The organism is Parabacteroides sp. CAG:2 (genome assembly GCF_000436315.1).
Classification (GTDB): domain Bacteria; phylum Bacteroidota; class Bacteroidia; order Bacteroidales; family Tannerellaceae; genus Parabacteroides; species Parabacteroides distasonis.
This window is the reverse complement of record NZ_FR885273.1, coordinates 1-57671: the sequence shown is the minus strand read 5'-3', so window position 1 is coordinate 57671 and position 57671 is coordinate 1. Positions and strand designations below refer to the sequence as shown.

General features: G+C 45.3%; 47 protein-coding genes and 2 pseudogenes (1 of these 49 running past the window's edge). 26 read left to right on the top strand and 23 right to left on the bottom strand.

Annotated elements, in window-relative coordinates; translation table 11 throughout:
* The 14 genes and pseudogenes from QVP94_RS04690 to QVP94_RS04625 form a co-directional block, all read left to right on the top strand.
* On the top strand, positions 1 to 368 hold the 3' portion of the coding sequence (locus tag QVP94_RS04690; RefSeq protein WP_036630328.1) for an alpha-1,2-fucosyltransferase. 448 nt of this gene lie to the left of the window's left edge; 368 of the gene's 816 nt are visible here — the last part of the coding sequence; its start codon lies off the left edge, out of view; its stop codon occupies positions 366 to 368.
* A gap of 15 nt (positions 369 to 383) precedes the next feature.
* Positions 384 to 1505, top strand: coding sequence for a glycosyltransferase (locus QVP94_RS04685; protein WP_022192079.1), 1122 nt, complete (start codon positions 384 to 386; stop codon positions 1503 to 1505).
* Between the two features lie 242 nt (positions 1506 to 1747).
* Complete coding sequence (locus tag QVP94_RS04680) at positions 1748 to 2827, top strand: glycosyltransferase family protein (RefSeq protein WP_022192078.1); 1080 nt, start codon at positions 1748 to 1750, stop codon at positions 2825 to 2827.
* A 6-nt stretch (positions 2828 to 2833) separates the two neighbouring features.
* Positions 2834 to 3958, top strand: a complete 1125-nt coding sequence (locus QVP94_RS04675) for a glycosyltransferase family 4 protein (protein WP_036630312.1) — start codon at positions 2834 to 2836, stop codon at positions 3956 to 3958.
* 12 nt (positions 3959 to 3970) lie between these two features.
* Positions 3971 to 5101 carry a glycosyltransferase gene (locus tag QVP94_RS04670; protein ID WP_022192076.1) on the top strand — a complete coding sequence of 377 codons (1131 nt, stop codon included), beginning with the start codon at positions 3971 to 3973 and terminating at the stop codon, positions 5099 to 5101.
* Positions 5102 to 5240: 139 nt separating this feature from the next.
* Positions 5241 to 6386, top strand: a complete 1146-nt coding sequence (locus QVP94_RS04665) for a polysaccharide pyruvyl transferase family protein (RefSeq protein WP_022192075.1) — start codon at positions 5241 to 5243, stop codon at positions 6384 to 6386.
* On the top strand, positions 6376 to 7575 hold the full coding sequence (locus tag QVP94_RS04660) for a Coenzyme F420 hydrogenase/dehydrogenase, beta subunit C-terminal domain (RefSeq protein WP_022192074.1): 1200 nt from the start codon (positions 6376 to 6378) through the stop codon (positions 7573 to 7575). The genes QVP94_RS04665 and QVP94_RS04660 overlap by 11 nt, the downstream gene beginning before the upstream one ends.
* A gap of 6 nt (positions 7576 to 7581) precedes the next feature.
* Positions 7582 to 8124, top strand: a complete 543-nt coding sequence (locus QVP94_RS04655; protein WP_022192073.1) for an LbetaH domain-containing protein — start codon at positions 7582 to 7584, stop codon at positions 8122 to 8124.
* A 3-nt stretch (positions 8125 to 8127) separates the two neighbouring features.
* Positions 8128 to 9027, top strand: a complete 900-nt coding sequence (locus tag QVP94_RS04650) for a glycosyltransferase family 2 protein (RefSeq protein ID WP_022192072.1) — start codon at positions 8128 to 8130, stop codon at positions 9025 to 9027.
* Between the two features lie 5 nt (positions 9028 to 9032).
* Positions 9033 to 9794: pseudogene (locus tag QVP94_RS04645) on the top strand (glycosyltransferase family 2 protein); the annotation flags it as partial.
* 928 nt (positions 9795 to 10722) lie between these two features.
* Positions 10723 to 11490 (top strand): YjbH domain-containing protein, encoded by a 768-nt coding sequence (locus QVP94_RS04640; protein ID WP_224202058.1) that lies wholly within the window; start codon positions 10723 to 10725, stop codon positions 11488 to 11490.
* Between the two features lie 23 nt (positions 11491 to 11513).
* Positions 11514 to 12710: a beta-sandwich domain-containing protein gene (locus tag QVP94_RS04635; protein WP_022192069.1), complete on the top strand. Its 1197-nt coding sequence runs from the start codon at positions 11514 to 11516 to the stop codon at positions 12708 to 12710.
* Positions 12711 to 12773: 63 nt separating this feature from the next.
* Positions 12774 to 13865, top strand: a complete 1092-nt coding sequence (gene gmd, locus QVP94_RS04630; protein ID WP_022192068.1) for a GDP-mannose 4,6-dehydratase — start codon at positions 12774 to 12776, stop codon at positions 13863 to 13865.
* Positions 13865 to 14947, top strand: a complete 1083-nt coding sequence (locus tag QVP94_RS04625) for a GDP-L-fucose synthase family protein (protein WP_288213175.1) — start codon at positions 13865 to 13867, stop codon at positions 14945 to 14947. The genes gmd and QVP94_RS04625 overlap by 1 nt, the downstream gene beginning before the upstream one ends.
* A gap of 99 nt (positions 14948 to 15046) precedes the next feature.
* On the opposite strand, the gene QVP94_RS04620 is transcribed toward QVP94_RS04625, so the two are convergent.
* The 5 genes from QVP94_RS04620 to QVP94_RS04600 all read right to left on the bottom strand — a co-directional run bounded on the left by QVP94_RS04620 (position 15047) and on the right by QVP94_RS04600 (position 21495).
* Positions 15047 to 16072 carry a glycosyltransferase family 2 protein gene (locus QVP94_RS04620; RefSeq protein ID WP_022192066.1) on the bottom strand — a complete coding sequence of 342 codons (1026 nt, stop codon included), beginning with the start codon at positions 16070 to 16072 and terminating at the stop codon, positions 15047 to 15049.
* Entirely contained in the window at positions 16069 to 16959 is an 891-nt protein-coding gene (locus QVP94_RS04615; protein ID WP_022192065.1) for a lysophospholipid acyltransferase family protein, read from the bottom strand. Before QVP94_RS04615 ends, QVP94_RS04620 begins: the two co-directional genes overlap by 4 nt.
* Position 16960: 1 nt before the next feature.
* The gene (gene mtaB, locus QVP94_RS04610) at positions 16961 to 18295 is read right to left on the bottom strand and encodes a tRNA (N(6)-L-threonylcarbamoyladenosine(37)-C(2))-methylthiotransferase MtaB (RefSeq protein WP_009276791.1); all 1335 of its coding nucleotides are present in this window, start codon (positions 18293 to 18295) and stop codon (positions 16961 to 16963) included.
* Positions 18296 to 18626: 331 nt separating this feature from the next.
* A complete protein-coding gene (locus QVP94_RS04605) occupies positions 18627 to 19694 on the bottom strand; it encodes a DUF4934 domain-containing protein (protein ID WP_005855182.1) in 1068 nt (355 codons plus the stop codon).
* An 85-nt stretch (positions 19695 to 19779) separates the two neighbouring features.
* Positions 19780 to 21495 (bottom strand): beta-N-acetylhexosaminidase, encoded by a 1716-nt coding sequence (locus tag QVP94_RS04600; protein WP_022192064.1) that lies wholly within the window; start codon positions 21493 to 21495, stop codon positions 19780 to 19782.
* Positions 21496 to 21577: 82 nt separating this feature from the next.
* Between QVP94_RS04600 and QVP94_RS04595 the strand changes: the two genes are divergently transcribed.
* The 3 genes from QVP94_RS04595 (at position 21578) to QVP94_RS04585 (ending at position 25810) form a co-directional block, all read left to right on the top strand.
* Positions 21578 to 23242, top strand: a complete 1665-nt coding sequence (locus QVP94_RS04595) for an AMP-binding protein (protein ID WP_005855185.1) — start codon at positions 21578 to 21580, stop codon at positions 23240 to 23242.
* Positions 23243 to 23407: 165 nt separating this feature from the next.
* Positions 23408 to 23623 (top strand): PG1828 family lipoprotein, encoded by a 216-nt coding sequence (locus tag QVP94_RS04590; RefSeq protein ID WP_005855187.1) that lies wholly within the window; start codon positions 23408 to 23410, stop codon positions 23621 to 23623.
* A gap of 81 nt (positions 23624 to 23704) precedes the next feature.
* Positions 23705 to 25810: an outer membrane beta-barrel family protein gene (locus tag QVP94_RS04585; RefSeq protein ID WP_005855189.1), complete on the top strand. Its 2106-nt coding sequence runs from the start codon at positions 23705 to 23707 to the stop codon at positions 25808 to 25810.
* Here QVP94_RS04585 and QVP94_RS04580 read toward each other — a convergent pair.
* The 7 genes from QVP94_RS04580 to QVP94_RS04550 all read right to left on the bottom strand — a co-directional run bounded on the left by QVP94_RS04580 (position 25805) and on the right by QVP94_RS04550 (position 35241).
* Complete coding sequence (locus QVP94_RS04580) at positions 25805 to 27115, bottom strand: NAD(P)/FAD-dependent oxidoreductase (protein ID WP_005855191.1); 1311 nt, start codon at positions 27113 to 27115, stop codon at positions 25805 to 25807. The genes QVP94_RS04585 and QVP94_RS04580 overlap by 6 nt on opposite strands.
* A gap of 444 nt (positions 27116 to 27559) precedes the next feature.
* On the bottom strand, positions 27560 to 28405 hold the full coding sequence (locus QVP94_RS04575; protein WP_005865576.1) for a helix-turn-helix domain-containing protein: 846 nt from the start codon (positions 28403 to 28405) through the stop codon (positions 27560 to 27562).
* 351 nt (positions 28406 to 28756) lie between these two features.
* Positions 28757 to 30178: a sialate O-acetylesterase gene (locus tag QVP94_RS04570; protein WP_005855197.1), complete on the bottom strand. Its 1422-nt coding sequence runs from the start codon at positions 30176 to 30178 to the stop codon at positions 28757 to 28759.
* An 81-nt stretch (positions 30179 to 30259) separates the two neighbouring features.
* Positions 30260 to 31459, bottom strand: coding sequence for an AGE family epimerase/isomerase (locus tag QVP94_RS04565; RefSeq protein ID WP_005855199.1), 1200 nt, complete (start codon positions 31457 to 31459; stop codon positions 30260 to 30262).
* Complete coding sequence (locus QVP94_RS04560; RefSeq protein WP_005855201.1) at positions 31452 to 32843, bottom strand: MFS transporter; 1392 nt, start codon at positions 32841 to 32843, stop codon at positions 31452 to 31454. Before QVP94_RS04560 ends, QVP94_RS04565 begins: the two co-directional genes overlap by 8 nt.
* 18 nt (positions 32844 to 32861) lie before the next feature.
* Positions 32862 to 34034: a glycoside hydrolase family 130 protein gene (locus QVP94_RS04555; RefSeq protein WP_005855202.1), complete on the bottom strand. Its 1173-nt coding sequence runs from the start codon at positions 34032 to 34034 to the stop codon at positions 32862 to 32864.
* A 100-nt stretch (positions 34035 to 34134) separates the two neighbouring features.
* Positions 34135 to 35241 (bottom strand): glycoside hydrolase family 26 protein, encoded by a 1107-nt coding sequence (locus tag QVP94_RS04550; protein WP_005855204.1) that lies wholly within the window; start codon positions 35239 to 35241, stop codon positions 34135 to 34137.
* A gap of 235 nt (positions 35242 to 35476) precedes the next feature.
* Here QVP94_RS04550 and QVP94_RS19295 point away from each other — a divergent pair, with 235 nt between their 5' ends.
* Complete coding sequence (locus QVP94_RS19295) at positions 35477 to 35647, top strand: DUF6722 family protein (RefSeq protein ID WP_008774459.1); 171 nt, start codon at positions 35477 to 35479, stop codon at positions 35645 to 35647.
* Positions 35648 to 35859: 212 nt separating this feature from the next.
* Here QVP94_RS19295 and QVP94_RS04545 read toward each other — a convergent pair whose 3' ends face one another.
* From QVP94_RS04545 to QVP94_RS04500, 10 genes are all read right to left on the bottom strand, one after another.
* Positions 35860 to 37326: a TolB family protein gene (locus QVP94_RS04545; protein ID WP_022192063.1), complete on the bottom strand. Its 1467-nt coding sequence runs from the start codon at positions 37324 to 37326 to the stop codon at positions 35860 to 35862.
* Between the two features lie 6 nt (positions 37327 to 37332).
* Positions 37333 to 39102, bottom strand: coding sequence for a DUF6057 family protein (locus QVP94_RS04540; protein ID WP_008774457.1), 1770 nt, complete (start codon positions 39100 to 39102; stop codon positions 37333 to 37335).
* 7 nt (positions 39103 to 39109) lie between these two features.
* Positions 39110 to 40582, bottom strand: a complete 1473-nt coding sequence (locus QVP94_RS04535) for a TolB family protein (protein WP_022192062.1) — start codon at positions 40580 to 40582, stop codon at positions 39110 to 39112.
* On the bottom strand, positions 40579 to 42144 hold the full coding sequence (locus QVP94_RS04530) for a DUF6057 family protein (RefSeq protein ID WP_008780989.1): 1566 nt from the start codon (positions 42142 to 42144) through the stop codon (positions 40579 to 40581). Before QVP94_RS04530 ends, QVP94_RS04535 begins: the two co-directional genes overlap by 4 nt.
* Entirely contained in the window at positions 42128 to 42730 is a 603-nt protein-coding gene (locus QVP94_RS04525; RefSeq protein WP_005855217.1) for a DUF4369 domain-containing protein, read from the bottom strand. Before QVP94_RS04525 ends, QVP94_RS04530 begins: the two co-directional genes overlap by 17 nt.
* Before the next feature lie 184 nt (positions 42731 to 42914).
* A complete protein-coding gene (locus QVP94_RS04520; RefSeq protein WP_005855219.1) occupies positions 42915 to 44042 on the bottom strand; it encodes an aspartate aminotransferase family protein in 1128 nt (375 codons plus the stop codon).
* A gap of 14 nt (positions 44043 to 44056) precedes the next feature.
* Positions 44057 to 45025, bottom strand: coding sequence for an N-acetyl-gamma-glutamyl-phosphate reductase (gene argC, locus QVP94_RS04515; protein WP_005855221.1), 969 nt, complete (start codon positions 45023 to 45025; stop codon positions 44057 to 44059).
* Positions 45022 to 46221, bottom strand: coding sequence for an argininosuccinate synthase (locus QVP94_RS04510; RefSeq protein ID WP_005855223.1), 1200 nt, complete (start codon positions 46219 to 46221; stop codon positions 45022 to 45024). Before QVP94_RS04510 ends, argC begins: the two co-directional genes overlap by 4 nt.
* A 38-nt stretch (positions 46222 to 46259) precedes the next feature.
* Positions 46260 to 46853 (bottom strand): GNAT family N-acetyltransferase, encoded by a 594-nt coding sequence (locus tag QVP94_RS04505; RefSeq protein WP_009276802.1) that lies wholly within the window; start codon positions 46851 to 46853, stop codon positions 46260 to 46262.
* A gap of 28 nt (positions 46854 to 46881) precedes the next feature.
* On the bottom strand, positions 46882 to 47322 hold the full coding sequence (locus tag QVP94_RS04500) for an arginine repressor (RefSeq protein WP_005865605.1): 441 nt from the start codon (positions 47320 to 47322) through the stop codon (positions 46882 to 46884).
* Between the two features lie 381 nt (positions 47323 to 47703).
* On the opposite strand from QVP94_RS04500, the gene QVP94_RS04495 reads away from it, so the two are divergent.
* Positions 47704 to 48495 carry a M48 family metallopeptidase gene (locus QVP94_RS04495; protein ID WP_022192061.1) on the top strand — a complete coding sequence of 264 codons (792 nt, stop codon included), beginning with the start codon at positions 47704 to 47706 and terminating at the stop codon, positions 48493 to 48495.
* 45 nt (positions 48496 to 48540) lie between these two features.
* Here QVP94_RS04495 and QVP94_RS04490 read toward each other — a convergent pair whose 3' ends face one another.
* Complete coding sequence (locus tag QVP94_RS04490) at positions 48541 to 50349, bottom strand: MutS family DNA mismatch repair protein (RefSeq protein ID WP_022192060.1); 1809 nt, start codon at positions 50347 to 50349, stop codon at positions 48541 to 48543.
* Between the two features lie 154 nt (positions 50350 to 50503).
* Between QVP94_RS04490 and QVP94_RS04485 the strand changes: the two genes are divergently transcribed.
* The 7 genes and pseudogenes from QVP94_RS04485 to QVP94_RS04455 form a co-directional block, all read left to right on the top strand.
* The gene (locus QVP94_RS04485; RefSeq protein WP_022192059.1) at positions 50504 to 51337 is read left to right on the top strand and encodes a phospholipase A; all 834 of its coding nucleotides are present in this window, start codon (positions 50504 to 50506) and stop codon (positions 51335 to 51337) included.
* A gap of 141 nt (positions 51338 to 51478) precedes the next feature.
* On the top strand, positions 51479 to 53023 hold the full coding sequence (locus tag QVP94_RS04480; protein WP_005855235.1) for an acyl-CoA carboxylase subunit beta: 1545 nt from the start codon (positions 51479 to 51481) through the stop codon (positions 53021 to 53023).
* Positions 53024 to 53035: 12 nt separating this feature from the next.
* Positions 53036 to 54547: an acetyl-CoA carboxylase biotin carboxylase subunit gene (accC, locus tag QVP94_RS04475; RefSeq protein ID WP_008774450.1), complete on the top strand. Its 1512-nt coding sequence runs from the start codon at positions 53036 to 53038 to the stop codon at positions 54545 to 54547.
* 17 nt (positions 54548 to 54564) lie between these two features.
* Positions 54565 to 55089 carry a biotin/lipoyl-containing protein gene (locus QVP94_RS04470; RefSeq protein WP_172606912.1) on the top strand — a complete coding sequence of 175 codons (525 nt, stop codon included), beginning with the start codon at positions 54565 to 54567 and terminating at the stop codon, positions 55087 to 55089.
* Between the two features lie 168 nt (positions 55090 to 55257).
* Positions 55258 to 56685, top strand: a complete 1428-nt coding sequence (gene nhaD / locus QVP94_RS04465; protein ID WP_022192057.1) for a sodium:proton antiporter NhaD — start codon at positions 55258 to 55260, stop codon at positions 56683 to 56685.
* A gap of 7 nt (positions 56686 to 56692) precedes the next feature.
* Positions 56693 to 57547 (top strand): hypothetical protein, encoded by an 855-nt coding sequence (locus QVP94_RS04460; protein WP_022192056.1) that lies wholly within the window; start codon positions 56693 to 56695, stop codon positions 57545 to 57547.
* Between the two features lie 3 nt (positions 57548 to 57550).
* Positions 57551 to 57671 (top strand): annotated as a pseudogene (locus QVP94_RS04455) (N-acetylmuramic acid 6-phosphate etherase); the annotation flags it as partial.

Genomic DNA, 57671 nt, shown 5'->3' with positions numbered 1-57671 from the left:
ACGTACCAGAAATGAGAGTCGATATAGAATGGTATAAAAAGCTGATAGAAAATATTCTGAGGGAATATCCCCAACAAAAATTCGCTCTCTTTTCGGATGGTAGTGATGACGAGTTGATTTCATTGCTTTCCTTGCCGAACGTCAAACGCTGTTTCTTTGGAAATGCATTTGCCGACATGTGGGCTATTTCAAAAACAAAATTTGTGATTGCCTCTGATTCTACATTCTCTGCTTGGGGAGCATTCTTGGGACAAAGACCAATAGTCTTTAGTAAACGCCATTTTCCACCAGTGTATGACGGGTACGTGCCGGAAGCGGTATTAGGGAAGGCAACGACTCTTCCGCTTGAATTTTTAACTTATTTATAATAATTTGTTCACATCATGAAAGGAATTGTATATTGGACACCTTATATATGTATGCATTCTGCAAGTGTATATGAGGAATTAGGGAAAAGACTTCACGTTATTATCGCTTGTAAGAGCTTAGAATATGGAACATTTGGTGGACTCAACATGAAAAATGTCGAGATTGTTTATGTTGAAGAAGAGGATGATGTTGACATACTTATCCAAAGAACTCAAAAATATGTACATATTAATCAAGCATTGAAAACATATCCGGAAATAGAGATTTTTGGTTATGCGCTTCGTCGTTTACTGACAAAAGGATGCTTTGTAATGGCTGTGAATATGGAACAATACCAATGGTGGACACTAAAAGGAATTCTTCGAAGACTGCAATGGTTTTATCTTTTCAATATAGGTCAGGGTAGACGAATCAAAGCGATAGGATGTACTGGTTGGACCGGAGTATTAGCTTTTAGGAAAGCTTGTATTTCTTCCAAGAGACTTTTTGACTTTATTTATTCTGTTCCTTCTCCAAATTCATACTTATTAGAGGAATCTTGTCAAGTGTCTTATAATCACGTAAATGTACAATCTGGGGGGGTAAAATTTATTTATTTAGGTCAAATAGCTAACCGGAAATGTATCTTAAATTTAATTCAAATATTCAAAAAAGTAGAAGGTAATTGGTCGTTAGATATCATAGGGGAAGGGCCACAAGAAAAGCAACTACGTGAAATGATATTAGGTGATAGTCGCTTTTCATACTGGGGGAAATTAATGCCTTCTGAAGCTCGCAAACTTCTTTCTACAACCGATGTGCTATTGCAAGTCAGCAAATTAGAAGGTTGGGGATGTACAGTCAATGAGGCCTTGATGTATGGAAACAGGGTGATTGTTTCGGACTCTGTCGGTTCACGAGCTTTGCTTCGCAATAAGGTTGATTGTGGGCAGATATTTGAAAGTGGAAATTGGGATGTTTTAAAAAACTGTATAGAGTACGAAATCTCCAAAGGAAGTAGAACCTTTGAACAAAGGGAACAAATATCTAATGATTTTCGTTGTATTTATCCCGAAGCCGAAGCAGAATACTTTCTTCAAATATTAGATTTTTATACAGGTAAAAACTGTATAAAAGTAAAAGCTCCTTGGAGCTAATTAAAAATTGCCTTACATTCTGTTTGCCGTATGTACATTACGGATGTTTCTAAAGTGCACGAAGAGTGAATTTTTCTATTAGCTAGAATGCTTTCCTGCGAACTGCTCCTTTTCTACATGCCGTTTTTCAGTTATTAGGGAGGCTTGTTAGGATTGGCGCTCTTGCTGTTTGCGGTTTCATTTGCTTTTAGCTATCTATTCCAGAAGGTGGCACGCTTTCTTTAATCAATAAATATAAAAGAATGAGAATCTTCTTGACACATATACTACCGGAGCATCTTGTAGCCGAGTACCACCTTTCGTTTGCTGCTTGTAACTTCTCGCGGAATCTGATGAGCGGCGGAGGCTTTGATAAGGTGTATTCCATTATGCCCTTGTTTGTCTGCGGTGAGATGAAAACGTTTAAAGAACCGGACAATGAATTGGTGTATTCTTCGCTACGCAGGAAAGGAAAGGTGGCGGCAAAATTAGCAATATTCGTAGAGCAGGTGTCCGTTTTTTTACGGATAGGGTGGCATGATACCCTATGGCTTTACAATATAGGCATATTGAATGTCCTGTTGGTATTGTTGCTAATGCTGTTCAAACCGAAGGTGAGGATCTATGCCATTGAGCTGGATTTCACGCCTCCGACTCGAGGGTTTTGTGTGATGTCATTTTATCTCTATCTTCTGAACCATATAGACGGGGTGATTAAACTGGCGGACTCCCCGCTCTTCACCAATAAGAATTCGGTTTGTCTTGCAGGGGTTACGCCTAATAGGAGGGACAAAGTTCCTTTAATTAAAAAACCGACTATGGAGTTTTTGTTGTCAGGAGTTTTGCAGCCTGACATATCGTCGTTGCCTCTTATATTAGATGCTTTTGCAAAAGTAAGAGATTGTAGATTGCACATCACAGGAACTTGCGACAGTAAACAGTTGCGGGAATATGCGGACAAGTATCCTAACATCATTTATCATGGCGTGTTATCGTTTGATGCCTATTTGCACTTGTTGCACAGCGTGACATTCCAACTTAGTTTACGTAATCCAAATTGGAGCGATAATCAATGTAATTTCCCCAGTAAAATAATAGAAGCTCTTTTACATAACCGTATCATCATCTCTACCATCCATTATCCGCAAATAGAAGGTATTAGGTATATCGAAACCGTTAGATCGGAGGATGGTTTTGAGAAAACGTTGAGGCAGATAAAGTCTATGCGGGAAGAGGAGTTGATGAAATATGCTAACCAATCTGAACTGGTCCAACAAAAGTTCAATCCTAACGTATGGAATAATTGGATGACAAGGATTGAGAATCGATTGGAAGAAAAGTGAAGATTTATGAAATATTTGATTTTACAAAATACTATTGCGCCGTATAGGAATTCAATGTTCAATAAATTTGTTGAAATGGGATTGGATATTGAACTCTTATATATGTGCGAACGGGAAAAGGAACGCTCTTGGAAGATTGATTATTCCACCATGAAGTTTCCGTACATAGTTGATGACCGTCCATATAAAGCATTGCATGGCATACCTCTGCATTGGAACCCCAAATTGATAAGGATTATGTGTAAGGCTAAGAAGGCTAGAATTATCATGGGGTCACCTTGGAATTCGCCAGATGTCATCGTTGCCTGTATACTGAAAAGAATGGGAATGTTCAAAGCCGAAATAATCTTTTGGTCGGAAGCCAATTATCTAACCAACGGTTCCCGAGAAAAGAATTGCTTCCGTGATTGGATTCGCCGATTTGTTTACAATACAGGGGAGGGGTGTGTGATCGTACCTGGGCAAATGTCAATAGAGACTTTCAATCGATGGGGAATCCATGGCAAGCGGTTCATCCCATTACCTAATGTGATAGAAGAGAACAAAATATGTCCATTGTTAAAAGAAGAACATCGGTTTACATCGTCCGATGAGCCACCACGATTTGTAATGCCCGTTCGTTTGGATGAAAAAATCAAGGGGGTAATGAACTTCTTCAAAGCTATAGGTGAAGAAAATGTTTTGTCTGCACAATTCGACGTATTAGGCGATGGGAAGGACGAGGCGTTGATAAAACAATTTATTGATGAAAACCATTATGAGCAGCATATTCATTTGCGAGGATTTTGTTCTATGGAAACTGTAGTTGGCTATTATTCGAACAGTGACTGTTTTATTCTTCCTTCTTACTCAGATCCAAGTCCTCTCTCCATTGTGGAGGCTTGCTGTTGTGGGCTGCCTCTTCTCATTTCATGCCGCTGTGGTAATCATTATGAGACTTTGATTGAGGGAGAAAACGGTTTCTCTTTCGATCCAGACAATACAAAACAAATAAAATCAGCATATGAATCATTGCTTACTTGTCGTCAAAATTGGGTTGAAATGGGAAGGAAGAGTTATCAAATGTTTGAGGTGAATTTTAAGCAGGAAACCGTGTTGAAGAGGTTTGTTGAGATACTGGAGAACAAATAGAATAATAAGGCAATGAAATATCTTCAAACGATAGCCGGACTGAGGGCAAAATCAGGCGGAACTTCTACTTGTACTTACGATTTAATCAAGGCTATGCGCGGTTTAAGTTGTAACGTGGATTTGATGACCTTGCAGGCAGATGATTTATTGGGTAACAACGAGTGGTGGATAAAAGCCCTGCCCAATGACAGTATCAGTAGTTACGGATATTCCCGTAACATGAACCGTTTCTTGCAAAAGTCGGATTATGATTTATATCATACCAACGGGATGTGGATGTATTGCAACCATGAAACTTGTCTTGTGGCGCGTAAAAAAGACAAACCATATGTCATTACGCCTCATGGAATGCTTTATACGCAAGCATTGGCCCGGTCTGCGTGGAAGAAAAAACTACTTCTCGCAATGGGGGGAGTTGCTAAAGATTTGAAATCTGCTACATGCATCCATGTGACTTGTAGTACAGAAATGAAATTCTACAAGGCATTGGGCTATCATAATCCAATCGCTGTCATTCCTAACCCTGTGACTATCCCTCATTACATACCCAACATCATTACACATGGAGAAAGAAAGAGTATTGGATACTTGGGACGTCTCCACCCTTATAAACGTCCAGACGCATTGATTAAAGCATGGGCACGACTAAAAGAGGAAACCGTTGGATTTGAATTGCTCTTTATGGGAAAAGGTACGGATGAGTATGAGCAATATTTACATAAGCTGGTTGATGATCTGCATCTGAAAAATGTATCTTTTCTGGGGATGGTTACTGGAGAAGATAAATTTAAACGGTTAACATCAATGCGTGTGTTATGTGTGCCTAGTAAAACGGAAAATTTCGGGATGACTGTAGCTGAAGCATTGATAGCCCAAACCCCCGTGATTTGTACCAAGACCGCTCCGTGGGAAGAGTTGAATACACGTCATTGTGGCTGGTGGGTTGACAATGATATTGACACATTAGCACAAACGATTAGGGAAGCTTTGCTTCTGCCGCAAAGCGAGATTGATAAAATGGGTGAAAATGGAAAACTTTTGATAGAAACGAATTACACAGACACACAAATAGCCTTGAAGATGAAACAACTTTACGAATGGATATTAACTGGTGGAGAGAAACCGGAGTTTGTATACGAATGAACACAAACTCCGGTGGGTAGGCAAAGTATCATAATGCGCTTGGCTGGAAGCATCAACCGGTGTTACAACAGTGAGACATGATATGGGGTATTTACCTTCGATGCTAATTAGATTTTACTTTATCAAACTTTTCCTTTACATGAAAATAGGAATTATTACAATATTGAAAGTTAATAACTATGGTGCGGAACTTCAAGCCTATGCTACTCAAGCGGTTCTGAACCGTATGGGATATGACGCTGAGATTATTGATTATCTTTTCTACAAGAATCCGAAGCACAAAACTACACGGCTTTCTAAACCCATTTTTCGACACGGAATAAAGAAACAGTTATCCGAATATCTATATCCGATGATAGAAAAAATAAAAGCAGGTAAATACAGGGAAGATAACTTAAAGCGCATAGCACGGTTTGAGAAGTTTCATCGGGAACATACCCGAATGTCGCAAACTTACCGCACTATGGATGAACTTTACACAAATGTACCCGATTATGATATTTATATGGTTGGGAGCGACCAAGTCTGGAATCCTGGTATCTATTCTTCAATTGAGCCCTACTTCTTAACTTTCGCCCCGAAAGGAAAGAAACGAATAGCCTACGCATCTAGTTTCGGAATATCCACACTAACTGATAGCTACATACCTTTTTACCGAAAAGCACTCAAGGAAATGGATGCCATTGGAGTGCGAGAGGAGCAAGCCGTCGATTTAGTGAAAGAAGTGTCGGGAAAGAACGCTACTTTGGTGCTTGATCCTACCCTGCTACTTACCGCTACGGAGTGGAAGCAAGTGGCACATCCTGCTGTCACGTTAAACGAAAAATATCTGCTTATCTATGAATTAACTCCTTGTCCTTATATCAAGACATTAGCCACGTATTTTGGTAAGATGCTGAATTACCGTATCATCCGAATTTGCAAACAAGCTGTTGTGGAGGACAAAGAGACTGAAATATTGAATGTGACTGATGCCGGTCCAGCCGAGTTTCTGCATTTCTTCTCAGAAGCCTCGTTGATACTGACAAACTCATTTCACGGTACTGCGTTCTCTATCAACTTTGGAAAGGACTTCTATACTATCACTCCTGCAAGAAAGACAAACAACTGCCGCCAGCAGAGCCTACTTAGGTTGATGGGACTGGAAAATCGGCTGTTGCAAGAAAATGCTCCGTTGCCCAACCTAACGAAGGTAGCGATGGACTACACACTTGTTAGGTCGATATTGGAAAAAGAACGAGTAAAATCAACACTTTTCATAAATAAAGCGATTCATGGAGAATAAGGTAATGCCCACATTATGCACAGACGAGCAATGCACGGGGTGTATGGCTTGCGCCAATGCCTGTGGCAGGCAGGCTATTACGTTCAAGGTCAATGATGAGGGTTTCTACCGCCCGCAAATCAATACTGACTCATGTGTGAGTTGTATGAGTTGCGAAAAGGTATGCCCGATACTTAGCCCTGCGAAAGCTTTCCACTCTACAATGGGAAAGGTCTTTGCTGCTTGGCACAAGGATACCGAAGTACGCAAAGAAAGTTCATCAGGTGGAGCTTTCTCTGCTTTGGCTGAAACAATTATAGAACAGAATGGTATAGTGGTAGGTGCCGCATATACGGACGAACTGAATGTTCAACATATTTGTGTAACCGATAAGGCGGGTTTGGCTCGATTGCGGTTGAGCAAGTATGTACAGAGTGAGATAGGCTTTGTCTATCAAACTATTTGCGAATACCTAAAACAAGGTAAAAGGGTGTTGTTCTGTGGTACACCCTGCCAAGTGGCAGGGTTAAGAGCTTTGTTTCCCAAGGAGGAGCGACTGGTATGTGTGGACTTTATTTGCCACGGTGTACCGTCGCCCTTGATATTGCAACGTTATTTGGCATGGCTGACTCCCCAGACAGGAGAGATAGTCCATATTAATTTCCGGGGGAAGGACAAAGGATGGTATGATGCCTTGCGTGTTGTCGCCTTGAAAGATGGAAAAAAAGTTTTGTTAAAGGGTAAAAAAGATGCCTTTTGGGTTGGGTTTAATAATAATAATAATATGCAATCGTCTTGTTACCAATGTCGTTTCGTGGGTATGGAGCGGTTGGCAGACATTACGATAGCCGACTTTTGGGGAGTCGGCAAACAGATACCATTCGGATATAAGAATGAAATTGAGAAAGGTGTGTCGATGGTCTTGGCTAATAACGGGCGTGGCTTGAAACTTGTCGAGGATAGCGAGGACAAGATGATATTGATTCCACGTGCGTTAGACGAGGTTTTTCTACGTAACCAAACAATGGTGGTTCCATGCAAGCGACCTAAAAGTCGAGATACCTTCTACAGAGACTTGAAGCGATTGTCTTTTGACGAGATGATTATACGTTATCTCACTCCTAACAATAAGACCAAGTTGGTAAAGCTATGGCGGGAATATCTACCTGCATCGTTGATTGCCATAATCCGTATACGTGACCAAAAATAAAGTCCAGTGAAAGTAGAAGCTTATCACGAGTGCCTGCCGCTCAAGAACAAATTCAAACGATTAGGATGGAATGTCTGTGCCTTGCTATTCTTCCGTCCATTTGTAGGACCTCTCTTTTGGAGGTGGCGTAATTTGCTGTTGCGTCTGTTCGGTGCGACAATTGGGAAAGGATCGAAAGTCAGTGCGTCAGCTAAAGTGTGGGCGCCATGGAATCTGGAAATAGGTGAATATACGGCCATTGGTGCAGGAGCCAACTGCTACAATCCCGGAAAGATTGTCTTGGGCTCAAAAGTGGTTGTTTCGCAAGGAGCTTATCTTTGCGCCGCATCTCACGACATCACCAACCCGCTCAATCCGCTCATTACCGCTCCTATCCATATCGGCTCATTCGCATGGATTGCAGCTGAAGCCTTTGTTAATATGGGAATAACCATAGGTGAAGGTGCGGTGGTAGGTGCACGTGCTGCTGTATTTAAGGATGTTGATCCATGGACGGTAGTCGGTGGTAATCCTGCCAAATTTATCAAGAAACGTATTATCAAAGAATAAATAATGCTGGATCTTTCTGTTATTATCCTCACGTATAATGAGGAAATACATATTCGGCGATGTCTGGAGAACGTAAAGCAATTTGCCTCAAAGGTGTATGTCGTGGATTGTTTCTCAATTGATCGAACCGCGCAAATTGCAAAAGAGTTAGGAGCTGAGGTTATTGAACATGAATGGCCGGGAAATCAGGCTGAGCAATTCAATTGGGCTTTAGATAATCTTCCGATTACTACGGAGTGGATTCTCCGCCTTGATGCGGACGAGTATCTACTGTCCGGACTGATTGAGGAATTACTGGAGAAATTACCAGTTATACCGGAGAGTGTTTCGGCCCTCTCTCTCTCTCGCGCGCGCGCTTTCTGCGGAAAGATACTACATCACGGTATCGTGAATAACATCCGTATTATCCGCATTTTTCGAAAAGGAAAGGCACGGTATGAGAAGCGACTGATGGACGAACATCTGTCAGTATTATCGGGAGAGACAATTGATATGAAGAACCAATTTGTGGATGACAACCGTATGCCTATTGGCCTGTTCATCGACAAGCATAACGGGTATGCTACCCGTGAGGCGGCATTGTTGTTAGATGCCGAATATCATTTGACGAATATGGATTCCCTGCCGCAAGATTACGGGAGAGAGGTGGAAAAGAAGCGGACGCAAAAAGCTCGGTATGCCCGGATGCCTTTGTTCTGGAGGGCTTTTGGATACTTTGTTTACCGTTATATCATCAAACTTGGATTTTTGGATGGTAAGGAAGGTTTTCTTTGGGATTTTCTGCAAGGCTGGTGGTACCGTACCCTTGTGGATGCCAAGGTATATGAAATAAAGAAGGCTTGTGGAGACGACAAGGAGAAGATGAGGCACTTCTTGCAAGATAAATACAACATCACATTGTAATTTACATGAAAGTTTCAGTAGTCACCGTCACATGGAACAGTGCGGCCACGTTGCGTGATACCCTGGAGAGCGTACTAGCTCAGACCTATTGCGATATAGAGCATATCATAGTAGACGGGGGGAGCATGGACGGAACAATGCGGTTGGTTCAGGAATATGAGCCACGCTATAATGGTCGGTTACGGTATATCAGTGAACCGGATAGAGGTATTTATGATGCCATGAACAAAGGTATCGGGATGGCTTCCGGTGAAGTGGTGGGAATACTGAACTCGGATGACTTCTATACATCGCCGGATGCTGTAGAGAAACTGGTCGGTGAATTAGTGGGCTGTCATGTCGATGCCGTGTTCGGGGATATTCATTATGTGGATGACAAGGATTTGGACAAATGCGTCCGTTATTATTCATCCGCAAGTTTCAAACGGTGGAAAATGCTGTTAGGTTTTATGCCTGCCCATCCATCCTTCTATTGTAGGAAACAGGTGTATGAGCGTTACGGGATGTTTTCCACATCATACAAGGTGGCGGCAGACTTCGAGAATTTATTACGACTGATTTATGTGGGAAAAATCTCCATTAAGTATGTCCCAATGGATTGCGTGACAATGCGTACAGGCGGGGCTTCCACTTCGGGGCTGGCCAGCCATCGGCAGATACTCGCAGACCATGTGCGGGCTTACCGAGAGAATCATGTACGATCGAATGCCTTGCTAGACAGTTTGCGTTATGTATATAAGGTGGTGGAAATCGCAAAATACAAATTGATACAAAATAGGACGATGAAGAAATTTTTGGTGGTACTCTTGCTTCTCTTGGTTACTGTCTCGTTACAACTATCCGCACAAACAAGGTCCGGAACGGTGGATATATTTATGGGAGCGGATTTTAATTACAGGGATATCTATTTCAACAACCGTGTCTATGACGTGCTGCTTAATCTGACACCGGGTATCAAATGGAACATGGGACACCGATGGGAAGTGGCTGCGCAAGTATTTGTCCCGGTTGTCAACCAGTATGGAGACCGGTATAAGAAGGTGCGTTTGAATATGGCGGTTCTCTCCAAACAGCTTGTCGTAGGACAGCATTGGAAAATGAAGCTCTCCGGGGGATTATTCGGTTCTGAACGGTATGGGCTGGACTTGAGGAATATGTTTGTTTTCAACCCATGGCTTGCCATGACCGCGCAAGTAGGACTGACCGGATATTGTTCGATGGCAACGGGATGGGAAGCTAGTACGATGAAGAGACTGACTGCGCAAGTAGGACCTGAATTTTATATTCATCGGTGGAATACACAGATATCCATACGAGGGGGACGTTATGTGTATGGTGATTATGGCATGATAGGTGAGGGATTTCGCCATTTTAAGCATGTCAGCGTCGGTGTCTATGTTTCCTATAGTAACAAGGGTAAGGAAGATGCGGGTTTCAAGGTGATCATGATGCTTCCTCCCTATAAGCGTGCGGTGCGGAAAATTAATATCCGTCCGGCAAGCAATTTTCGCTTGACGTATAGTGTGGAAGGTAACGGTTACGCCAACTGTACTTATTTTACCGATCCTGAGCAGAATGAGCGGGAGGGATGGTTCGACCGTGATTTGCTACCGTGGGGTACGGACACGATGACTCCTGATTTTACCTTTAAGAGAAGAAAGGAGGAAAAGAAAAATGAAGAATGAAGAACGAATAATGAAGAATTTCCGACAGATGCTTCTTCTTGTCTTCCTGTGGGCAGGGTGTCTTTCCGCATCGGCACAGCTTTATACCGGTCTGTCGGGACTGATCAATACGCCTTCGGCAGATATGAATGAGGAGGGTACCGCACGTATTGGCAGTTATTTTATGAACAAGCATTTCACGCCGGATGATGATGGACGGTATGGCTTTATTTATGATGGCGAGAAATACAATACCGTGGATTTTTATCTCTCACTCACTCCTTTCCGTTGGGTGGAAATCGGTTATACGTTTACGCTTCAGAAATCATTGTTGGAAGGATACGAGAAACCGAAATACAATCAGAAAGACCGGTATTTTTCTGTTAAGTTGAATCCTTTACGTGAGGGGCGTTATTATCCTGCCATAGCCATTGGCTCGAATGATTTTTTAGGCTCGCCAAGCAAACGGCATGGTCATGGAGGAAGCGGTGCGGGATATTTTTGCAATTACTACATTGTTGCCACCAAGCATTTTAAACCATTGGGGCACGATATAGGGGTCAATTTGGCTTACCGTTATTGCCCGACTACTTATAGTGAGAAATGGGAGGGTGTTGTTGGCGGTATTACATGGCAGCCCAAATGGGTTCCGGATTTGCGTGTCATAGCGGAATACACCGGAAATGAAGTTAATATTGGCGTGGATTGTCTATTGTGGAAACATCTTTTTCTACAAGGTGGATTACAAAATGGCAAGTATTTTTCTGGTGGTATCTGTTTCCAAATGAATTTGTTTTAAATCTTATTAATAATTTATTAGTCATGAAGAAGTTAATGCGAACAGGGGCATGTTTGCTCTTGGTGGTCTCGATGACCTTGTGTTTTGCTGGATGTAAGAAGGATGATCCAGATTATGAGAATGTAACTCCGCCTGTCGTTGCTGTCGCTCATAGTATTAGTGGACGGATAACCAGTATGAGTGGTGAGGGTATCATTGCCACGGTTACGATGGGTGGCTCGGAATCCAAGACAACCGGCGAGGATGGTACTTTCTTGTTTGAGAACGTGAAGTCTGGTACGTATACCTTAAAAGCGGAAGCGAGTGGGAAACTCTCTAAAGAGGTGAGCGTTACGGTTTCCGGCAGCGAGAAGAGCGAGAATCGAGTATGGAATGTGACTTTGAGTAATTCCGGTACCGAGGTTATCGCAAAGGAGGATGGTTCTGCCGAAGCCGTTGTTTCCTCGGAAACAATAAAGGGGAATGAGGAAGGAAAAGTCGAGATAAACATATCGGCTCCGGTTGGAGCTGTTCCTGCAGGTAGCCTGATCACGATTACTCCCACTTATTCTTTAGAGGATGCTTCCTCGTTAACGAAAGCCGTGGGGAGTTATTTGCGGGCCACGGAGTCGGTAGTGTTGGTTGGAACGAATGTGAGTTGCTCAGATGTTTCAGTGACATTGCGGGAGCCTCTTAATTTGGTTTATGACGTAGATCCGGATGTGGCGACCGCTCTTACAGCTCAAAAATATGTAAATGGCCAGTGGGTAGATGCGGATTATACAGTGGAAGGTAATAAAGTGACGGTGATAGCCGACAGTTTTACATCTTATACATTGCTTTTGGGTGCGGAGGTTACTTCTTCTTCCTCTTCGGAAGCGGTCAGCTTTGGTCAGGATTCTTGGGATAATTTGTATGGAAGTGGTGATATGAGCGTGAGTTCAGCTTCTTATGCTTATAAGATCGGGACGGAAATCGAATCTTTCGGAACCAATAGGGTTACGGCTTATCTTGTTGAGATATTGGCTCGTATTGCCGGTGCTTCTGTTACGACTGCGACAGGTAATTATCCTATCAACGTGATCTTGCCGGTTGGTACGGCTTTGACGATTAGTGGGCAGCAGGAGGTAAAGGCTTTGTCTGTATCCGCTTTAGGGCGATCGGTTTCCGGTAGGCAGTACGGAAGTGTGGCGATCGTCACCCGTACGTATAATCGGGAGCATACAGGAGGATCGAATTAATTTACATATAAAAAGTCACTGCTGTTCAGAAAGGGAATGGCGGTGATTTCTGAAAATATCTTTATGGGAAAAGTAGCTTTGATTACTGGTATTACCGGCCAAGACGGTTCCTTCTTGGCCGAATTCCTTTTGGAGAAAGGATATGATGTACATGGCACCATTCGCCGCTCATCTGTTGATTTCAGGGAACGGATCGCGCATTTGGAAGGCCATCCCGCTTTCCATCTTCACTATGCGGATCTAGGGGATTCCACGAGTCTCTCGCAGGTGGTGAAGAGGGTAAAGCCTACGGAGATTTATAACCTCGCTGCGCAGAGCCATGTGCAAGTCTCTTTTGATTCACCGGAGTTCACGGCTGATGTGGATGCTACCGGGGTATTACGTATTCTAGAGGCGGTAAGGCAAAATGATCTTACGGGTACTTGTCGTATTTACCAAGCCTCTACTTCCGAATTATATGGGAAGGTGGAGGAGGTTCCTCAGAATGAGAAAACGCCTTTTCATCCGTATAGCCCCTATGCGGTGGCGAAGCTGTATGGTTATTGGATCGTAAAGGAGTATCGGGAGGCTTATCATATGTTTTGCTGCTCGGGTATCTTGTTTAACCATGAATCGGAACGACGAGGCGAGACTTTCGTGACTCGTAAGATCACGTTGGCTGCCGCACGTATCGCGCAAGGGAAACAGGACAGGCTTTTATTGGGTAATTTATCGTCGCTTCGTGATTGGGGGTATGCCAAGGATTATGTGGAATGTATGTGGCTGATCCTTCAAAATGAGAAACCAGAGGACTTCGTGATCGCTACGGGTGAGCAACATTCCGTACGGGAGTTTTGCGAATTGGCTTTCCGTTATGTGGGCTTTGAATTGTACTGGCAAGGTGAGGAAGAAAATGAGAAGGGAATCGACCGCAAGACGGGAAAGGTGCTGGTGGAGGTATCTCCCGATTTCTATCGTCCCACCGATGTGGTTAATCTTTGGGGAGATCCATCGAAAGCGAGACGTGAGCTGGGGTGGAATCCGCAAAAGACTTCTTTTGAGCAACTGGTGAAGATAATGGTGGACGCGGATATGGCGAAGGTGGCTGTGGAACGTGCCTCTGCGCATGTTCGTACTAATTTGGCTGAGTATCTAGAGAAGGGCATCGTGAAATGATGGAGAAGAACGCTAAGATATATGTAGCCGGCCATAGAGGATTGGTCGGCTCTGCCATTTGGGAGAATCTGGAAAGAAAGGGATATGAGAATCTGGTAGGACGTACGCATAAAGAGCTGGACTTATTGGATGGCATCGCTGTCAAGCGCTTTTTTGATGAGGAACAGCCGGAGTACGTGATTCTCGCAGCCGCTCATGTAGGGGGGATTATGGCGAATAGTAAGTATAGGGCTGATTTTATCTACCGGAACTTACAGATTCAGCAGAACGTGATTGGTGAGAGCTTTCGCCATGGGGTCAAGAAATTGTTATTTTTAGGTAGCACTTGTATTTATCCACGTGATGCGGAGCAGCCGATGCGAGAGGACGCTTTGCTGACTTCTCCGCTGGAGTACACGAATGAGCCGTATGCGATCGCCAAGATCGCAGGGTTGAAAATGTGCGAGAGTTTTAATCTGCAATATGGTACGAATTATATCGCTGTGATGCCGACTAATTTATATGGCCCGAATGATAATTTTGATTTGGAACGTAGCCATGTATTGCCAGCTATGATACGGAAGATCCATTTGGGCAAGTGTTTGAATGAGGGAGATTGGCAAGGTGTTTGCCGGGATTTAGATGCCCGTCCAGTGGAGAGTATTGATGGACATTGCTCCCAAGAGGAAATTCTTTTGGTTTTGGCTCGTTATGGGATCTCTTCGGATAAGGTGGAGCTATGGGGAACTGGTAAGCCGCTTCGAGAGTTCTTATGGAGTGAGGAAATGGCAGATGCGAGCGTATATATCATGGAACATGTGGATTTTAAGGATACTTATTCGCAAGGAGATACTGATATCCGTAATTGCCATATTAATATAGGTACCGGGAAGGAGATTTCGATCGCTACTTTGGCAGATTTGATCGTGAGAACAACCGGTTATCGAGGTGAGGTAGAGTTCAATCCCACAAAACCGGACGGAACTATGCGTAAATTGACCGATGTGACCAAACTGCATGAGTTGGGATGGCATCACCGGGTGGATATAGAGGATGGCGTGAGAAAAATGTATTATTGGTATCTAAGCGCTGTTATAAAATAAATAAAGGTATTAAGGAATTTATTGTTTGATTAAAATCTTATATATTTTTTGCGAACCGGTCTTCTTTTCTCCTTGGGGGAAGTAAGAAGGCCGGTTTCTTTATCGTCTATCCTTTATCGCATTGAATGTCCTCTTCCCTTTTAGATAAAATGCCAGAATTAAACTGTCCCGCATAAGTTCCGGGATGGTGCTCAGTGTTCTTTTCTCCAGATTCTCTTTACGCTTAGGCGTATATTCCGGTTTGAGTTGGTGATAGGCTTTCCGTGCCTCATAAACTGCTTTGGCGTTCGCGAAATGTCCTTCCAGCAGGAACTTCGCGGCGGCGATATAGTCCAGCCAAAAGCGGACACACATCACATGCTTTAGATCTTCTTCCCGGGAATTCTTGTAAAGCATCAATAAGCTGTTTCGGAAATTCAAGAAAGTCTTGCGGGGACTTTCTGCGTTCAAGGTGGCTCCACCGACATGGTAAACGATGGATTGTGGGACGCATATCAACCGATATCCCCGGGAACGTAAACGCCAACACATATCGACCTCCTCTTGATGTGCGAAGAATCCGGCATCCAATCCCCCGACTTCCTTATACGTAGCCGTACGAACGAATAAGCAGGCTCCTGTCGCCCATAAGATATCGGCGGGAGTGTCGTATTGCCCCTCGTCCTTTTCCACGATATGCAAGATTCTCCCCCGACAAAATGGATAGCCGTATTTATCAATGTATCCTCCGGCCGCACCCGCATACTCGAAGTATTCTTTATTTCGTTGAGCCCGTATTTTGGGTTGGACACAAGCGATTGACGGATCAGAGTCGAGAGTGGCAATCGGGGCATCTAACCAATTGGGAGTAACTTCTACGTCGCTGTTTAATAAAACGCAATATTCATGGTCGAGCCTTTTGAGTGCTTGATTATATCCTTCGGCAAATCCGTAGTTCCGGTCGAAGCGGATAATGCTGACCGTGGGGAATTTTGCTTTCAACATCTTGATCGAGTCATCGGTAGAACCGTTGTCTGCTACGATAACCTCCGCCCATTCCGGAGAGTTGGATACGACGGAAGGAAGGAATTCCTCCATTAGCTTTCTTCCGTTCCAGTTTAAGATGACAATCGCTACTTTTTTCATCCTTGTTGCTCGTGTTTATGTTTCCAACGTTTATGGGTCCATAGCCAGTAAGCCGGATCACGCAAGATCATTTTCTCTAAAAGTCGTGCGTATCGCTCGGTGATGTAATTCTCCGGAGTCTCTTTTGGATTCTCCGTAATCAGCTTCATGTCTACGGTGTAATATCCTCTTTTTACCTTTTGGGTATCGAGGAAGATCACAGGCAGGTTCAGTTTCCGTGCGATACGCTCCGGACCGGTTAATATGGCTGTGTCTTGATGAAGGAACTCAGTCCAATAATGCAGGTTCGCCTTGCTGGGTGTCTGGTCCGCCAAGAAGATGACGACTGATTTGGTTTTGTCTTGTTTTAACTTGATGATATCCCGTATCGTATCGTTTTTCTTGATGCCGAAAGAACCGAACTGTGTCCTGAGATCGGCGAATAGCATATCAAAGGCCTTGTTGTTTAACGGACGGTATATCTGATAGATGCGTGAGTCCTCAAAGCGAGTGGTCGAGCCGGAAAACCATTCCCAGTTGCCATAATGCCCCATCGTGAGGATGAAGCAAGTATGGCCTTTCTTCATAAGTTGGTCAACCAATTCCGGGTTCCTCAGATAGGCTCGCTGTTGTATCTCATCCAGAGAGATATGGGCTAGTTTAATCGTTTCTACGATATAATCGGCGAAATGATGGTAGAACCGGCGTTCCAACTGACGCAACTCAGCCTTGGATTTATCCGGGAAAGAGGCGGTTATATTACGGCGCACTACTTTTACCCGGTATCCGGCTATCTTATAGATAAGGACATATAGGATGTCTGATAACACGTATAAAGCCCGCATGGGAAGTAAGGCGTGTACTTTTACCCAGCTATAAAGAAAGGCATATTGTATTTTATCCCACATCTTAGTTGACGGTTGATGATTGATTGTTGACTATTAATGCGGTGCGATCCTCATTCCAGCCGCCTAGTACGACTTTGCGGGTCTCATTGACCAAGGTGGCATCATAAGGGATTTCTACCTTTATATAGTTCTCGGTGAAACCGTGCATCTTGCCGTCTTTCTTGGTATGCTCGAATAAGACATTCGCTTCCTGTCCGATATGGGCCTCATAAAAGGCATGTAGTTTCCGATCCGAGATATCCAAGAGTTGTTGGCTGCGTGCATGCTTGGTCTTCGGATCTACCACGTGATCGATCTTCAACGCTTGGGTTCCGGGGCGTTCCGAATAGCTGAACACGTGAAGTTGGCTTATATCCAAACTGCCTATGAATTGGCGTGCCTCCTCGAAGTACTCGTCTGTCTCGCCACGGGTTCCAACAATTACGTCTACACCGATAAAAGCATGCGGCATTACTTCCTTGATCTTTTCGATCTTATGACGGAAAAGAGCGGTGTCGTAACGGCGGCGCATTAATTGCAAGACAGCATCGCTGCCGCTTTGTAAAGGGATATGGAAATGAGGTGCGAAACGTTTGCTGTGAGCCACGAAGTCTATTGCCTCGTCGGTAATCAGATTCGGCTCGATGGAAGAGATACGATAGCGTACGATTCCATCTACCTCATCCAAAGCCCGGATTAAGTCGATAAAGGTCTCGTCGGTACTTTTGCCGAAGTCCCCGATATTCACGCCTGTCAATACGATCTCCTTGCCTCCTTTACGTGCGACTTCCTGCGCCTGTTCCACCATGCTGGCGATCGTCCCGTTCCGGCTTCTTCCGCGGGCGAAGGGTATGGTGCAATAAGAGCAATAATAATCGCATCCGTCTTGTACTTTCAAGAAATGACGGGTACGGTCGTCCGCCGAGCAGGAAGGGGAGAAGGAACGTATATCCTTGCTTTGTGAGGCGATAACCGCTCCACCATTTTCTTTCTTCTCTAGGTTCTCCAGATATTGAAGGATCTCTAATTTCTGTTCGGCGCCAAGAACCAAGTCAACGCCTTCTATATGGGAGACTTCCTCCGGCTTCAACTGTGCGTAGCAACCGGTCACCACGATAAAGGCACCGGGGTGTTGTTTACCGATCCGGCGAATCGCTTGCCGGCATTTCTTGTCGGCTAGTTCCGTTACGGAGCAAGTATTCACCACGCATATATCCGCTTTTTCACCGGGGCGCACCTTGCGTACCCCTTGTTCGGCTAATAGCTTTCCAATGGTAGAGGTCTCCGCAAAATTTAGTTTGCAACCCAGCGTATAATAAGCGGCCTTTTTATTGTTAAATACGGTCTGATCTATCATTTTCGATTTAGTTAGAGTGCAAAGGTACTAATTAAGCCCGGATTAGTAAAGAGTTCGGATTGAGATGGACTTAAAAACTCATTACTATTGCATAAATAGTTTTCCGGAAGCTTATCTATTCTTTTTTGCTATTGGATATATTCTACAAACCACGGCGTGGTTTGTGCGATTCACGTCGTGGTCTGTATAAACCATGACGTGGTCTGTAAAAACCATGCCGTGAATTAAGGAATAGATACAGTCAAGCAACATTATTTATGAAGACTTGTTATCGAATAGTCCTTGCTGCGGCCTTGTTTTGTTTATTGTGCCGATAGAGGAAATACGGCAACTAGGGTTCCACTAAGATTAATACCGGATTGTTATCATTCTCGGGTTGCTCCCAGTCGATTAGGTAACGGTTGTCGTTTGAGATGTATTTGGGAGTGAAATAGGCTTCTTCGGGAAGTTCAAATGAGTTTTCCGGGTATATGAATTGTACATAGGCTAATTGCTTCTCCGCTATATCATAATATAATGTATAGGTATCTTTATCAGAGAAGTTATGCATATAGAGCCGGTCTCCGATTTGCCCGGGTATGACAGGGATTGTCTTTGTCCTGAACAGGTCGTTTTTTATATCGTCTATCGTGATATTATAACGGAGTTCCTCGGGTGTTCGGTATTTACCTAGATCGAGGACGGCATAAGGAGTTAGCTTCATGTCGTTGGAAACTTTAAATATCGTATCGCAGAACAACTCCTTAAATGCGGCAATCTTATTTCCGTCGAAAGGACGGAACTCATAGGTAAATGTCATGACGAAAGGAGGTTCTGTATAAGATTTATAGTAAGGTATGCTATCCGATATGACTATATCTTGGCAAAAATAGAACCGAATGGGTGCGTTGCCAGAGAGGTTGGGTACGTGACCTAGGATAACGTTCGTCTTAGGGAGGGGATAAAATCCCCGGATGTTCTTATCCGGAATTTGAATGGTTTGGTGGAATTTCCCTTGCCAATCGTATATCTTTATCCGAGTGGGGCTATCTTTTATATAAATAAGATGATCATGAGGTTCTAGTCCGGATATACGACTAAACTCATCCGGACCTCCTCCTTGTTTGCCGATATCGTATAAATATTTTCCTGCCAAGTCGAAAACGGAAGCTCTGTTATCATGCTGTACCAATAGCTTATCGCCATGTTTAATAATGCGGGAGATGTATTTGATCAAGATTGAGTCATTCGTTTGCAGAGGGATGAATTGGATGGATTTCGCCCATTTCTTTAAGGCTACTTCTTGAGGCTGATGGTCAAAAACAGTTGCTAGGTCAATTGTTATACATTCCTCTGATTTCTCGCTTGTGCCGGTACAGGCGGTTAGTAATATCGCAAATATAATAAGCCATTTATTCATAAAAATATCTTTGTCCTAAAGTTGATAGGACAAAGATATTTAATTTGTTTCGAAATATTCGTAATATTATGAAGATTTTGTACTGTTATTTCCAATCCACTAAGGATGATTTAAAATAGTTCCAATCGGCCTTTTCCCATAAGGGGGCTTGCGCACCAAGTCTTACTTTATATTCGTCCCAATGTGTGTTCTCTACTTTGGACCAACCTTTTTCGGCGACACCTGCCAAACGGGGCATTAACAGGAATTGCAGATCTCTGAAATTGGTGATCGTCTCGCACCAGATAGCGGCTTCTATACCCGCTACATCTTTTTGAGGATTCTCTACAGTCGGGTTGAAGGTCATCGGGTCCCAGTCGTACATTTCTTGGATCGTTTGTTTCTCGTAGGCGGCCATACCTAAACGTTCTTGCTCCGCGTTTTGGGTGGAGTCCGCACTTGGTTCCAGATATTTATGGTCCAGATAAACGTAACCGCTCGGCGAGAGAATCACTTTCGCTTTTTTGGATATCCCAAGACCCGGATCTTTTGGTGCCTCTTTCATGAATTCTGCGAATAAGGCCATGATCTCTTTATATTCGGCAGGTATATTATCTTTTTTCTTAGAAGAGTCCTCGTTTTTTTGCTTCAGATAAATCCAGTGCTGGATGACATCGCCTTCCGAGATATCCGCACGGGCGGTTTCTTGCCAGCCGACCATTTTCTTTCCATTCTTCAATACGATTTCCCGTGTCTTATTTATAAAACGGACGAACTTATCATGGGGTAAGCCGATCGCCTCGTCACCTCCGATATGAATGTAGTTTCCGGGTGCTAAAGCGGCTAGCTCCGCGATAACATCCTCCGTAAATTGCATCGCTTTCGGATCATCTACGTCGAGGGCATTGAAGGCCTGTCCCGGGATGTTAACATTGGTCTTGAATTTGACAGCGTTCTTAAAGTCCGGATAAGCGGCGAATATGGCAGCTGTATGCCCCGGGATATCTACTTCCGGGATGATCGTGATGAAGCGTTCGTTCGCGTAATTCACGAGATCCTTGAATTCCTCTTGCGTATAATAGCCACCTTTTCTGCCGTTGTTGGGAAGTTGACCTCCTATTTCCGCTAGCTCGGGATATTTCTTGATTTCGATACGCCAACCTTGGTTATCGGAAAGATGCATATGCAGTACGTTCATCTTATATAAGGCGACCATATCGATCACTTGTTTCACTTCCTCGGGATCGAAGAAGCAACGAGATACATCGAAAGAGAGTCCGCGCCAAGCGAAACGAGGTGCGTCCTTCACTTCCAGTAGCGGTAGATAAATCTTCTCGCCTCCGGGTTGTAGGTTACTACCCACGATTTGTTTCAAGGTAGTGATACCTCGATAGATACCTTCTAGGGTAGTGGCCTTGATGTAGATGTTTCTCTTTTGGATGGAGAGGGAGTAAGACTCATCTACGGGGACACTATCTTTCGGACTCAATCCATAAGCTTTTGGCAGGTCGGCGAACTCTTTCGGATCTGTCAACTCGAGGAAGATGATGCAATTCGATTCTTTGTCTGAGGCAGAAGCCAGCTTGATGCCGGACAACTTTTCTATCTCGTTGGATAGCAACTCGCCCATACCCTTTAAGGATTCGTCCGCATAACCGATCTCGATGCCGGGATGGATCGTGAATGTACCTTCGCCTACTGTCATTTGGGCCGGAGCGGGGATAATACTTACGCTTCTTTCTCCAACATCTGGGGATGAACAGGCGATAAATGTAATAAAACTACAGAGGGTCAATGCCCATGCGAGAGTGATTCTTTTCATTCTTATTTTAAATTTATAGGTTATATCATGGCAAAAGTAAGGATTTGTTTTTACTTTTACGCGAATTTCACAAAAGTGTGCTATGATCAAAGAGAATTTCATTAAGATTTACGAGGAGAGTTTCAAGGAAAACTGGGCCTTGCCGGCATTAACGGATTACGGGAAAAGTAAAACCTTTACTTTCGGTGATGTAGCAACGGAGATCGCACGTATTCATCTTTTATTCCATGAGTGCCAAGTCCGTCGTGGAGACAAGATCGCGTTGATCGGTAAAGACAGCTCCCGTTGGTGCATCGCTTATATGGCGGTTGTTACTTATGGGGCGATTATCGTGCCTATTCTTCAGGACTTTAATCCGAATGATGTACATCATATTATTAACCACTCGGAATCTGTCTTTTTGTTTGTTAGCGACCGGATTTGGGATTCTTTGGAGGAAGATAAGATAGAAGAGGTTCGCGGTGTATTCTCTCTTTCTGATTATCGTTGCTTGCATCAACGGGATGGAGAGAATATCCAGAAGTTGATGAAATCGCTGGATGAGAAGATGACCGAGAAATATCCGGATGGCTTCACCCAAGAGGATATCAAATACGCTGAGCTGGATAATGATAAGGTGGTAGAGATCAACTATACATCGGGTACGACCGGATTTAGCAAAGGGGTTATGTTGACGGGGAATAATTTAGCCGGAAACGTGACGTATGCCCGGACACTGGATCTATTGTTCCGGGGTGAACGTGAGTTATGTTTCCTGCCTCTGGCCCATGCCTATAGTTGCGCTTTCAATTTATTGGTACCCATGGCATTCGGTGTGCATGTCTATTTATTGGGTAAGGTGCCGTCTCCTAAGATCTTATTAAAGGCATTCGAGGAGGTGAAGCCGAACTTGATCTTGATGGTTCCCCTGATTTTGGAGAAGATCTATAAGAAGATGATCCTTCCTCAGTTGAATAAGCGAACCTTGAAGTTGGCTTTGAATATCCCACTGTTGGATTCACGTATCTATGCCCAGATCCGCAAACATTTGGTGGATGCCTTGGGAGGACGTTTCCGTGAAGTGATCGTGGGGGGCGCCGCCATGAATCAAGAAGTAACGGATTTCTTGTATAAGATCAAATTCCCGTTCACGATCGGTTATGGTATGACGGAATGTGGCCCGTTGATCAGTTATGACCATAATAATGAGTATGTGCCCGGTTCTTGCGGACAGATATTGAAAGGGATCATGAAAGTCCGTATCGATTCGGAAGACCCTTATAATAAGGTAGGCGAGATTCAAGTATCGGGCGAGAACGTAATGAAAGGCTATTATAAGAATGATGAGGCAACCCAAAATGTCTTCACGGAAGATGGCTGGCTAAGGACGGGTGATTTGGGTACGATCGATCATGACAACCGTATTTTTATACGTGGACGTAGCAAGACGATGATCTTGGGCGCTAGCGGACAAAATATTTATCCGGAAGAGATTGAATCCAAATTGAACAATTTGCCATTCGTGATGGAGAGTTTGGTCGTGGAGAAAAACGGGAAATTGATCGGGATGGTGTATCCGGATTACGATACGGTGGATAGTACGGGTATCTCGCATACGGATCTTCCAGTTATCATGGAACAAAATAGGATAGAGTTGAACAAGCTCTTGGCTCCTTACGAAACGATCTCGGAGATACAATTGTATCCGACAGAATTTGAGAAAACACCGAAGAAAAGTATTAAGCGTTACCTGTACAGTAATTATTGATAAATAAATAGAAAGCAAACGCAGCTAATATTCAGCATATTGTAAAAGCGGTAGAAAATAATTCAAAAAAAAACGTCTTATGTTGTACAACATATATGATTAATACATACATTTGCATCGTTTTACAACAACAAGATATTATAGACCGTTTAAATTAAGAACAAAATGAAAAAGTTAGTTGCATTTGCTGCTGTTATCGCAGCTGTATCATTCGCATCTTGTGGCAACAAATCTGCTGAATCTACCGAATCTGTTGCTGAAACAGAAGAGGCTACTGTAGTTGAGGAAGCTCCTGTAGTAGAAGAGGATGCTGCCGCTACTGATTCTGTAGCTGTCGAGGTTACTGACTCTGTTGCCGTAGAAGCTGCTCCTGCTGAATAATAATCAGTAAACGAGTTTTGAGGACAGTCTGTATGCGTTGAACATACAGACTTTTTTTGTTTATAAACCATAGATAATGATATGAGACAAATTTTACTTCTTCCATTGGCCGCTCTATTGGCTATGCCGGTATTCTCGCAGACTCCTGCCGATACGACGCTTACGATTCGGAATATAGAGATTCAGGGTACCCGTTTCGCCGGGTTGAGCGAGAGGGGTGGGATGAAAATCTTGCGGGTAGATAATAACTTGAGTAGCGTTACCAATACGACGGCGGATGCTTTTCGCCAATTGCCTTCTGTCATTACCGATATGGAAGGAGCCGTTACATACAGGGGCTCCGGTAATGTCGGGATGCTTGTCGATGGAGTTCCTTACGGTTTGCTGGAAGAATATAGCGGTGACGTGCTGATCCAACTTCCCGCCCTGTTCTTTAACCAGATCTCATTAGGGGCATTTCCTCCGATTAATGCGGTGCCGGATGGTGACGCGGGCATACTCAATCTGGTGCCTCGTATGTATGGAACGGGAGATTCCCCTCTATATGTTACGCTTGGGGCGGGATGGAATGAGCGATATAACGCAGGAGCGGTATTGAATTTGCATCCCGGAAAATTCCATATCAATGCGAAATACAATTATAGGAGGGAATACCGGGAACGATCTTTCAGCAAATCGACCGCGACCGCTAAAAACCGGACGGAGATGAATAATAATGCCACGGCTCGTCCGGACGTACATGTGGCGGATATGAAAGTAGACTATGATCTTTCCGCGAAAGACCGGATCACCGTGCATGGCCTGTATCATTTGATGGATTATAGCCGGTATGGACGCATTAACAACCGGGTATTCAACCCGAAAGGGGAGCAAATGAAGTATGTGATCCGTAACCGGTATAACGACCAGCGCCAGGAAGCTTATGCCGCCGAAGCGTATTGGAACCATGAGATTTCGGAGAATCAAGGTTTTTATACCGTATTCAACTATAATAATTTCTCGTATGATGAGGATAATGATTTCAAGAATGAGAATCCTCAAAACGGGAATATCGTCTCGGAGGATAACCAATCTATCGACCATACGAAACATAATTATTTCTGGGGATTTGGATATGGGCAGGAGATCGATGGTTGGGATTTCAAGCTTGGTTATATAGGTCGTGTGCGAAACGAGGATTATCTGACGGCTGCTTTTGATAAGGTTGACGGTAGTTTTGAGTTAAGTCCGGCGAAATCGTATAATTACGATTTCAACCGTTATCTGAATTTGATCTATGCGGACGTGGTTAAGAATTGGGGCGCTTTTAACGCGGAGATAGGGATACAGGCGGAATTTAGTCATTTTAAGATGGATGAGTTTAGCCCTTCTTGGATCAACGATCCTTATTGGCAGGGGATAAAAGGCAAAGAGAACAAGAGTTCCCGTTTTCATTTGTATCCTCGTTCCCGTTTTACTTATGAGGTGAATAAGAGCAATCGCTTAAGCTTGAGTTATCAGCAACGGGCGATTCGTCCGAATGGCAGCTATTTGTGCTCTTTCTTGAATAACAGTGATCCTACCCATATCATACAGGGGAATCCGGACTTGAAGGATGAGTTTATCCATAACGTAGAGCTAGGATATCAGTTCTCGGCTCCCCGTCTCCGTTTGACTCCGGCTATTTATTACCGGAATCGTACGAATCGTATCATGGAAACCGCTAGCCAAGTAAATGACGAGACGGTTTGGAAGAAAGAGAATATCGGACATAGCCAAGCAGTCGGAGCCGACTTGTCCGGTAGCTGGAATCCGGTACGTATCTTGACGGTCGGTTTCTCCGGGGATATCTATCGGGACGAGATCGATGGGCGTACGATAGGCTATGACGAGAAGAAATCCTTGGTTTGCTGGGATGTGAAGGGGAATGTAAACGTAAGTATTACGCCGACTACGGATTTTCAGGTAGACGGCTTCTACGTTTCCGACCAGCTTACGCCTCAAGGTAAGATCAAAGGCCGTTATAGCGTAAATGCCGGTCTCTCTCAATATTTCCTCAATCGTAAATTATGCGCGAACTTAAGTATCAACAATATATTCGATAGTTTAGAAGAAACAACGATTATTGATGCCCCGAACTTAGAAATGACGCAAAAGCGCAATCGTGATGCCCGGGTAGCTTGGCTTACGTTGACTTATAGTTTATAAAGTAGGTTCCGTGCCCTGTGTTCCATCTTGTTTGTGCTTTTGGATGAACAAGATGAAACGCATGGAACGGTCGTACGTGAAATAATTCCAGATCCAGTCGATCAGTACAATTAGCTTATTCTTGATTCCTAAGATGGAACGTAAATGTACGAGCATCCAAACCAACCATGCCGTAAATCCATGTAATTTCACCTTATTTAAATCGGCAACCGCTTTATTCCTGCCGACAGTAGCTAAAGTTCCTAAATTCTTATAATGGAAAGGTCTCGGTTTTTTTAGAGCCTCGATCCGTTGTAGATTTTCGGCTAATAACTCACCTTGCTGAATCGCTACCTGAGCGACTTGCGGATGTCCGTTCGGGTAATCCGGTTCTGCCATCCAGCAGACATCTCCTATGGCGAATATATTGGATAAGCCTTTTACTTGATTACATTCATTGACGATAATCCGTTCCCCCCGGGTCAAGAGTTCTCCTTCGATATGATCGAAATGCACCGCTTTCACACCACTTACCCAAAGTAAGGTCCTAGTGGGTATGGTTTGTCCGTCATCTAAGAAAACGTCCCCATCCTTATAGTCCACGACACGCTTCTGAAGAATGATGTTAACGCCCATATCCTCAAGGAAGCGTTTAGCGTTGGAGGAGGCTTCCGGAGACATGGCCCCTAGTAATTTAGAGGACCCTTCTATCAGATAGATATTCATATGAAAGTTTCCTAGATCCGGATAGTCTTTCGGCAAAACAAACCGTTTCATCTCGGATAAGGCGCCGGATACTTCTACACCTGTAGCCCCTCCACCTACAACAACTATATTTAGCAAAGCTTGCTTCTCGTCCGGGTCCGTACAAGTAGTCGCTTTCTCTAAATTAATTAATAAGGTGTCTCGTAAAGCTAACGCCTCTTCTACCGTTTTCATGGGTAGAGACTGTTCCTCGATCGTTTTGTTTCCAAAGAAGTTGGTGATAGTTCCAGCGGCGATTACAAGATAATCATATTCCAATTCGCCGATGGAGGTTTGAATGGTATGCCCTTTCGGATTGACGCCATAGACCTCTGCCAACCGGAAGTAAAAGTTCTTTCTCTTCTGGAATATCTTTCGATATGGAAAGGATATTTCATTATATTCTAAGCCGGAGGACGCTACTTGATAAAGCAGGGGAGGAAACTGGTGATAGTTGTTCTTGTCGATTAAGACTACTTGAAACTTGCTCTTTTTCAATTTCTCAGCTAGTTTTAACCCCCCAAATCCGCCCCCGATAATTACGACCCGCTTTTTGTCTGTGTAAGGAATGTTGAAGCCCATGATCTAAACGCTTTTTTTATATAAACATAGAAAGAAGCGAATTGGTTCTTCCGTTAATTATTAATGAATGTAAGCGGGTAGAGGCTTTATTTACAGGAAGGTTTATCGTGTTTCGGGGAAATACGTTTCTTTACCTTCCGCTTCAATCGCAAAAACTGCAATATGGAAAGTATACGCATCAAGATTATGAATAAGATAACCCCTAGCAAAATATAGCAAATTATCGGCGATGTCATTTTACCCTCTTCTTCACAAATTTTATCCCAGTCTTTAATTTGGAATAGTAAAACATAAAAAAATATGGTGGTCATTATACACTATCTTTTATTAGATCATCCATACGGATAGGTGTCTAAAATCAATGAGGCAAAGATAAATGAGTATAACTTATTAGGAGTTATACAACTTGACAATTTAAATGTATATTCTGATAGGGGGTGTTTTTTACAATGATTTAAGTTTTTTCCTTAGCTCCGTGGGACTATATCCAAAGCGTGCCTTGCAAAATTTGTAGAAATGCGAATGCGAGGAGAAATCGAATTCATCTATTATATTCTTAAAATCATCCTCGCTGTTAGCTATGGCGACCAATAGTCGTTTGGATTTCTCTTGCATCAGCCATTCGTAGGCTGGAATACCGAAAACTTTTTTAAACTTCATCCGAAAGGAATTTACTCCGTAACCTATCATTTGAGCTAGATCTGTTACTGTTTTAGCTTTTATATAATTCTCGGCGATGAGTCTCTCAAACTCTGCTGAATGCGTACTTGATAAATAGAAAAAGTAGTCTAATTCCTCTTTTCTATAAAGCTTTTTCAGTAAGTAGAATAATTCCGTTCTCTTTAATTCATACAAAGGGTAGTTCAGGAAATTATTTTCAAGATATTGTCCGACAAGTTCTAGAAAACCGTATAAAGGTTCCACTATTTTCAGTTCTATCCACTTAGAGATAGGTTGAGGTAATATTCCGTACGGATGTTGGTAATACGGTAACTCATTCATCGTTAAACTGTCAAAAAAGAAAATGATGATTTTTGAACCTAGTGTGATATCATATGTGTAATTTTCAAATGATCTTAGAAAGATCATATACTGTTCACCGATTGTTTTCTTTTCTTCTTTAGTGGAATATATAGTTATGGATCCGCTTAAGATAAAAATAATCATATCGCTGGATAAACCAGATAAGGTTTGTGTTATTTCCTCTGACATCAATATGATACTAAAGCCAGCGTGTAAGATTCGGTTTTCAGATGTTTCCGGAGAAATTCTGTTAATAAGCTTGTTCATAAAATTATTGTTATTTAGTTTGTTATACAAATATTTCCCCCTTCAGTAAATCTAGATGCAAAAAAAGCGCAATGTATTAGTATGGTCTGTATACAAACTATCATTTTTTGTATACATTATGATATGAATGAAAAATAAATAGGAATCAGAGGAGGTCTCTGATTCCTTGTAAAATAAGATCTCCCATTTTTTTATGGGAAGAATTAAGTTCACTAATACTTTAGGAGGGTAATTTCTATTATCACAATAGAATGAAATAAAAACTAAATACGTCTTACAGATGAAAATAAGACATTACGTGTGAACAAGCTTGAATATTATAACGTATTGTATTTTATTTTCTTAGTCGTTTTATTTATCCGTGCGGAATGGAAGCACCGGTAATCCTTGTACGTTTTGCAAGTTGCCAATTTGGAAATTCCGGAAGCCATAACGAACGGCTATTGGGGCTTTTACGTCTGGAGCTGAGATAATAACGGTTTTTTTGTTAGCGTCTATAGTTGCGTTAGCCTTGTGGAAACGCATGTCTTTTCCGGCTATCTCGAAGCCTATGATCCCGTTATCTCGATTGAAGCCATCTTCCGCATTCTTGAAAAAAAGAATGATTTTATCTTTATCTACTTCCATATGATCGTATTGGGGGCCCTCACAAGCGATGGTTGTATAACCATAGGTTTTGTTTAGAGCCATATAACAAAGACGCTCACCGATCTTTTGTTTTTCTTTGGGGTGTATTTGCCGTTTCTCGTAATCCTGTACCAGATCGTTCGTGGAAACAATACCGCTATTGGGGATCAACCGGGTAGCTTTGTATTGCTCTTCACGAAGGTACGCGGCTTGGTCTCCTTCTCCATATTCGTAAGGGGCGATTTCTACCAGATAGAAAGGTAATTCTTCTTGTCCCCATAATCCTCTCCAATGTTCTACCATTGTCGCTAGGCGTTTAGCGTAGTCCGGGTGTCCGACATTTGACTCTCCTTGATACCATAGGAAACCTCTGACCGTATATTTGCTGGCCGGTTTCAGCATTCCGTTATACATGATCATGGGTTGTAGCATCGGATGGATTTTCTCATCGTTACCCGCTAAGGATAGATCGATATCGCTATAATTCCGCAGGATGTCTTTGGGCAACCAACCTTCAACCGTGGAACCGCCCCAGCTACAATTGATGATACCTACCGGGACATTCAATACCTCGGTCAATAGGGTCGCGAAGAAATAGGCGGTAGCTCCGAACTCCGGGGCGTTTCGCGGATCACATACTTTCCATTCGCCACCTACCGGATAATCTTTCGGTTCCAAGGCTCCGACCCGTTGGATCGTAGCGTAACGGATCGAGTTCTTATATTTCCCGGATGTAGCGATAGCGTGGTTTCCTCCCTCGATAGGGCAGTGCCAGAAACCTCTTAATGGCATTTCCATATTGGATTGGCCGGAACCGAACCATACCTCGCCGATCAGAAGATCATGCAAGACAATCTTGTCTTGTCCATTCTTTAATGTTAACTGTTGCTTTTCGAAACTGGCCGAGGGCGTCTGAACCCAGATTTCCCATCTGCCTTGATCGTTTACTTGGGCCGTGTATTCCGTATTGTCCCAAGAACTACGGACTTTCAGGCTTGAATTTGGGGTTGCATTTCCCCAGAGCCGTACTTTAGTGGCTTGTTGGAGTACCATGTTGTCGCTTACCAAAGCTGGCAGCTTGATCTCGGCCCGGAGGTTCACCAAACCGAGAAGGAGGCCTATCACCATCCAATAGAATTTGTTCATATCGCTTGTTTTTTTGATGTCGGAAGCTTCCGACGGTTGTTAATCTGATAAAAAAGAGCCGGCAGGCGGTCTGCCGGACGGTTATTCGCCGGCAAGTCGTTCGATAATCTCCATACACATCCGTCCGTTGTGATAGGGACATTTCCAGAAACCGGCCTTGTCATCCTCGCGATTGATCTCGTGATCGAGCGATACGCTCCAATGCCATTCCCCTTGTTCCTTGTCGATCAAATAACGCTGAATGAATTTCCAGCATGTATAGGCTGTGCCTAAGGCAGGCTCATCTCCGAAATGTTGATACAAGTTGAAATGACCCACTACATTCTCGGCTTGCACCCACCAATGCAGGTCCGTGTCGGCTTTCTTCTCATTCGGGTGATACTCGTAAATGAGGCTACCGTTCGCTAATAACCCGTCTTCGGCCGCTATCGCTACCTTTTGAACCAAGGGCTCTACTTTCTGAAGAATCTCGTTGTCTCCCAATTCGATAGCGGCCTCATGCAGTAACCAAGATGCCTCTATATCATGACCATAGGAGATGATACGGTATTTGCTTTCCCAATCCTCGTTGAAAAAGAGGTTTAAATGATAGGTACGGTGATCCAGAATCTTGTCGGTGAAAATCAGGATCAAGTTTCGGAGTTGTTTTTTGAGGTGCTCGTCTTTCCATACCCGATACAAGTTAGTATAAGGTTCGAGGATATGCAGATGGGTGTTCATAGTTTTTTTCTCATTCTCATCCTTGTCGCTTAGTCGCATATCCTCTATCAGTTTCCAGTCTTTCGTAAAGGCTTCCATATAACCGTTCTTTTCCGGGTCGAAACTATATTGTTCGATTGCCTTGAAGAGACGGATCGCATAATCCAACGTTTCTTTATCTCCGGTAGCCCGGTTGTACTCGCTTAATCCGTAGATAGCGAATCCTAAGGCGTAGATTTGCTTTTTGGTTTGCACGGGTTGACCGGTATAGTCTAATTCCCAGTAAATACCCTCGAATTCTTGGTCGTAGAATTTATCGATAAGGTAACGTTTGGCACGGGTCGCCGTTTCCAGATATTCCGGCTTTCGTAATAAACGGTATGCGGCGGAGAATGTCCATAGGATACGGGCGTTCAAGATGGCGCCTTTAGGGGCATGTACGACTCGTTGATTGTTTCCCGTGATTTGCCCATGGAAACCACCATACTCACTATCTATCATTCGGTTCATCCAGAAAGGGAGGATATTGTTCTCTAGCTCCCATTGAACCTCGTTTTGTAAATCTTCGGTGATTTTATTCATTTGTTTCTTTTCTTTTGGTTTCTAACGTAGCGGTGATTTCCTTCATCTTTGTCTCGCTAAGCGGGTAGAAGGCGATAAATACAACGGACAGGATCGTACCTACGGCCGGTAAGAAACTGAGGAACATCTTGATTCCGCTAATCGTTTCCTCGCTTTGTACGGTATTGGCCTGAAACCCGAAGAAAGCGAGTAGCCAGCCTGTGATTGCCGTGCCGATCGCCCATCCGAATTTCTGGCTCATGGACGAGGAACTGAAGATCAATCCTGTGGCACGGTTCCCTGTTTTTAGTTCTGAGTAGTCCGTGCAATCGGCATACATGGACCAAAGTAGGGGGAAAATACTACCGGCACAAATACTGATGAACACTTGGAACGTGAATATCAGGGCTAGATCCGTCTTGTCGAGCCAGAAAAAGAGGATGCTTAAAACCGAGGCGATCAGCATGGAGCCCATATAGGTTCTTTTCTTTCCGATCTGGTTGCTTAATGGGGCGGCCAAGATCACGCCGACAATATTGGCCGCCTGTCCTACCGCCAGATATAATCCGCTTAAGACGAAGGAGACTCCGAAAAGAGATACATTGGCATAGGCTTCCTCAATGATAAAGTATTTGAAATAATATACGGTAGCCCCGTCGCGGATGGAATTGAAAACCAGAGCGGAGACACCTGCTCCCAATAGTATCCACCAAGGCTTGTTGTGCAATAGATCTCTCAAGTCATCTTTTAACGAGCCTTGTTGCTCTTTAATCGGTTTTACCCGTTCTTTTGTCCATGCGAAACATCCATAAAAGAGAATGGCGCACAGGATAGCGATAACTACGACAGCCATGGTCCATCCATGTTGTTGATCCGCCAATTCATCGCTATTTCCACTAAAGAAACGCACCATCGGCATGAATAGCAACAGGGCTATAAAACTGCCAATATAGGCGAATACCATACGGTACGTAGAAAGGGTATTACGGTCTTGTGGCAACGGGCTCATTACTCCAAGCAAGGACGCATAAGGCACGTTTATAGCGGAGTACACCATCATCATCAAGGAATAGGTGATATAGGCATAGATCAAATTACCTGTTTGTCCGAAAGAAGGAGTCATGAAAGTGAGCACTCCGATAGCGGCGAACGGGATCGCCAGCCAAAGCAAATAAGGGCGAAATTTTCCCCAGCGTGTTTGCGTACGATCCGCCGCAACGCCGACAATCGGGTCAAAGACCGAGTCCCATATACGAGTTATCAAAAACATCGTACCTACGGCTGCTGCCGGTAATCCGAATACGTCCGTATAGAAAATCATCAAGTAAGCGCCAAACAGTTTCCAGAACATGGACGATGCCATGTCCCCGAAACCGTAGCCTATCTTCTCTGTTAGTTTAATCATATGAGTGGTTTTTGTAGGTTATTTCAGGAGTGGAAGATTTCGATCGATTAGCTTTTTCAGCGTCTCGACAGATGCGGTCGTAGTCAGCCCGTCGGCCGGAGTGTTCATGCAGTAATCTACCAATTTATCGATTGTGGATACAGCCACGTGCATACGGGTATCGGAAGACGCATAGTAAATATACACGGTTCCATCCTCATCCGCGATCCATCCGTTAGAGAATAAAACGTTGGATACATCGCCGATCCGTTCCTCATTTTCCGGAGCCATGAAATAGCCGGCGGGTGTGGCGATAGGTCTCGTGGGATCTTCCAATGCGGTCATATACATATAAAGCACGTAACGTAATCCGGCGGCGCATCCCCGTACGCCATGGGCGAGATGTAACCAGCCTCTCGGTGTCTTGATCGGGTGGGGGCCTTCGCCATTTTTCACTTCCTTGATCGTATGGTAGTAACGTTGGTCGATGATGGTTTCTTCCTTGACTTCGGCGTGCGTGATATCATCAATCAAGGCCCATCCGATACCACCGCCACTTCCTGCGTCGATAAATCCGTCTTGGGGGCGGGTGTAAAGGGCGTATTTGCCATTTACGAATTCCGGATGTAATACGACGTTACGTTGTTGGCTCTTGGTCTTTAAATCCGGGAGACGTTCCCAGTTTTTCAAGTCTTTTGTCCGGGCGATAGCTGCCGTGGCGGTTGCCGAGGATAGATCTCCGGGAGCTGCGTTCGGGTCATGGCGCTCGGCGCAAAAGATTCCGTAAACCCAGCCGTCTTCATGAGCGGTTAGGCGCATGTCGTAAATATTCGTGGCCGGGACAAGATCGTCCGGCATGGTTACCGGGTAATCCCAAAAGCGGAAATTGTCTACTCCGTTCGGGCTTTCGGCTACGGCGAAGAAGGATTTACGGTCGCTTCCTTCTACACGTACCATTAATATATATTTGTCATTCCATTTGATCGCACCGGAGTTCATGGTTGCGTTCATGCCGATGCGTTCCATCAAGTAGGGGTTTGTCTTTTCATTTAAGTCATATCTCCAGAAGATCGGGGTATGCGCGGCTGTCAGTACAGGGTGTTGATAACGGGTGAAGATTCCGTTTCCGTCTTCTAAAGGGATATTTTTCCGGCTTAACAAGGTTTCGTGTTTAGCGAAGAGTTCGTTTACTTTTTCTTGAAATTGTTCCATGATGTTTTTGCTTTAAATGATATTATCAGATGGTGGGAGACGGGGCACGCCCCGTCTCTACAACTGGATATGACGTGATTTATCTGGTTTATGTATGATGTTATTTATATAGGTTGATATCGGAGGCGAACAATGTTTTCGGATTTTCAAAGAACTTCTTGAAATCCTCGGCAGAGGCTTGTCCGGGATAAGGGCCAAAAAAGTGAGTGACTTTTTCACGGGCGTTTCTCCATACCAATACATAAGCGACCGGATATTTCTCCATGGCAGGCAGCAGGGTTCCCGTCCACCATGTGGAGTCTGGTACCCCTTCGTAGCCGGTCTCCGTGATCGCTATGATCTTATGGTTGGCTTTGCCTATGCTGTCTATTACGGAAAGACTGGTATCCATGCTTTTCAAGAAGAAATCCTTATCTTCCCGTTGGTAAGCGTCGAAGCCTAGGACGTCGATCAAGTCATGTCCGGGGTAACGTTCCAGATAAGACGCTTGATCCCGCGGCTCCGTACCTGTGGAATAAGCGTAAACGATCTGGTCTGCCGCTCCGTGAGCGTTTAGATAATCGGCGGTCATTCGCCATAGCGCCTTGTATTCATCCGTGGTACATAAATTCTGTCCCCACCAGAACCAACTTCCGGTGTGTTCGTGCCAAGGACGGAATAGGACGGGAATCTTGGTGCCATCGCTTGTTTTCAAGGAAAGGATGAAATCATTCACTTTGCCTAGCCAACTTTGGAATTTCTCATAGTTCTCCCCTTCCGGAAGGATCGATTTCACGACAGCATGGTCTGATACGTCCCAAGCGTCCCCTCCGGTTTTAGGGTTACGGGGATGCCAACTTAAAGATACCAAGCCTCCCCGGTTATATTGGTTGATGATTTCCTTGCGTATTTTCTCGAAAGGTACTTTATCAAGGCTTTTATCTCCCCCGAGTTCGATCTCTCCAAGATCAAAGCTGATAACGGCCGGATAATCGCCGCATACTTTTTGCACGTCTGAGCCTCCTTCGTCAAATTCCCATCCGATCCCATAAACCGTATCATCGTGATGTCCGAACATGATTCCTTTTTGTGGAGTCGCACGTAGGTTCTCTATTAAACGTTCTCTCGGCGAAACCTGTTCGCTTGTCGGTTCTAGTCCTTTCTTCGACGGTGAACAGGCGATTAGTGCCCCTAGGCATAACATGGTAATTAATTTCGTGTTCTTCATGATAACTGTCTTTCTTTATGAACGCGAATGTAAGAGGTATCGGGCAGACAATCTAGTATTATTTTATCTGATAGCGATATTATTTTCATTTTAACCGGAACGGTTGTTTGATTTGGAATTCATTGTTATCTTTGTGCATGTTAATTAATCAAATAGAATGACTATGGGAAAATGGAATGATTTACAAGAACAAGTGAAGGAAGGGAGAGAATGAGAGAAAGCCCGAAAGGAGAATTTGGGAAAGTTCTTTTATGATTTGGCGAAACTGACTTTTGCGGGTGTAGTTATATGTGGGGTTATCCCGTTGTATAAGAATCCGAATGATTTTTCACAGTGGGTAATGCTCATAACAGGTTTAGGAGGTACAGGAATGATTGCGGTTTGTGCAAATAGAATATTTAAATAATAACAGATATGAATAACATGACATTTTTGTTTTTAATTATTATCGTGGTAATGGGGATATTTCTTGCATGGACTTATACCAAATCCGGTAAGAAATGGCTGAAGAACCTATAGCGAACATCTAGATATAGAACTATACCCAATACACGGATCTTATGGAATTATTTATTTTTTCTATAAGATCCGTGTATTGTTTTTGGTAACCCTTGGTTTCTAGTCCCCAACTTGAACCTGTATACGCTCTTTTGAAGTTATCCTCTTCTCAAATACTTTCGTGTCCAGCAGAATAGGGGCATTGACGAAATCCGGGACATTATAGGAATAGACAGAGCGATCGTAATAGGTTTCCGGATCTTCCTGGGGAAGGAGAAAGGGCTTGCTTATCTTGCCATTCTCATCCATGCTTGCCAGATAAAGGCGGGTATAAAGGCCGTCACCCCGGCGGCTACTGAAGACAAACCAGCGGGAGTTGCTACTCCAGTTGTGAAAGCTTTCGGTATCATCGCTATTTACTTCGGATAGCTCGCGGAGGTCTCCGCTTGTCAAGTCCAGTAACCATAGATTCGCCTCTTTATGCCAGATCGAAAAGTTTCCGTAATCGGATAAGGTGAACATAATATATTTGCCGTCATAGGAAGGGCGGGGAAAAGATACGCTTTTCCCTAAAGCCTCAGCGTTCACCAACGTATCGATACGGCTCCCGAATGTACCGGCAGAGGGATCAAAATCGATACTACATAAATTATATCTTATCTCTTTATATTCTTCGGGAATCTTTTTAGCTTCGGCGGAACAAAAGTAAAGCGTACGACCATCCGGGGAGAACGCAGGGAAGGTCTCGAACCTGTCTTTCTTTTGCAAAGAATCGCAAAGGAGTAGACGATGATCTGCCGGATGGTAAACGACTATATCAGATTCCAAATCCAATACTTCTACCCGCTCGTCCTTAACCGTATGGAACGATTGTCGGGTGTTGTTCGTGGAATACGCTATATATTCGCCTCCGGGATGCCAGTAGGGATAGACGCAAGCGGCGATTGTCTGATCTGTTTTCGTGTTGAGGTATTCATCCTTATTGTAGGTTCTCATAAAAGTGGCTCCATGCGTTCCTCGGATGTGAAGACTGAAATGGCTCGGGTCCGTACGGTTAAAGGCATGGCAGTTTACGCACATACCTTTGACCAGCGTGTTTTCCACCAAAGGCCTTTCTTTATGAGACGATAGATCACGCTCATAAATACCCATACGGCTGTAGACTTCATAACCGGGAGCGATCTTTCGGTATACTAAGCCGTAATCGATCGGGTGGGGGCTGATGTACATGGGGAAAGGTTTGTAAGTACTCCATTTACCCTCTTGCTTGATACTGACAGTAAAGAGTAAACTATCGCCTTGATTGGAGATGAGCAGTTGTTTCCACTCTTTTTCCGAGAAATTGACATGCTTCGCGTTTATATGCACCTCTTTGCCTTGGCACCCTTTTACGATAACATCTATCCGCTCATAGGAGGTATCCGTATAAGAGAAATTCATAGGTGCTATCGTGGCGGGTATTGTCACCCCGATATAATCCGGATAGATGGACGGGTATTTCTCTATTTGTTCGGGGGATACTACCGAATTCCCACAAGCGGTAAATAACGCTATACATATACTATATAATAAGATAAGCTTTCTCATGGCCGTTTATTTTCTGAATAATAAGTAATACCAAAATGTCTTCTCGTATTTTGGGCGAAGGATAGGCTCAGAGTCTTTCTGCGTCATATAAACACGGGCGAACTCGCTTACCCCTTCCAATACGTTGCGGGAGATGCTCCAAGGAAGGCCTTGGAAATTAGGATGCTGCTGTGTCCAAATGAAAATCAATGCCTCTTGATAAGAGATGGGTATGTGGTTATAGCCCAGATCTTTTCCCAGCGGATAATATTTCATGAAACGTTCCAGATCCTTCTTTTGCAAGACATAGGCTAACATATACTCGAAAGCCATCCGGTTACTTTTGTTATGTTGCAGCAATAAGCCTAGCATGACATCCATTTCCGTGTCGCTGAACAAGAAATCTTCTGTATATCGGGCTTTTCTCAACCATCCCCATTCGGGATGCTTCTCTATCTTTTCATCGTTATTTAGATAGCTCATGGCGTTGGTCGCCCATTTCTTATAGAACAAGGTATGCTGCAAAGCCCGCAGGTATTTGGCGGCGACAGCGTATTGTCCATTGATCAAGTTGGTCTCGGCCAGACGCATATAGGCACGTCCGCTTTTCTTATAGTCGGGGATAGCCTCCATCGCTTCGAACATATAGCGTTGTGAGGAGTTGATCATTCCCAGATGATAGAATATCTCGCTGGTAGGGAGCGGTGAGGTGAAATCTCTTTGGAAGGTGGGGATCAATCCTTCCGTTCCATTTTGGTAGAAATGGAACATGCGATCCCCTAATTGCCCGGTCTTGGCGAGAGCCAGATTTAAGCAGGTCACGGAGAAAGGAGAATTAGGCTCTTTGTTTTCCGCCGCCTTGATGATCTGGTTCCATTGTTTCATGCGGGTGAGGTAGTCGTATTTCATAGCCTCCTCCTTATCCGAATTGCTGGCGGCATAGATCCATGTGCCACCACCGATAAGGAGCAGGGTGGAGATAATACCCATCCATGCCTTAGTGCTCTTTACGGGTGGGGGAAGTAAAGCAAGTGCCCCGGGGGTTATGGCAACGGTAGCAATAACAAGTAACAGGGTGTTGGGAACGATCATGGGGAAACGATAATAATCGATGCCGGTCATGAGGCTAAGCAATGGATATTGCGTAAGGCTTTGTGCCAATAGGGGGCATAGGATTCCAAGCAAGATGTAGATAGGAATCCATATATAGGATTTGTTGGATACGATTGGTACGGGTTTGATGCAATGCCCGATTGCTACTCCGATAACGAAGATGAAATAGGCCCCACCACCTACGATCCAGTAGAGTACCGGCATTATTAGGAGCGTATAGATTATTCGTCCCCATGGATGAGTGATTTTTCGCTGGATGATTAAGGCGAAGAGGGCGAGAGTTATGGAGACAGGGAATGCCAGCAGGGCATTCTCATCACATAAAAATACCCAGAGCAGGATAGAGGGGAGAAAGCTGAACGGATACCAAAAGTCGGAAGCCCCCATTTGTTGGGCCAGCCAGTTTATTTGCCGTTGGATAAGCACGAGAACGATCGCCAAGATCGTAGCCCCTGCCCAAGCGAAATAATAGAACTGCGTCAGGAACTCCGCTATATATTCAGCGATGCCTCCGGGATGGAGACATTTGTCGATTCCATATTCCGGCGTGAACAGGAATAACTGGAATTGCTCGTGGTAATGTAAATGATGAGGATAATAAAGTCCCCAAAACAGGCAAATCGCACAGCCGAATAATAAGGAGGCGATTCCTCTTATGTATCTATATTTACGTGTATTTTCCATGATTCTATTATTTAAAAGTCTCAGCTTCCTCGTCGTAGTAGATCTCTTGTACATCTTCAGCGTCGAAAGGAAGCTCGCTAGTGGATAATTCAGGTATATTATAAGATTTCAACGTGATATCGTAATGTTCCGGATCCTCTTGCGGGAGAACGAAAGGTTTATAGGCTTTTCCCGTACTATCCACGTAAGAGAAATAAGGCTTTCCGTATAGTCCGTCATCCCGCTTACTGGCAAAGACAAACCAATGGCTGTTAGAGGACCAACTATGGTAGGTATCCGATTTATCGGAGTTGACGGCAGGTAAGGTATCTATCTTCCCGGTCTGGAGGTTCATCATATGCAGGTCTGTTTCTTGGTGCCAGATCGGGAAGGTTCCATAATCGGCTACCGTGAAAAGTAGGTATTTACCGTCGGGCGATATCTTGGGATGGCAGGCGGAGCCATTATGCTTCTGGGCATCCCATACGGTTTCGATCTGTCGGCCCCATTCCTTGGTATCTTTATGGAAAGATATGCGGCATAGGGAATATTTTAGGTTATGGATGCTATCGGGCAACGGCTGGATGGGAGCGGAGCAATAATAGATCCAGTTCCCATCGGGCGAAAAGGTAGGGAAGGTCTCTAACTCATCCTTCCGGCTAGTCAATGGGGAGGTGATGAGTTGTTTCTTTCTGAAATCGGCGACCACTAGGTCGGAGGTTGTGTCATAGACTTCCAACCGCTTACTTCCTAACGAATGAAAAGCAGGGATGATAATATTCGTGGAAAAAACGGCGAACTGCCCCGATGGATGGAAATCGCCATAGACAGCCCCATTCGGCAGACTGTCATTGCTCAGTTTCAACTTCCTTAAATGTCCGTTACGGTTCAGCAGGGTGCCTCCTTGCTTTCCCCGTAAATGGAACATGGATAAACTTCCTTTCTTATTTCCGTAAATATGGCAGTTCATGCAAGAACCGTCGGTATCTTTGTTGTCGGCAATAACCCGTTCCTCGAAGGTATTGATCTCCCGCTCGCATAATTGGATCTTGTTCCATACCTCGTAGCCGGGTTCTATAAGCCGGTAGCTTATGTAACTATCCAGTTTCTCCGGAACTACTTGCCAGTAGAAAGAGGGGTAACGAAACCATTTACCCTTGATACGGGCGACTACGGTTATTTGCAGGCGGTTGCCCACTTCCTGCTCTAAAAGGCTTTCCCATAGGTTTAAAGGGAAAATAGCTTTCTTTCCGAAAGATAATTGTATCTCTTTTGATTTCCCTTTTAAGGTTACTTGCATAGCGTCCGCATCGTTTCTCAATAAGAAGTTGAGAGGGGCAATATTCGTGGGAATCATGATATCCGTATAATCGGGATACATGGGGATTGGGTCTGTGGTATCCTCTATTTGCTTCGGGGTAGGGGTACATCCTGCCAGCAAGCAGATTATCCAGACGAGGTAATAGGTTATGTTCTCTTTCATGATTCTTGCTTCTTTCATGGCTTACTCTCCTTTCCGGGCTCTGTGGTCGCAAAATGATAATAGAACCAATAGGTCTTGCCGTATTTCTCTTTCAAACTCGTGTCCTTTGCCTCATAAAGCCGGGTATAATCGGCGAATTCTTTCGCTATCTTTACCGGGATTTGGTATTTTATAAGCTCTTCCGCACGGATATTACCTTGGCGGGCGAGATGGATCAGCAGGGCCTCGGCGAAAATGGAACTAGAGACCTTACCCGGTACATAATCTTCTACAAAAGAACGGAGATCTTTAGAGAGTAAATGATAGCAGAGTAAGTATTCGTAAGCACGGAGATTGCCGGCGTTCGAGGCGACTAAGTTCCGTAAGGAAGTCACGGCATCGTTACCGGAACGTAGATGGTCTTGGGTCGGGATGTCTCTGCGTTTCTTCTCCAGCCACTCCTTTACTCGCGGGGTTTGCTGACCGGGTATTCTCTTTTCGGCCCAGCTTTTATGAAGGAGTGTCTTGTCTAATATACGTAGATATTTAAGAGCTGCCTCATCATCCCCATTGACCAGATTGATCTCAGCCAGCCGTTTGATCATACGGCTACCCGAATTGCGGGGAGAGAAGATCATACTTAGCATGGCGCAATGCTCGGCCATGGTCATATCTCCTAACGTAAACCATAACTCGTTGGCGAATAGGATAGAGAGAAAAGAAGCGGATGGGTTCACGGGGAGGATCAACCCATTCGTACCCGGTTGATTCCACGCTAGGAGGTTCCGGGAGAGAGATACGGGTGAGTTGATCTCGGACGGATGCGTGGCATTGTACAGGTTCCGGTAATAGGTCACCCAAAGGATTTGGCGGTCTGTCTCGAGATGTTTCCTCATCTTTTGTATATTTCCGAAATAATGTTCCACATCGAGGCTGAGTACATACTCCCGGTCGAGATCCGGCTTACTCCACCAAGTGGTAGCGGGATATTGGGTCGCTGGAAGAAGTAATATACCTGCCGCAAGCAGGGCACTTAGCTTTTGATGGTGCGCTATGATTCCGGCGGCCAGCATAAGGGCCAGACAGAGCCATGCCCCGTACCCGAAGCACCAATAGCAAAGAAGCATGGCGGGAATGCAGGTAAGAAGACGTTGCCCCTCAGTTTGGCTCCGGCTATATAACAGGAAAACACCTTCTGCTCCGATCAAGGAGAGAGTCGCGGATAACGGATAGGCGAGTCCGCAAGACCTTCCGGCCTCCCATAATACAAGTAGTATCATAAGAGGAAGGGCGTATCTCTTGCTGACGAATTGCCGGAATGTCCGATAGGTAAGCAGGGCAAATAAAGTTAAGACAACGCTTAGGATGAACGGGCCTCCCCCGATATAATAAAAGAATTGCGTAAGGAAATCGCCGGTGAGACAAGCCAGCCACGCTTCCTCCTGAAAATATCCACGGAGAAACTCGCCGCTGTACAAGAACAGCATCATTTGCTCTTTGTGGAACAAATGATAGGGGTACATCCAGAAGAAGAAAGCGAAGATCGCTATCGCCAGTACCGCTAGCGTGATCGACAGATCCTGTTTAATGATTCGCTTCATCCAGTTCCTTTCGTAGCTCTTCGGTCAAGGAGGTTTTTATCATCTTATAGAGGAATTTCCCGACCGTTTGGTTGATATGTTCTTTCATGAACGCATAATTAAAAGCTTGCGTCTCTACTCTCAAGGAATCCCATGTCTGCTTGATGCGGATGGAATCTTCCGGCGAGCAAGTCTTAAGCGCTGTCCATAGGGCATAGGATTCGCTATCGGTCTTTTGCTTCCGGTCTTTCCAATGCTGCAAGGCGTCGTTTTGCGGTGTACCGGAGGCCGAGCTGATGGAGTCTATCCGTACTGAGGTCACACCCGGTTCCGTTACGACCAGTAGCTCTTGGAACTTGAGACGCAAAAGGATGCGCATACGGAGGACTTTCATCTCTTCTCCCGTTCCTTGGAAAGTAAACCGTGCGTTCTCTATTCTCGTAGAATCGATATTTTCGATTGAGGCGTTTTCCATGGGTGCCAGATAAATCCATTCCCCATCCTGCTGTGCGGTGGGTAGGGTGCCTTCTATGATGTATTTGGAATCGTTAGATTGACAGGCAAATAGGCACAATAAAGTGAATACTCCTATAAATAGATATTTCATCGATCGTGTTCATTAGTAATTAGAGACTCAAAGTTTAGACTGCGTAAAGTTAGTGTTTTTTCGGAAAAAGGAATGATGTTTTTTTGACAAAGGGTGATACTTAATTTACGTAGCTGTTGGGGAGGAATGGAAAAAAGGAGGACGCTAATTCAGACATCCTCCCTTTTTATGAAATAAAGAACAATTAAGCGTTTAGGACTTTCTTGAAGCGACGGATAAATTCCTTGGCCTCATCCATCGTCAAGCAAAGCGGAGGAAGCAGACGGATCGTATGGGTTCCGGCTACACCCGTGAACACTTTCTCCTCAAAGAGAAGTTTGCTACGCACTTCCTTGATAGATTCCTCGAACTCGATACCGATCATCAAACCACGGCCCCGAATTTCCTTGATACCCGGAAGTTTATGAAGCTCTTCCAATAAATAGGCACCCACTTTCGCCGCGTTATCAATCAAACGCTCGTCTTCCATAATATCGAGAACGGCGATAGCGGCCGCGCAAGCCAAATGGTTACCGCCGAAAGTAGTGCCGAGCATACCATAAACCGGCTTGAATTTCGGGCTGATCAATAACCCACCCATCGGGAAGCCATTGGCGATACCTTTCGCTACTGAGATCAAATCCGGCTTGATACCGGCATATTGATGCGCAAAGAATTTACCGCTTCTTCCATATCCGGACTGGATCTCATCCAAGATCAGACAGGCATCATAAGTCGTACACAGGTTGCGTAACTCACGCATAAAATCATCCGTTGGCAATTGGATGCCACCTACACCTTGGATACCTTCGATGATCACGGACGATACATCCCCCTTCTTCAACTCTTCCTCTACGGCGGAAGCGTCGTTCAATGGAAGATAAGTAACCGCTAGATCCTCATTTACCGGAGCGATGATCTTCGGGTTATCCGTGACACGTACGGCGGCGGAGGTACGCCCATGAAAGGCGTGCTTGAATGCGATCACCCGCTTCTTCCCGTTATGGAAAGAGGCGAGCTTTAACGCATTCTCGTTCGCCTCCGCTCCGGAGTTGATCAAGAACAACGAATAATCATCGTAGCCGGAAGCCTTCCCTAGCTTATCCGCTAATTTTTGTTGCAAGCTATTGATAACCGAGTTCGAGTAAAAGCCTAATTTATTTACCTGCTCGGTAATCGCCTTTACGTAAGTAGGGTGGCTGTGCCCCACCGAGATCACGGCATGGCCGCCATATAAGTCGAGGTACTCGTTTCCCTCGCTATCCCATACATGGCATCCTTTGCCTTGTACGATCTCTATATTAAATAATGGATATACGTCGAATAAATTCATCTTTGTCGTATTTTTTAAAACGCGGAGGGTTTTAAGTGTAAGCCAACCGTCTCCTCCAACCCGAACAATAAGTTCATGTTGTGGACCGCTTGGCCGCTAGCACCCTTCAATAAGTTATCGATCATAGAGATGATAAGAAGCTTATCATCTATTTTCTGTAAGTGGATCAAGCATTTATTCGTATTTACCACTTGTTTCAAATCCGGGTTCTTATCAGTGATAAACGTGAAGCTGTGATCATCATAGTATTCCTCATAAATACGTCGGATCTCTACCAAGTCGATCTTGCAATCGATGTATGTCGTGGCGAATATACCACGGGAGAAATTACCGCGTACGGGGATGAAGTTGATCCGGCTTGAATAGCTCTTCTGCAACTGGCTCAAGCTTTGGTTGATCTCGGCCAAGTGCTGATGCGTAAAAGGCTTATAGATCGATATGTTGTCGTTGCGCCAGCTAAAGTGAGAGGTGGAAGAAGGCTTCACGCCCGCTCCCGTCGATCCCGTGATGGCATTGACATGCAAGTCGGAATTCAGCATCAAGTGCTTCGCCAACGGCAATACGCCCAATTGGATGCAAGTAGCGAAACAACCGGGGTTCGCTATATGCCGGGCGTTGCAAATCCGGCGGCGGTTCAATTCCGGCAGGCCGTACACGAAATCGTGCTCCGGGCCTTCGATCCGGTAGTCCATGCTCAGGTCGATAATCTTCACGTTCTCGGGGACCGTGTGGCTCTCCATGAACTTTTTCGTATCGCCATGAGCGGTACAGAAGAACAGAAGGTCGATGCTATCTAACGGCAACTCGCTGGTGAACACCAAATCCGTCTCGCCATAAAGACCGCCATGCACGTCCGTGATCTTGTTACCGGCGTTACTGCTACTGTTTATAAATGTAAGCTCGGCATCAGGGTGGTTTAGGAGCAGGCGGATCAATTCACCCGCCGTGTAACCCGCTCCGCCTATAATTCCGCATTTAATCATATCTCTTCGTCTTTATGGTTCGTATAATAAACACGCAACGGAGTGGAAAGAACCTTGATGAAGCCTTTAGCGTCCTCGGCGGTCCAACCTTTCTGCATCTCTCCGTACTCACCGAATTTCGTCTTCACCAAGTCATCCTCAGATTCTACGCCAACGGTAGAGAAGGACAACGGACGAAGCTCCAGAATAGCCGTACCGTTCACGTTACGCTGAGACTCTTGCAACATCGCCTCGATATCGCGCATCACCGGTTCCAGATATTGGCTCTCGTGCAAGAACATGCCGTACCAGTTCGCTACCTGATCCTTCCAGTATTGTTGCCATTTGCTCAACGTATATTTCTCTAGGAAGCGGTGCGCCCCGATAATCAACATAGGAGCGGCAGCCTCGAAACCGACCCGTCCCTTGATACCGATGATCGTATCGCCCACGTGCATATCACGGCCGATACCGTAAGCGGCCCCGATCTCCTCGATCTTCTGGATAGCGGCGATCTTATCCTCGAACACCTCACCATTCACGGCATGAACCTCACCGTTCTTGAACTCGATGCGCAATTGCTCGCTGCCGGTCTTCTCCACTTGTTTCAGATAAGCGCTCTCGGGCAGTCCTTGTGCGGAATCAAGAATCTCGCCACCGCAGATAGAGGTTCCCCAAAGACCTACGTTATAGGAATATTTCAACTTCGTGAAATCGGCCTCGAAACCGTGCTCCTTCAAGTAGTTGATCTCTTCCTCGCGGCTCAAGGCCATATCGCGGGTCAACGTGATAATCTCCACGTTCGGAGCCAATACCAAGAAAGTCATATCGAAACGGATCTGGTCGTTACCGGCTCCGGTAGAACCATGGGCGATAGCGTCGGCGCCAATCTCGTTCGCGTAGCGGGCGATCGCCAAGGCTTGGAAGATACGCTCGGAGCTTACGGAGATCGGATACGTACCATTACGCAGCACGTTTCCGAAAATCATGTACTTCAAGCTCTTCTCGTAATACTCTTTCGTAACGTCGATCGTCACGTATTTCGTGGCGCCTAGCTTATAGGCGTTCTCCTCGTTTTGTTTCAATTGTTCCTCGCTGAAACCACCTGTGTTAGCGCAAGCGGCGTATACCTCGTATCCTTTTTCTTTAGCCAGATACATGACCGTGAATGAGGTATCCAAACCTCCGCTGAACGCTACTACTACTTTCTTCTTCATCGTTTCTTTATTTTATGTTGTTTTTCTATCGTATTAATTTAGTCCTTTTTAGTCTGATTACGGGCCTCCCGCTCTCGTTGCGCACGATGCGGATCGGCCGGGTCGAACAGCATGGCCGTGCAGATGCAATACTTACGTTCGGTGCGTTCCAAGATATCGTGGTTCACGCAACCGTTGCAACCTCGCCAGAAAGCCTCATCGTCCGTCAAGTCGGAGAACGTAACCGGTACATATCCCAGCTCGGTATTCATCTTCATCACGGCAGCGCCGGAGGTAAGGCTGAATATCTTCGCTTTCGGCCAGCGCATGCGGGCAAGTTGGAAAGTCATGTCTTTGATGCGTTTCGCGATACCCAAGCCCCGGAAATCCGGATGTACGATCAAGCCGGAGGTAGTCACGTACTGCTTGTTTCCCCATGACTCGATATAACTAAACCCGGCGAACTCGTTTCCCGCCAAGGCGATCACCGCTTTGCCCTCTTTCATCTTCTGGGCCACATACTCGTGCGTACGTTTGGCGATACCCGTGCCCCGGACTTTAGCGGCAGACTCGATCGTATCTAGGATCGTATCCACATATACCTCGTGAGAGGCATCAGCGATCATAACATCAATTTCTATTTCTTGTTCCATTTTATTGTTTGTTCTTAGTTTTTTCCTTTTATATAAAATGTGATAAAGCGGCAATCACCTTCTCTTGGCTCACACCGTTGCGGGGGATTACCAAGATCGTATCGTCTCCGGCTATGGTGGCCAGTATCTCGCTGGGGGCATGGGAGTCTATGTCCGAGGCAATTCCCATGGCGTAACCCGGTCGTGTCTTCACCACCGCCAAGTTTCCGGAAAACTCGATATTCGGCTTTTTCTTGCCTTCAGGCTGTGCTTGTTTGCTTATACTCTCTTCGGGAAGGCGATATACATAATCTCCGGTTCCGTCGTGTACCTTGGCTACTTTCAGTTGCTTGATGTCGCGGGAAAGCGTAGCTTGCGTAACCGAGAATCCGCTATCTTCCAGTTCTTTAAGCAGTTCTTCTTGATTACTTATCACTTTCGTCTGTATAATACCGCAAATGGCATCCAATCGTTCCTTCTTTGTACTCATGTTGTATATTTATGCAAAACAGGCTGCAAATATAAAGAGTATTGTTGAATAAATATACAATCAAGGGCTTTTTTTTCTGATATAAGTAGGGGGTAAGGGATTTTCCTGCTTAGTCTAGGTTTAATCACTGTAAGTGTTAGGCATTTCATCTATTTATATTCATCTTCTATCAGCCGTTGGAGGATCATGCAACAGCTGTTAGAAGATCATGTACCAATTGGTAGATGATTATGCAACGGATGGTAGATGATGAATGTCATTCAAAGAAAAGGCTAATACTTCCTATAGAAAGAACGAAAGGGTGTGGTCGTTTTGAACAAAATGGTAGTATCTTTGCGTTATTAAAAAGAGAGTATCAGGTTTAATTTCAAGTAAAAGGATATGAGAAAAATAGCAAGTTTATTCGTGGCCTTGCTTTTATTGGCAGGCTGTTCCAGCGTACCGTTGACAGGACGTAAGCAAGTGTTGTTGGTTTCGGACCAAGAGGTGTTGTCGTCCAGCCTTACCCAGTATAACGATTATATAAAGACGGCGAAAAAATCGACGAACGTGAACAAGAGCGCTATGGTAACCCGGGTCGGAAAGAAGATAGCCGCCGCTACGGAGGACTATTTGCGGGCGAACGGGATGACGGATGAGGTAAAAAACTTCTCTTGGGAGTTTAATTTGGTGAATGATCCGCAGGTGAACGCCTTCTGTATGCCGGGAGGCAAGATCGTGGTGTACGAGGGATTGCTGCCTTTAGTTTCCTCGGACGATGAATTGGCGGTGGTCATCGGGCATGAGGTCGCCCATGCCGTAGCTAAACACAGCAATGAGCGTATGAGCCAGCAACTAATGGCCCAATATGGGGCGGCTATTTTAGGTGCGGCCGTAAGCAATAAGAGCGCGGCGGTACAGCAAGCGGCCAATACAGTATATGGTGTGGGAGCGCAGTATGGCGTAATGCTTCCTTTCTCCCGTAAGCACGAGTCGGAAGCGGATTATATGGGATTGGTATTCATGACTATGGCGGGATACAATCCGGACGTGGCAGTCAACTTCTGGCAAAAGATGTCCGCCGGAAAGAGTGGCTCTACGCCGGAATTTATGAGTACGCACCCCAGTGATGCCACTCGTATAGCGGAAATCCAAAAAGTCCTACCCGCAATCAAAACCAAATACAAAAAGTAGTTGACAGTTGACAAGTGACAGTTATTTTATCACTTGTCTCAATTTTCAATTAAACAAGATTCCCATCTTGTTCATTAAGAAACAAGCATTCATATTCTGGGCTATTCCTTCTCTTAGTTGATAAGAGAAGGATAGCTCCTCGTCTTTTATATCCGCTTCGAAGCGGTAATTCTTTATTTGTTCCGGGAACTCTTCCTCCAAAGTACCCAACACTAAATCGTGGGTGGCGATGATGCCGCAAGCCTTATAAGCGACCAGCTGTTTCATAAGGGCAAGAGAGCCTTTCTGCTTGTCGATAGAATTTGTTCCCTTCAAGATCTCGTCCAAGATGATAAATAGCTTCTCCCCGTTTTGCAGCCTGTCGATAATCATTTTCAGCCGTTTCAACTCCGCGAAGAAATAAGACTCGTTGCTAGCCAAGGAATCCGAGGTACGTAAGCTGGTAACCATGTGGGCGGGATAAACCGTCAAGGAGGCGGCGCAGACCGGAGCGCCTACGCAAGCCAATAAGTAATTGACACCGATCGTCCGGAGGTATGTACTTTTTCCGGCCATATTCGCTCCGGTGATAATCAGGAACCAAGGACTTTTGCGGATATCGATATCGTTCTTTACGCAGACTTCCCGGTTCAAAAGAGGATGTCCCAAAGCCTTGCCTTCCATCTGGAAATAAGTGTCGGCAATCTCCGGATAGATGTATTCCGGATGGTTGAAAGCGAAACCACCCAACGAGTTCAGCGCGTCGAAACGAGCCAGCGCGTCGAACCAAAGCGGAAGTTTATCGGAGTAAGTCTGAATCCAGCGTTCCAAAAGGATGGCATGGCGTGTATCCCGCAAGTAGAAGAGATTGAAAATGATACCCGCCAAACTGAATCGTTGGTCTAATCCTCCGATATACGACGACAAGCGTTTGATAGCATGCGAGGCCAATTCCTTCTCATTCGCTAATTGTCCGCTGATCTCTTTCAGCTCTTCCGACTGGAAATTATCTTCTTCCACACATTGCATCAGCTTTGAGTACCGATTGAAAATAGACTCCATCTTATTGACGGTCGCGTAAAGCGCATTGATTTCCTTGGCTCGTCCGTAAGCGATCACTAACGTGATTAAGAAATAAATATTCAATAAACTCCCGCTGATCCAATCCAGTGAGTAAGCGATACCCAATACGATCCACAACACTGGGACCGCCCAGATCAATAGTTTCCACGGTAGGCTATCAACGAATTTATGCTTACGCTGAGTGAGTCGGTCCATAAAGTTGATATCGTTGTCTCTCGTATCTTGCGTGTCCTGCCGGATGATTCCCGTCACATAGAAATGCTGCCGTAAGGCGGATAAAGTCGCTAATTCCTTGACAGCCTCTTGCCGTTTGACGATCTCCTTCTTATCCGTCAAGGGATTCGAGAGCCAATCGGCCAGTCGTTCCCGCCCGAACCCGGTTACGGTACGATTGAGCGATTGAAACAAGGAGCGGTCTCCAAACACATCCAGATCCAAGCAGAAAGAGTGCTCGCCCGAGATCTTATCGGCTGCCCCGTCGAATGCGCTGAAATCATAGTCCAGTCCTTTTAGCTCATCCTCGTTCAGTTTGATCAAGGTCTCGGCGTATACTTTTCGTGCGTACATTTTATTATGGTACCACATCAGGAGCGCGAACGGGATGATATAAGCGAAGGTGATCCCCGTCAGGCATTGCCAACTCTCATCCCTGAATATCCATAAGGAGAGGATCGCTTCCGCCACTAAAGCCAACCGGATACTCCCCATCAAATGGATCTTCTTTTTCAAATTACCCAAGCGCCGTGTATAAGCGTCGATATTTTCTTTGTAATAACTATAGATTTCTTCCATAGCCGCGAATATAGGAAAAATGAACTAACCTCTTGAATTTTGGTTTATATATTATATTCATAGGTGAAACGACCATTATTCATGTAATTTGGGCGATAAAGCCAACTGCCGTTTCCCCTATATTCGCGGACACATTTATAATTTAAGATCATTTATGAAAAAAACGATTATATCCTTTCTCTTCCTTCTTGTTTGCGGTATGGCACATTCGCAAGTTTTAGCGAAAGGGCCGGAAGAGAGTTATAATGCGGATAGTATTCGTGCGATTTTGGATAAGTCACCTTATTTTACCTTATTCAAGGACAATTATTTTATTGGCGGTATCCCTATCGGCAACAAGCCTACGGCGAGAAACTCCGACGTTAAATTCCAGTTGAGCATCGCCCAGCGTCTTACGAAAAGTAAACTCCCCTTCGATACCTATCTTTTCTTGCAATACACGCAAAAGGCTTTTTGGAATGTCTTTCAAGAGTCCTTGCCGATGCGCGACTTGAATTTTAATCCGGGTATCGGTTTGGGGCACCTTATCGTACATAAGAATAAATATATCGGAAAAGGCTATTTGATGGTCGAGCACGAGTCGAACGGTAAAGATAGCATCTTCTCCCGAAGTTGGAACAAGATCACCCTAGCGGCGGCTGTCCTGTTGAATAAGAACTGGGAAGTTCAATTCAAGGGCTGGATACCGATCGTGGATGGTGGGGAAAATAAAGACATCCTTAAATATAATGGTATATTCCAAGTGGCCGCCAATTACCGGACAGACAACAGGCGCTTTAACTGCGGGGTTATCTTGACCAAACGAAAGACTTGGTTCAGCTTTAACACTCAGATCGAGTTGAGCTATAAGTTTAATAATAACGAGAACCAATATTTCTTCCTGCAATATTATAATGGTTACGGTGAGAACCTTTTGGAATACAATCAATACAAAAGCATGCTGCGGATCGGTTTCGTGATCAAGCCGCAAGATTTCAGTATTTACTAAAAAATATCCTTCTTGATAGATCTCATTGATCGGGCGATAGATGTAATATATGATACATTTCGTTTCTTTAGGAAACAATACATTTACAGACTTTGTTTTCTAATATATTGAACGTTTCCCGGATAATTAAAGAGATACGCCATGAAGGAAAAAATTGAACAATTAAAAGCTCTCAACCACAAAGCTGAGTTAGGGGGCGGAGAAGACCGCATTGCGAAGCAACATGCGGCAGGTAAACTAACCGCTAGAGAAAGAATCGAACTACTATTGGAAAAAGGTAGTTTCGTGGAAATCGACAAGTTCGTGACACATACGTGCCATGAGTTCGGTTTAGAAAAACAGCGTCCATTAGGGGATGGCGTGGTCACCGGTTACGGAATGATCGGGCAACGCACGGTATTTGTTTTCGCTCAGGACTTCACGGTATTCGGTGGAGCCTTGTCCGAGACGTATGCCCGTAAGATCTGTAAGATCATGGACATGGCAACGGAACTAGGCGCTCCGGTGATCGGGTTGAACGATTCGGGAGGCGCACGTATTCAAGAAGGGGTTCGTTCCTTGGCGGGATACGCCGAGATATTCCTCCGGAACTCGTTGGCTTCGGGCGTGATCCCGCAGATTAGCGCTATTATGGGCCCGTGTGCGGGTGGAGCGGTTTACTCGCCGGCGTTGACGGACTTTATCTTTATGGTAAAACAAACGAGCTATATGTTTATCACCGGCCCGGAGGTCGTGAAAAGCGTGACGCAAGAAGAGGTTACGATGGAGAATCTGGGAGGCTCGGAAGTGCATAGCACCCGTTCCGGAGTGGCTCATTGCACGGCGGATAACGATATGGATTGTATCTTGAAGATACGTGAGTTGATGTCGTTCTTGCCGAATAATAATATGGAAGAGCCGCCATTCGTTCCTACTACCGATAGCCCGAACCGCATCGATCCGCAATTGGATCTGCTGGTTCCTACTAATCCCAACCAGCCGTACGACATGAAAGAGTTGATCCTTTCCGTGGCTGATGATCAAAACTTCTTCGAGATACAAGAGGAATATGCCAAGAACATCATTATCGGTTATATCCGTTTGAATGGAAAGACGATCGGTGTCGTGGCGAATCAACCTGCCGCGTTGGCCGGTACGCTGGATATCAACGCGTCCGTAAAGGCCGCCCGTTTCGTCCGTTTCTGCGACGCGTTTAATATACCGTTGTTGACGCTGGTGGATGTACCGGGTTTCTTGCCGGGCGTGAACCAAGAGTACGAGGGAATTATCCGTCATGGCGCTAAGTTATTGTATGCGTATTGCGAGGCTACCGTGCCGAAAGTGACCGTCATTACCCGAAAGGCTTACGGCGGCGCTTACGACGTGATGAGCTCCAAGCATATCCGGGGCGATATCAACTTCGCTTATCCAACCGCCGAGATCGCTGTCATGGGACCGGATGGTGCCGTGAATATCTTGTTCCGTAAGGATTTGAAGACCGCGGAAGATCCCGAAGGCAAACGGAAGGAATTGCAAGCCGATTACCGGGAGAAGTTCGCTAACCCGTACCGGGCCGCTGAGTTAGGCTATGTAGACGAGATCATCGAGCCGTCTATCACACGCAGCCGCTTGATCCGTAGTTTTGAGTTGCTGGCCAACAAACGGCAATCCAATCCTCCGAAGAAGCATTCCAATATTCCTCTTTAAAAACGAATCCTTATGATAAAGAAAGTATTAGTTGCCAATCGTGGCGAGATAGCGATGCGGATATTCCGCACCTGCCGGGTGATGAACATCCCGACCGTAGCGATCTATACGCATGTGGATCGCGGAGCATTACATGTACGTTATGCGGAGGAAGCTTACTGCATCTCGGAAGATGAAGCGGATACCTCTTACTTGAAGCCGGACTTGATCCTTGAGATCGCCAAAAAGACAGGAGCCGCTATTCATCCGGGTTACGGCTTTTTGTCGGAGAACGCCGACTTCGCCCGCCGTTGCGAGGAGGAGGGCGTGATCTTTATCGGCCCGAGCGCCGACGTGATCGCGAAGATGGGTATAAAGACCGAGGCCCGTAAGATCATGAAAGAAGCCGGTGTGCCGGTTGTTCCCGGAACGGAAAAGCCGGTGACGGACATAGAGGATGCCAAGAAGGTAGCCGCCGAGGTGGGTTATCCGATTATGCTAAAGGCGCTTGCCGGAGGCGGTGGAAAGGGTATGCGTTTGGTACATAGCGAGGATGAGATGGAAGCGGCTTTCCGTATGTCTCGTTCCGAGGCGGCCAACTCGTTCGGAAACGATGCCATCTATATCGAGAAGTATATCGAGAACCCCCATCATATCGAGGTGCAGGTACTCGGGGATAAATATGGGAACGTGATCCATCTGTATGAGCGTGAGTGCTCTATCCAGCGCCGTAACCAGAAAGTGATCGAGGAAGCGCCCTCTCCATTCGTGAAGGAGGCCGCTCGCCAGAAGATGTTGGCCGTAGCGGTGGAGGCTTGCAAGAAAATCGGTTACTACAGTGCCGGGACGTTGGAGTTCATGATGGATAAGGACCAGAACTTCTATTTCCTCGAGATGAATACCCGCCTTCAAGTGGAGCATCTGGTGACGGAGGAGACAACGGGCGTGGACTTGGTTCGCGATATGATCTTGGTGGCCGCAGGAAATCGTCTGCCTTATAAGCAGGAAGATGTGGCTTGCCGGGGGCATGCCTTGGAATGCCGTATCTATGCGGAGGACCCGGAAAATAACTTTATGCCCTCTCCGGGCGTGATCAAGGTGCGTGAGGCTCCCGAGGGACGTAACGTACGTCTGGATAGCGCCGCTTACGCCGGTTTCGAGGTGTCCTTGCATTACGATCCGATGATCGCCAAGCTTTGCACATGGGGCCGGACCCGTGAGTCCGCCATCTCGAATATGATACGTGCCTTGCGGGAATACAAGATCTTGGGAATCAAGACAACGATTCCGTTCCACCTGCGTGTGTTGCATAATGCGACCTTCTTGAAGGGGAATTACGATACGACCTTTATCGACACCAAGTTCGATAAGGAAGACTTGAAACGTCGCCAGAACAGCGATCCGACCGTAGCCGTGATCGCCGCCGCCTTGAAGCATTACGAGGAGGAGAAAGAGGCGGCCGCCCGTGCGACGACCGTTCCGCTGGTAGGGGAGTCCCTGTGGAAACACTACGGGAAGTTACAAATGTTGGCCAATAACTTTTAATGAGAGGAGGAATGATTATGTCAAAGGCTTTAGCGACTTATTTTGCCACGGTTAACGATATTCCCGACACGGAGTTCAAGGTAGAGATTCTGGAAGACGGGCCTATCAAGAAAGTATCCGTAAACGGTACCGTTTATGATGTAGATTACAATCTGGGCGGAGATACGATCCACTCGATCATCATGAACCATAAATCTCATGGCGTACAAATATCCAGTGTTGGAGATTCCACCTATGAGGTAAAGAATAAAGGTGATTATTTCCAAGTACAGGTGATTGACGAGTTGAAGAAATTACGCCTGTCGAGAACTAGTTCCAAGACGGTCGGCCGTCAGGTCATACAGGCCCAGATGCCGGGCGTGATCCAGAAGGTATATGTCAAGGTAGGCGATGAGGTCAAGGCGGGAGCCCCGCTTTGCGTATTGGTTGCCATGAAGATGGAGAACGAGATCCGTACGCCGATCGATGGGGTGGTGAAAGAGGTGTATGTCAATGAGACGGACAAGGTCTCCGTGGGTGATAAGATGTTGGTTGTAGAGTGAGTTGTCTCGGGGTTATAGTTTTCCCTCGAGAGAATAGGAAAGGAATCGGAGCAGTCCGGTTCCTTTCGCATGTTTGGTAAAATTATCTTAAAAAACATTCCGTCTTTCTATCGTGTTACAGAGTTATTATTTCTACATTTGTAGCGTTTAAACCTAAATCATGAAGTTATGTTGACAGCAATGGTCATTGTGTTCCTTGTCGGTTATTTGATGATCGCATTGGAACATCCTCTAAAGATAAACAAGGCGGGAACGGCTTTGCTTATCGGTACGGTCTTATGGGTTATGTACACGTACGCGGCCCCGTTTTTCATCCCGAGGGCCTCGGCAGAGGAATTCAGCTTGTTCTTGGAATCGTTCCCCTCTTTGGGTTCTTTAACGTTTAAGGAACAATGTACCCGGTTCGTCGTGGAGCATCAGGTTCTGGATAGTATCGGAGAGATCGCCGAGACACTTATATTCCTGATCGGGGCGATGATAACCGTGGAGCTGATCGATGCCCATGGCGGTTTCATGTTTATCACGAATCATATTACCACGAAGAAAAAGAAGAAACTGCTGGCGTTGATTGCCGTGATCACGTTCTTTATGTCGGCCGTGTTGGACAACCTTACGACCTCGATCGTCATGATCATGCTGATCCGTAAGTTGCTCGGGAATTATAAAGAGCGGTGGGTGTTCGGCAGTATCATTATTATAGCGGCGAATAGCGGTGGCGCTTGGTCACCGATCGGCGACGTGACTACGATCATGCTTTGGGTAAGGGGAAATATCTCCACCTCATCCACGATCCCCCATTTGATCCTGCCGAGTATCGTATCGGCGTTGATCCCGGTCTTGATCGCCATGCGTTTCTTGCATGGCAACGTGACGCCCCCTAACGCATTCTCGCAAATGGAGGCGGACAATGAGTTGCTGAAGAAATTGAAGGATAAGGAGAAGTTATCGATCTTGATCATCGGTGTGTTGTGTTTATTGTTCGTGCCTGTATTCAAGACGGTTACTCATCTTCCCCCGTTTATGGGTATCTTGATGGGAGTGGGTATTCTTTGGTTCTATACGGAGATGCTATACGCCCGTAAACCGATCGACGAGGACTTGAAATTGCGTTTGTCCAAGGTGGTTCACCGTATAGACGGGGCGACCTTGTTATTCTTCCTCGGAATCCTTTTGGCGGTGGATGCCTTGCGTTGCAGCGGCGTATTGTCGGATTTCGCTTTCTGGCTGGACGATACGGTAGGCAATGTGTATGCGGTGAACCTGATTATCGGCGCCTTATCGTCTATCGTGGATAATGTTCCGTTGGTAGCGGGTGCTATCGGTATGTACCCGGTGGCTACGGACGCTATGGTGGCTGCGGCGACTGATCCGGCTTATCTGGCGAACTTCGTGCAAGACGGCGTGTTCTGGCAGTTCTTGGCTTATTGCGCAGGAGTAGGTGGAAGTATGTTGATCATCGGTTCCGCCGCCGGAGTCGTCGTGATGGGCTTGGAACGGATCAATTTTATTTGGTACTTGAAGAATATCTCTCTGTTGGCCTTGGCGGGATATTTGTCCGGTGCGGTGGTATATATTCTCCAGAATTTGATATTATAATAAGTATATGATATTAATTGCGGATAGCGGATCTACAAAGACGGAGTGGTGCCTGGCGGATCAAGGCAGACCGGTCCGTACGGTCGTGACAGCGGGTACCAATCCTTATTTCCAGACACGGGAGGAGATTGCCGGAGAAATCCGGGGTGCCTTATTGCCTGCGTTGAGGGGTGAGCGGATCGATGCCATTTACTTCTATGGCGCCGGTTGCGCCTTCCCGGAGAAGAACCGGATCGTGGAAGAGGCGATTACGCCTTATATCCCGGCTCCCATAGAGGTGTATAGTGACTTGATGGCGGCTGCTCGTGCCTTATGCGGGAGCCGTCCGGGAATCGCCTGTATATTGGGGACGGGATCGAACTCTTGCCTGTACGACGGGACGGAGATAACGGAGCATATCTCTCCCTTGGGATTCATTCTGGGGGATGAGGGTAGTGGCGCCGTGCTCGGGAAGTTATTGGTAGGGGATTGCTTGAAGCGTCAGTTGCCGGCGCCTTTGGTTCGGAAGTTTATGGATCAATATGAGTTGACGCCCGCCTTATTGTTGGAGCGGGTATATAAACAACCTTTCCCGAATCGTTTCTTGGCTACCTTGTCCCGTTTCTTGTTGGAGAATATCACCGAGCAACCGATTTATAATTTGGTCTATACGAGTTTCCGTAGCTTTTTCCTCCGTAACGTGGCGTTATATCCGGGAGCTGATACGTACCCGATTCATTTCGTAGGCTCTATCGCCTATTATTATCAGGAGGTATTGAGAGCGGCGGCCTTATCCTTAGGCTTGAAGGTCGGTACGGTCGTACAGGCTCCCATGAACGGATTGATCCGGTATCATTTTACGAACGAAGAAAAAAATGAATGAGTTATGGCATTTCAAAAGATAACCGAGTCGGAATCGTTGTACGATAATCTGGATCAGATGTCTGTCCGGGAGTTGCTGGAAGGCATCAATAACGAGGACCGGAAAGTGGCGATCGCCGTTGGCC

Bases quoted from the DNA above. Each gene is read 5' to 3' on its own strand.
- QVP94_RS04685 (WP_022192079.1), top strand. From the start codon at position 384: ATGAAAGGAATTGTATATTGGACACCTTATATATGTATGCATTCTGCA.
- QVP94_RS04680 (WP_022192078.1), top strand. From the start codon at position 1,748: ATGAGAATCTTCTTGACACATATACTACCGGAGCATCTTGTAGCCGAG.
- QVP94_RS04675 (WP_036630312.1), top strand. From the start codon at position 2,834: ATGAAATATTTGATTTTACAAAATACTATTGCGCCGTATAGGAATTCA.
- QVP94_RS04670 (WP_022192076.1), top strand. From the start codon at position 3,971: ATGAAATATCTTCAAACGATAGCCGGACTGAGGGCAAAATCAGGCGGA.
- QVP94_RS04665 (WP_022192075.1), top strand. From the start codon at position 5,241: ATGAAAATAGGAATTATTACAATATTGAAAGTTAATAACTATGGTGCG.
- QVP94_RS04660 (WP_022192074.1), top strand. From the start codon at position 6,376: ATGGAGAATAAGGTAATGCCCACATTATGCACAGACGAGCAATGCACG.
- QVP94_RS04650 (WP_022192072.1), top strand. From the start codon at position 8,128: ATGCTGGATCTTTCTGTTATTATCCTCACGTATAATGAGGAAATACAT.
- QVP94_RS04640 (WP_224202058.1), top strand. From the start codon at position 10,723: ATGAAGAATTTCCGACAGATGCTTCTTCTTGTCTTCCTGTGGGCAGGG.
- QVP94_RS04635 (WP_022192069.1), top strand. From the start codon at position 11,514: ATGAAGAAGTTAATGCGAACAGGGGCATGTTTGCTCTTGGTGGTCTCG.
- gmd (WP_022192068.1), top strand. From the start codon at position 12,774: ATGGGAAAAGTAGCTTTGATTACTGGTATTACCGGCCAAGACGGTTCC.
- QVP94_RS04625 (WP_288213175.1), top strand. From the start codon at position 13,865: ATGGAGAAGAACGCTAAGATATATGTAGCCGGCCATAGAGGATTGGTC.
- QVP94_RS04620 (WP_022192066.1), bottom strand. From the start codon at position 16,072: ATGAAAAAAGTAGCGATTGTCATCTTAAACTGGAACGGAAGAAAGCTA.
- QVP94_RS04615 (WP_022192065.1), bottom strand. From the start codon at position 16,959: ATGTGGGATAAAATACAATATGCCTTTCTTTATAGCTGGGTAAAAGTA.
- mtaB (WP_009276791.1), bottom strand. From the start codon at position 18,295: ATGATAGATCAGACCGTATTTAACAATAAAAAGGCCGCTTATTATACG.
- QVP94_RS04605 (WP_005855182.1), bottom strand. From the start codon at position 19,694: ATGAATAAATGGCTTATTATATTTGCGATATTACTAACCGCCTGTACC.
- QVP94_RS04600 (WP_022192064.1), bottom strand. From the start codon at position 21,495: ATGAAAAGAATCACTCTCGCATGGGCATTGACCCTCTGTAGTTTTATT.
- QVP94_RS04595 (WP_005855185.1), top strand. From the start codon at position 21,578: ATGATCAAAGAGAATTTCATTAAGATTTACGAGGAGAGTTTCAAGGAA.
- QVP94_RS04590 (WP_005855187.1), top strand. From the start codon at position 23,408: ATGAAAAAGTTAGTTGCATTTGCTGCTGTTATCGCAGCTGTATCATTC.
- QVP94_RS04585 (WP_005855189.1), top strand. From the start codon at position 23,705: ATGAGACAAATTTTACTTCTTCCATTGGCCGCTCTATTGGCTATGCCG.
- QVP94_RS04580 (WP_005855191.1), bottom strand. From the start codon at position 27,115: ATGGGCTTCAACATTCCTTACACAGACAAAAAGCGGGTCGTAATTATC.
- QVP94_RS04575 (WP_005865576.1), bottom strand. From the start codon at position 28,405: ATGAACAAGCTTATTAACAGAATTTCTCCGGAAACATCTGAAAACCGA.
- QVP94_RS04570 (WP_005855197.1), bottom strand. From the start codon at position 30,178: ATGAACAAATTCTATTGGATGGTGATAGGCCTCCTTCTCGGTTTGGTG.
- QVP94_RS04565 (WP_005855199.1), bottom strand. From the start codon at position 31,459: ATGAATAAAATCACCGAAGATTTACAAAACGAGGTTCAATGGGAGCTA.
- QVP94_RS04560 (WP_005855201.1), bottom strand. From the start codon at position 32,843: ATGATTAAACTAACAGAGAAGATAGGCTACGGTTTCGGGGACATGGCA.
- QVP94_RS04555 (WP_005855202.1), bottom strand. From the start codon at position 34,034: ATGGAACAATTTCAAGAAAAAGTAAACGAACTCTTCGCTAAACACGAA.
- QVP94_RS04550 (WP_005855204.1), bottom strand. From the start codon at position 35,241: ATGAAGAACACGAAATTAATTACCATGTTATGCCTAGGGGCACTAATC.
- QVP94_RS04545 (WP_022192063.1), bottom strand. From the start codon at position 37,326: ATGAGAAAGCTTATCTTATTATATAGTATATGTATAGCGTTATTTACC.
- QVP94_RS04540 (WP_008774457.1), bottom strand. From the start codon at position 39,102: ATGGAAAATACACGTAAATATAGATACATAAGAGGAATCGCCTCCTTA.
- QVP94_RS04535 (WP_022192062.1), bottom strand. From the start codon at position 40,582: ATGAAAGAAGCAAGAATCATGAAAGAGAACATAACCTATTACCTCGTC.
- QVP94_RS04530 (WP_008780989.1), bottom strand. From the start codon at position 42,144: ATGAAGCGAATCATTAAACAGGATCTGTCGATCACGCTAGCGGTACTG.
- QVP94_RS04525 (WP_005855217.1), bottom strand. From the start codon at position 42,730: ATGAAATATCTATTTATAGGAGTATTCACTTTATTGTGCCTATTTGCC.
- QVP94_RS04520 (WP_005855219.1), bottom strand. From the start codon at position 44,042: ATGAATTTATTCGACGTATATCCATTATTTAATATAGAGATCGTACAA.
- argC (WP_005855221.1), bottom strand. From the start codon at position 45,025: ATGATTAAATGCGGAATTATAGGCGGAGCGGGTTACACGGCGGGTGAA.
- QVP94_RS04510 (WP_005855223.1), bottom strand. From the start codon at position 46,221: ATGAAGAAGAAAGTAGTAGTAGCGTTCAGCGGAGGTTTGGATACCTCA.
- QVP94_RS04505 (WP_009276802.1), bottom strand. From the start codon at position 46,853: ATGGAACAAGAAATAGAAATTGATGTTATGATCGCTGATGCCTCTCAC.
- QVP94_RS04500 (WP_005865605.1), bottom strand. From the start codon at position 47,322: ATGAGTACAAAGAAGGAACGATTGGATGCCATTTGCGGTATTATACAG.
- QVP94_RS04495 (WP_022192061.1), top strand. From the start codon at position 47,704: ATGAGAAAAATAGCAAGTTTATTCGTGGCCTTGCTTTTATTGGCAGGC.
- QVP94_RS04490 (WP_022192060.1), bottom strand. From the start codon at position 50,349: ATGGAAGAAATCTATAGTTATTACAAAGAAAATATCGACGCTTATACA.
- QVP94_RS04485 (WP_022192059.1), top strand. From the start codon at position 50,504: ATGAAAAAAACGATTATATCCTTTCTCTTCCTTCTTGTTTGCGGTATG.
- QVP94_RS04480 (WP_005855235.1), top strand. From the start codon at position 51,479: ATGAAGGAAAAAATTGAACAATTAAAAGCTCTCAACCACAAAGCTGAG.
- accC (WP_008774450.1), top strand. From the start codon at position 53,036: ATGATAAAGAAAGTATTAGTTGCCAATCGTGGCGAGATAGCGATGCGG.
- QVP94_RS04470 (WP_172606912.1), top strand. From the start codon at position 54,565: ATGTCAAAGGCTTTAGCGACTTATTTTGCCACGGTTAACGATATTCCC.
- nhaD (WP_022192057.1), top strand. From the start codon at position 55,258: ATGTTGACAGCAATGGTCATTGTGTTCCTTGTCGGTTATTTGATGATC.
- QVP94_RS04460 (WP_022192056.1), top strand. From the start codon at position 56,693: ATGATATTAATTGCGGATAGCGGATCTACAAAGACGGAGTGGTGCCTG.